The sequence below is a fragment of the Pseudomonas sp. C8002 genome (assembly GCF_013385765.1).
Taxonomy (GTDB): domain Bacteria; phylum Pseudomonadota; class Gammaproteobacteria; order Pseudomonadales; family Pseudomonadaceae; genus Aquipseudomonas.
Window position 1 is genome coordinate 269,884 of sequence record NZ_JACAPJ010000007.1, and the last position, 55,961, is coordinate 325,844.

General features: G+C 61.6%; 59 protein-coding genes (2 of these 59 only partly in view). 29 read left to right on the top strand and 30 right to left on the bottom strand.

Annotated elements, in window-relative coordinates:
* Together HX814_RS12590 and HX814_RS12595 are read right to left on the bottom strand one after the other, a co-directional pair.
* Positions 1-14 carry the beginning of a hypothetical protein gene (locus tag HX814_RS12590; protein WP_177008590.1) on the bottom strand. 1,003 nt of this gene lie to the left of the window's left edge, so 14 of the gene's 1,017 nt are visible here — the first part of the coding sequence; it begins with the start codon at positions 12-14; its stop codon lies beyond the left edge, outside the window.
* Between the two features lie 94 nt (positions 15-108).
* On the bottom strand, positions 109-1,014 hold the full coding sequence (locus HX814_RS12595; protein WP_003207388.1) for a LysR family transcriptional regulator: 906 nt from the start codon (positions 1,012-1,014) through the stop codon (positions 109-111).
* A 208-nt stretch (positions 1,015-1,222) separates the two neighbouring features.
* On the opposite strand from HX814_RS12595, the gene HX814_RS12600 reads away from it, so the two are divergent.
* Positions 1,223-1,951: a helix-turn-helix domain-containing protein gene (locus HX814_RS12600; protein ID WP_177008591.1), complete on the top strand. Its 729-nt coding sequence runs from the start codon at positions 1,223-1,225 to the stop codon at positions 1,949-1,951.
* Positions 1,952-1,957: 6 nt separating this feature from the next.
* Here the strand turns inward: HX814_RS12600 and HX814_RS12605 are convergent, their stop codons facing one another.
* The 3 genes from HX814_RS12605 to HX814_RS12615 form a co-directional block, all read right to left on the bottom strand.
* Complete coding sequence (locus HX814_RS12605; protein WP_177008592.1) at positions 1,958-3,274, bottom strand: OprD family outer membrane porin; 1,317 nt, start codon at positions 3,272-3,274, stop codon at positions 1,958-1,960.
* 238 nt (positions 3,275-3,512) lie between these two features.
* Entirely contained in the window at positions 3,513-4,016 is a 504-nt protein-coding gene (locus HX814_RS12610; RefSeq protein ID WP_003207381.1) for a FadR/GntR family transcriptional regulator, read from the bottom strand.
* Between the two features lie 73 nt (positions 4,017-4,089).
* Positions 4,090-6,222, bottom strand: a complete 2,133-nt coding sequence (locus HX814_RS12615) for an FUSC family protein (RefSeq protein WP_087692419.1) — start codon at positions 6,220-6,222, stop codon at positions 4,090-4,092.
* Positions 6,223-6,476: 254 nt separating this feature from the next.
* On the opposite strand from HX814_RS12615, the gene HX814_RS12620 reads away from it, so the two are divergent.
* Complete coding sequence (locus HX814_RS12620; RefSeq protein WP_177008593.1) at positions 6,477-7,418, top strand: LysR family transcriptional regulator; 942 nt, start codon at positions 6,477-6,479, stop codon at positions 7,416-7,418.
* Positions 7,419-7,424: 6 nt separating this feature from the next.
* Here HX814_RS12620 and ispC read toward each other — a convergent pair whose 3' ends face one another.
* Complete coding sequence (gene ispC, locus HX814_RS12625; RefSeq protein WP_177008594.1) at positions 7,425-8,666, bottom strand: 1-deoxy-D-xylulose-5-phosphate reductoisomerase; 1,242 nt, start codon at positions 8,664-8,666, stop codon at positions 7,425-7,427.
* 282 nt (positions 8,667-8,948) lie between these two features.
* Between ispC and HX814_RS12630 the strand changes: the two genes are divergently transcribed.
* Positions 8,949-9,692, top strand: a complete 744-nt coding sequence (locus HX814_RS12630; protein WP_177008595.1) for an SDR family NAD(P)-dependent oxidoreductase — start codon at positions 8,949-8,951, stop codon at positions 9,690-9,692.
* Positions 9,693-9,708: 16 nt separating this feature from the next.
* Here the strand turns inward: HX814_RS12630 and HX814_RS12635 are convergent, their stop codons facing one another.
* Together HX814_RS12635 and HX814_RS12640 are read right to left on the bottom strand one after the other, a co-directional pair.
* A complete protein-coding gene (locus HX814_RS12635; protein ID WP_003207370.1) occupies positions 9,709-10,875 on the bottom strand; it encodes an MFS transporter in 1,167 nt (388 codons plus the stop codon).
* Positions 10,872-11,894, bottom strand: coding sequence for an NAD(P)-dependent alcohol dehydrogenase (locus HX814_RS12640; protein WP_003207368.1), 1,023 nt, complete (start codon positions 11,892-11,894; stop codon positions 10,872-10,874). Before HX814_RS12640 ends, HX814_RS12635 begins: the two co-directional genes overlap by 4 nt.
* Before the next feature lie 149 nt (positions 11,895-12,043).
* On the opposite strand from HX814_RS12640, the gene HX814_RS12645 reads away from it, so the two are divergent.
* The gene (locus HX814_RS12645; protein WP_003207367.1) at positions 12,044-12,970 is read left to right on the top strand and encodes a LysR family transcriptional regulator; all 927 of its coding nucleotides are present in this window, start codon (positions 12,044-12,046) and stop codon (positions 12,968-12,970) included.
* Here the strand turns inward: HX814_RS12645 and HX814_RS12650 are convergent, their stop codons facing one another.
* Positions 12,971-13,375: a helix-turn-helix domain-containing protein gene (locus tag HX814_RS12650; protein ID WP_003207365.1), complete on the bottom strand. Its 405-nt coding sequence runs from the start codon at positions 13,373-13,375 to the stop codon at positions 12,971-12,973.
* A gap of 90 nt (positions 13,376-13,465) precedes the next feature.
* Here HX814_RS12650 and HX814_RS12655 point away from each other — a divergent pair, with 90 nt between their 5' ends.
* Positions 13,466-14,395, top strand: a complete 930-nt coding sequence (locus HX814_RS12655) for an aromatic alcohol reductase (RefSeq protein WP_003207363.1) — start codon at positions 13,466-13,468, stop codon at positions 14,393-14,395.
* On the opposite strand, the gene HX814_RS12660 is transcribed toward HX814_RS12655, so the two are convergent.
* Both HX814_RS12660 and HX814_RS12665 read right to left on the bottom strand, forming a co-directional pair.
* Entirely contained in the window at positions 14,370-14,924 is a 555-nt protein-coding gene (locus tag HX814_RS12660) for a putative natural product biosynthesis protein (RefSeq protein ID WP_177008596.1), read from the bottom strand. The genes HX814_RS12655 and HX814_RS12660 overlap by 26 nt on opposite strands.
* Before the next feature lie 62 nt (positions 14,925-14,986).
* The gene (locus HX814_RS12665) at positions 14,987-15,370 is read right to left on the bottom strand and encodes a DUF2946 domain-containing protein (protein WP_003207359.1); all 384 of its coding nucleotides are present in this window, start codon (positions 15,368-15,370) and stop codon (positions 14,987-14,989) included.
* 265 nt (positions 15,371-15,635) lie between these two features.
* Here HX814_RS12665 and HX814_RS12670 point away from each other — a divergent pair, with 265 nt between their 5' ends.
* The 4 genes from HX814_RS12670 (at position 15,636) to HX814_RS12685 (ending at position 19,897) form a co-directional block, all read left to right on the top strand.
* A complete protein-coding gene (locus tag HX814_RS12670; RefSeq protein ID WP_003207358.1) occupies positions 15,636-16,241 on the top strand; it encodes an SCO family protein in 606 nt (201 codons plus the stop codon).
* Entirely contained in the window at positions 16,241-16,717 is a 477-nt protein-coding gene (locus HX814_RS12675) for a copper chaperone PCu(A)C (RefSeq protein WP_003207356.1), read from the top strand. The genes HX814_RS12670 and HX814_RS12675 overlap by 1 nt, the downstream gene beginning before the upstream one ends.
* Before the next feature lie 301 nt (positions 16,718-17,018).
* The gene (locus HX814_RS12680; protein WP_177008597.1) at positions 17,019-18,266 is read left to right on the top strand and encodes an OprD family porin; all 1,248 of its coding nucleotides are present in this window, start codon (positions 17,019-17,021) and stop codon (positions 18,264-18,266) included.
* 20 nt (positions 18,267-18,286) lie between these two features.
* Positions 18,287-19,897: an argininosuccinate lyase gene (locus tag HX814_RS12685; protein WP_003207353.1), complete on the top strand. Its 1,611-nt coding sequence runs from the start codon at positions 18,287-18,289 to the stop codon at positions 19,895-19,897.
* A gap of 138 nt (positions 19,898-20,035) precedes the next feature.
* On the opposite strand, the gene HX814_RS12690 is transcribed toward HX814_RS12685, so the two are convergent.
* Positions 20,036-21,268: a cation:dicarboxylate symporter family transporter gene (locus HX814_RS12690; RefSeq protein WP_177008598.1), complete on the bottom strand. Its 1,233-nt coding sequence runs from the start codon at positions 21,266-21,268 to the stop codon at positions 20,036-20,038.
* Between the two features lie 118 nt (positions 21,269-21,386).
* Between HX814_RS12690 and HX814_RS12695 the strand changes: the two genes are divergently transcribed.
* A complete protein-coding gene (locus tag HX814_RS12695) occupies positions 21,387-22,301 on the top strand; it encodes a LysR family transcriptional regulator (protein ID WP_102368851.1) in 915 nt (304 codons plus the stop codon).
* Here the strand turns inward: HX814_RS12695 and HX814_RS12700 are convergent.
* Positions 22,286-23,161: a LysR family transcriptional regulator gene (locus tag HX814_RS12700; protein ID WP_023658772.1), complete on the bottom strand. Its 876-nt coding sequence runs from the start codon at positions 23,159-23,161 to the stop codon at positions 22,286-22,288. The genes HX814_RS12695 and HX814_RS12700 overlap by 16 nt on opposite strands.
* A gap of 93 nt (positions 23,162-23,254) precedes the next feature.
* Between HX814_RS12700 and HX814_RS12705 the strand changes: the two genes are divergently transcribed.
* Positions 23,255-24,280 (top strand): NADP-dependent oxidoreductase, encoded by a 1,026-nt coding sequence (locus tag HX814_RS12705; RefSeq protein WP_003207345.1) that lies wholly within the window; start codon positions 23,255-23,257, stop codon positions 24,278-24,280.
* Between the two features lie 4 nt (positions 24,281-24,284).
* Here the strand turns inward: HX814_RS12705 and HX814_RS12710 are convergent, their stop codons facing one another.
* Entirely contained in the window at positions 24,285-24,614 is a 330-nt protein-coding gene (locus tag HX814_RS12710) for a DHCW motif cupin fold protein (RefSeq protein ID WP_177008599.1), read from the bottom strand.
* A 141-nt stretch (positions 24,615-24,755) separates the two neighbouring features.
* On the opposite strand from HX814_RS12710, the gene HX814_RS12715 reads away from it, so the two are divergent.
* Positions 24,756-25,244: an HIT family protein gene (locus tag HX814_RS12715; protein ID WP_102368849.1), complete on the top strand. Its 489-nt coding sequence runs from the start codon at positions 24,756-24,758 to the stop codon at positions 25,242-25,244.
* Positions 25,245-25,406: 162 nt separating this feature from the next.
* Here HX814_RS12715 and HX814_RS12720 read toward each other — a convergent pair whose 3' ends face one another.
* From HX814_RS12720 to HX814_RS12745, 6 genes are all read right to left on the bottom strand, one after another.
* Positions 25,407-25,883, bottom strand: coding sequence for a GNAT family N-acetyltransferase (locus tag HX814_RS12720; RefSeq protein WP_177008600.1), 477 nt, complete (start codon positions 25,881-25,883; stop codon positions 25,407-25,409).
* A gap of 17 nt (positions 25,884-25,900) precedes the next feature.
* Entirely contained in the window at positions 25,901-26,398 is a 498-nt protein-coding gene (locus tag HX814_RS12725) for a GNAT family N-acetyltransferase (protein ID WP_256343956.1), read from the bottom strand.
* 27 nt (positions 26,399-26,425) lie between these two features.
* Positions 26,426-27,916, bottom strand: coding sequence for an aldehyde dehydrogenase (locus HX814_RS12730; RefSeq protein ID WP_177008601.1), 1,491 nt, complete (start codon positions 27,914-27,916; stop codon positions 26,426-26,428).
* Between the two features lie 39 nt (positions 27,917-27,955).
* Entirely contained in the window at positions 27,956-29,335 is a 1,380-nt protein-coding gene (locus HX814_RS12735; RefSeq protein WP_023658770.1) for an APC family permease, read from the bottom strand.
* Between the two features lie 120 nt (positions 29,336-29,455).
* Positions 29,456-30,838, bottom strand: a complete 1,383-nt coding sequence (locus tag HX814_RS12740) for an aspartate aminotransferase family protein (RefSeq protein WP_008435341.1) — start codon at positions 30,836-30,838, stop codon at positions 29,456-29,458.
* A gap of 46 nt (positions 30,839-30,884) precedes the next feature.
* Positions 30,885-31,724, bottom strand: a complete 840-nt coding sequence (locus tag HX814_RS12745) for a helix-turn-helix transcriptional regulator (protein ID WP_102606148.1) — start codon at positions 31,722-31,724, stop codon at positions 30,885-30,887.
* A 153-nt stretch (positions 31,725-31,877) separates the two neighbouring features.
* On the opposite strand from HX814_RS12745, the gene HX814_RS12750 reads away from it, so the two are divergent.
* Genes HX814_RS12750 through argE form a run of 4 tightly spaced genes read left to right on the top strand, consistent with a single transcriptional unit; the run spans position 31,878 to position 35,480 of the window.
* The gene (locus tag HX814_RS12750; RefSeq protein ID WP_371132352.1) at positions 31,878-33,209 is read left to right on the top strand and encodes a flavin-containing monooxygenase; all 1,332 of its coding nucleotides are present in this window, start codon (positions 31,878-31,880) and stop codon (positions 33,207-33,209) included.
* Positions 33,210-33,233: 24 nt separating this feature from the next.
* Positions 33,234-33,644 carry a RidA family protein gene (locus HX814_RS12755; RefSeq protein ID WP_003207327.1) on the top strand — a complete coding sequence of 137 codons (411 nt, stop codon included), beginning with the start codon at positions 33,234-33,236 and terminating at the stop codon, positions 33,642-33,644.
* A gap of 16 nt (positions 33,645-33,660) precedes the next feature.
* The gene (locus tag HX814_RS12760) at positions 33,661-34,338 is read left to right on the top strand and encodes a DUF1028 domain-containing protein (protein WP_003207324.1); all 678 of its coding nucleotides are present in this window, start codon (positions 33,661-33,663) and stop codon (positions 34,336-34,338) included.
* Positions 34,335-35,480 carry an acetylornithine deacetylase gene (gene argE, locus HX814_RS12765; RefSeq protein WP_102606138.1) on the top strand — a complete coding sequence of 382 codons (1,146 nt, stop codon included), beginning with the start codon at positions 34,335-34,337 and terminating at the stop codon, positions 35,478-35,480. The genes HX814_RS12760 and argE overlap by 4 nt, the downstream gene beginning before the upstream one ends.
* Before the next feature lie 117 nt (positions 35,481-35,597).
* Here the strand turns inward: argE and HX814_RS12770 are convergent, their stop codons facing one another.
* Positions 35,598-36,509, bottom strand: a complete 912-nt coding sequence (locus HX814_RS12770; protein ID WP_003210159.1) for a LysR substrate-binding domain-containing protein — start codon at positions 36,507-36,509, stop codon at positions 35,598-35,600.
* Between the two features lie 251 nt (positions 36,510-36,760).
* Between HX814_RS12770 and HX814_RS12775 the strand changes: the two genes are divergently transcribed.
* Positions 36,761-38,176, top strand: coding sequence for a cytosine permease (locus HX814_RS12775; RefSeq protein ID WP_003210161.1), 1,416 nt, complete (start codon positions 36,761-36,763; stop codon positions 38,174-38,176).
* A gap of 221 nt (positions 38,177-38,397) precedes the next feature.
* Positions 38,398-38,889, top strand: coding sequence for a GNAT family N-acetyltransferase (locus HX814_RS12780; protein ID WP_003210163.1), 492 nt, complete (start codon positions 38,398-38,400; stop codon positions 38,887-38,889).
* A gap of 165 nt (positions 38,890-39,054) precedes the next feature.
* On the opposite strand, the gene HX814_RS12785 is transcribed toward HX814_RS12780, so the two are convergent.
* Positions 39,055-40,494, bottom strand: a complete 1,440-nt coding sequence (locus HX814_RS12785; RefSeq protein WP_177015420.1) for an amidase — start codon at positions 40,492-40,494, stop codon at positions 39,055-39,057.
* A 101-nt stretch (positions 40,495-40,595) separates the two neighbouring features.
* Here HX814_RS12785 and HX814_RS12790 point away from each other — a divergent pair, with 101 nt between their 5' ends.
* Together HX814_RS12790 and HX814_RS12795 are read left to right on the top strand one after the other, a co-directional pair.
* Positions 40,596-41,162: a TetR/AcrR family transcriptional regulator gene (locus tag HX814_RS12790; protein WP_177008604.1), complete on the top strand. Its 567-nt coding sequence runs from the start codon at positions 40,596-40,598 to the stop codon at positions 41,160-41,162.
* A 16-nt stretch (positions 41,163-41,178) separates the two neighbouring features.
* On the top strand, positions 41,179-41,604 hold the full coding sequence (locus HX814_RS12795) for an N-acetyltransferase (RefSeq protein ID WP_008435362.1): 426 nt from the start codon (positions 41,179-41,181) through the stop codon (positions 41,602-41,604).
* Positions 41,605-41,607: 3 nt separating this feature from the next.
* Here the strand turns inward: HX814_RS12795 and HX814_RS12800 are convergent, their stop codons facing one another.
* Positions 41,608-42,123, bottom strand: coding sequence for a GNAT family N-acetyltransferase (locus tag HX814_RS12800; protein ID WP_256343957.1), 516 nt, complete (start codon positions 42,121-42,123; stop codon positions 41,608-41,610).
* Between the two features lie 132 nt (positions 42,124-42,255).
* On the opposite strand from HX814_RS12800, the gene HX814_RS12805 reads away from it, so the two are divergent.
* Positions 42,256-42,936, top strand: coding sequence for a class I SAM-dependent methyltransferase (locus HX814_RS12805; protein WP_177008606.1), 681 nt, complete (start codon positions 42,256-42,258; stop codon positions 42,934-42,936).
* 14 nt (positions 42,937-42,950) lie between these two features.
* Here the strand turns inward: HX814_RS12805 and HX814_RS12810 are convergent, their stop codons facing one another.
* Positions 42,951-44,156 (bottom strand): YgcG family protein, encoded by a 1,206-nt coding sequence (locus HX814_RS12810; RefSeq protein ID WP_177008607.1) that lies wholly within the window; start codon positions 44,154-44,156, stop codon positions 42,951-42,953.
* Positions 44,157-44,283: 127 nt separating this feature from the next.
* Between HX814_RS12810 and HX814_RS12815 the strand changes: the two genes are divergently transcribed.
* Together HX814_RS12815 and HX814_RS12820 are read left to right on the top strand one after the other, a co-directional pair.
* A complete protein-coding gene (locus HX814_RS12815) occupies positions 44,284-45,102 on the top strand; it encodes an alpha/beta fold hydrolase (protein ID WP_003210178.1) in 819 nt (272 codons plus the stop codon).
* Positions 45,089-46,264, top strand: coding sequence for a PAS domain-containing sensor histidine kinase (locus HX814_RS12820; protein WP_008435370.1), 1,176 nt, complete (start codon positions 45,089-45,091; stop codon positions 46,262-46,264). Before HX814_RS12815 ends, HX814_RS12820 begins: the two co-directional genes overlap by 14 nt.
* Here HX814_RS12820 and dapF read toward each other — a convergent pair.
* Positions 46,233-47,066, bottom strand: coding sequence for a diaminopimelate epimerase (gene dapF, locus HX814_RS12825; protein WP_177008608.1), 834 nt, complete (start codon positions 47,064-47,066; stop codon positions 46,233-46,235). The genes HX814_RS12820 and dapF overlap by 32 nt on opposite strands.
* Positions 47,067-47,196: 130 nt before the next feature.
* Here dapF and HX814_RS12830 point away from each other — a divergent pair, with 130 nt between their 5' ends.
* Both HX814_RS12830 and HX814_RS12835 read left to right on the top strand, forming a co-directional pair.
* Positions 47,197-48,255 carry an alginate lyase family protein gene (locus HX814_RS12830; protein ID WP_008435376.1) on the top strand — a complete coding sequence of 353 codons (1,059 nt, stop codon included), beginning with the start codon at positions 47,197-47,199 and terminating at the stop codon, positions 48,253-48,255.
* Between the two features lie 45 nt (positions 48,256-48,300).
* The gene (locus HX814_RS12835) at positions 48,301-48,801 is read left to right on the top strand and encodes an AAA family ATPase (RefSeq protein WP_177008609.1); all 501 of its coding nucleotides are present in this window, start codon (positions 48,301-48,303) and stop codon (positions 48,799-48,801) included.
* On the opposite strand, the gene HX814_RS12840 is transcribed toward HX814_RS12835, so the two are convergent.
* Entirely contained in the window at positions 48,798-50,360 is a 1,563-nt protein-coding gene (locus HX814_RS12840; protein WP_177008610.1) for a murein L,D-transpeptidase, read from the bottom strand. The two genes, HX814_RS12835 and HX814_RS12840, sit on opposite strands and share 4 nt — an antisense overlap.
* 37 nt (positions 50,361-50,397) lie before the next feature.
* Here HX814_RS12840 and HX814_RS12845 point away from each other — a divergent pair, with 37 nt between their 5' ends.
* Positions 50,398-51,111 (top strand): murein L,D-transpeptidase catalytic domain family protein, encoded by a 714-nt coding sequence (locus HX814_RS12845; RefSeq protein WP_023658766.1) that lies wholly within the window; start codon positions 50,398-50,400, stop codon positions 51,109-51,111.
* 86 nt (positions 51,112-51,197) lie between these two features.
* On the top strand, positions 51,198-51,947 hold the full coding sequence (locus HX814_RS12850) for a creatininase family protein (RefSeq protein WP_177008611.1): 750 nt from the start codon (positions 51,198-51,200) through the stop codon (positions 51,945-51,947).
* A gap of 152 nt (positions 51,948-52,099) precedes the next feature.
* Here HX814_RS12850 and HX814_RS12855 read toward each other — a convergent pair whose 3' ends face one another.
* Positions 52,100-52,441: a hypothetical protein gene (locus HX814_RS12855; RefSeq protein WP_003210199.1), complete on the bottom strand. Its 342-nt coding sequence runs from the start codon at positions 52,439-52,441 to the stop codon at positions 52,100-52,102.
* A 29-nt stretch (positions 52,442-52,470) separates the two neighbouring features.
* Positions 52,471-53,109: a hypothetical protein gene (locus tag HX814_RS12860; protein ID WP_023658765.1), complete on the bottom strand. Its 639-nt coding sequence runs from the start codon at positions 53,107-53,109 to the stop codon at positions 52,471-52,473.
* 143 nt (positions 53,110-53,252) lie between these two features.
* On the opposite strand from HX814_RS12860, the gene HX814_RS12865 reads away from it, so the two are divergent.
* Complete coding sequence (locus tag HX814_RS12865) at positions 53,253-53,516, top strand: hypothetical protein (protein WP_008435390.1); 264 nt, start codon at positions 53,253-53,255, stop codon at positions 53,514-53,516.
* A 15-nt stretch (positions 53,517-53,531) separates the two neighbouring features.
* On the opposite strand, the gene HX814_RS12870 is transcribed toward HX814_RS12865, so the two are convergent.
* Positions 53,532-54,263 (bottom strand): GntR family transcriptional regulator, encoded by a 732-nt coding sequence (locus HX814_RS12870; RefSeq protein WP_177008612.1) that lies wholly within the window; start codon positions 54,261-54,263, stop codon positions 53,532-53,534.
* 34 nt (positions 54,264-54,297) lie between these two features.
* On the bottom strand, positions 54,298-54,930 hold the full coding sequence (yfcF, locus tag HX814_RS12875) for a glutathione transferase (protein WP_102368834.1): 633 nt from the start codon (positions 54,928-54,930) through the stop codon (positions 54,298-54,300).
* A 171-nt stretch (positions 54,931-55,101) separates the two neighbouring features.
* Between yfcF and HX814_RS12880 the strand changes: the two genes are divergently transcribed.
* On the top strand, positions 55,102-55,961 hold the 5' portion of the coding sequence (locus HX814_RS12880; RefSeq protein WP_177008613.1) for a hypothetical protein. It continues 571 nt past the right edge of the window; the window shows 860 of its 1,431 coding nt (coding positions 1-860); it begins with the start codon at positions 55,102-55,104; its stop codon lies off the right edge, out of view.

Consider the following 55,961-nt stretch of genomic DNA (forward strand, 5'->3'; position numbering starts at 1 on the left):
GCTTTGCTTAACATATTGATTTCCCGGTGATAAATATCACCCGGATAGTGCCCAGCCATCGCCACCCGCGACAATTAGGCACCCAGGCAAAAGCCTTTTACCCAATGGTCATGCCTGGAAGGCTTGCACCATGTAGTCGACGAACAGCTTGACTCGCAGCGGTATCTTGTCGCGCTGCCGATAGCAGATGTAATGCCCCCTGCCCCGCGCCTGCGCCGCATAACCCGGCAGCAAAACGATCAAACGCTGTTGCGCGATCCAGTGCTGCGCCTGATAGCCGGCCAGCTGTGCCACACCACCGCCGGCTACGGCCGCGAGCGCCACTAGCTCCGGGTCATTGAACAACTGGCTGTAAGGCAACGGCAGCCGTATGAACTGCCCGTCGACTTCAAACTCCCACACATGCGGCTTGCCCGACTGCGCCAGGCGAAAGGCGATAGTCTTGTGCGCCGCAAGGTCTTCCAGGGTCTGCGGGTAACCGGCTGAGTGCAGGTACTCAGGCGCGGCGCAGGTGACGAAACTCATCGGCGCCAGTTGCCTGGCGATCACATCGGCGTCCTCCAGCCGCCCGTTGCGAATCGCGACATCCACGCGACCTTCGGCGAAATCCACATGGCGATCATTCAGATCAAATTCGAGGGTGATGTCCGGGTGGGACTTACAGAACCCAGGCAACAGCGGCGCAATGCACTTGCGCCCAAAACCCACGGTAGAGCTTACGCGCACTACGCCGGACGGCGACTGGGTAGCGTGTTTCAGCGCTTCGGTCGTGCGCAACAGATGCTCGACACTGGGCAGGCACTCTTGAAAAAACCGGCGCCCTTCCTGCGTGACCGCTACGCTGTGGGTCGTGCGTTCCAGCAGCTTGATCGCCAGTTGGGTTTCCAGGCGGGTAATGCTGCGACTCACCGAAGGCACTGAAATGCCCAGGTCGCGTGCTGCCTCGCTGAAGCTTTCGCTGGCCGCGACTTTCATGAAGGCGATGACGCCGGCGAAGTTTTTTCCGATGGACATCGGTGAGGTTTCCTTGAAGGGCGCACGCCAAAAGCATCGACAGTACCCAACCGCAAACCCAAGCGCCCTAGCCAATCCGACGGTTTTTCGGTAGGCCAAACTGCGGCTTTACAGCCCTTTTGATCTGGCACAAAATCCCTCCTTATCTAGAAAATATCGGGATCGCGCCATGCTTGAACACCCATCGATTAAGTTTGGCGCGGCCCCCGTGCAAGGTTTGGTCCGGGAGTATTTGCCCGGCTTGCGTGAACCTCACGTTCACCCGGAACACGCGCAAATCATGTACGCCATCAAAGGTTCGATGACGGTACTGACGGCCGAAGGCATCTGGGTTCTGCCACCGCAGCGGGCGCTCTGGATTCCGCCAGGTGTCAGCCACACCTTCAAGCATTCGCGTCAGGTGTCGATGCGTACCGTATATGTGCGTCAGGGCGCGGCCAGCATTCCACCGTGGGCCCGCTGCGCAGTGTTAAATGTCGGGACGCTGGTGCGCGAGCTGATCCTGGCCTGCGCGCAACTGCCAGGCGAGTACCTCGAGCACAGCCGCGAAAGCCGCCTGGGCACCGTGCTGCTGGACCACCTGGCATTGCTTGAGCAAGACGCCTTTTACCTGCCTGAACCCTCGGATAAACGCGCGGTGCGCGCCGCCAACCTGATCAAGCAAAACCCCAACGACACTCGGCCGCTCAAGGAAATCGCCTTCGAGGTAGGCGCCAGTGCACGCACCCTGGAGCGGCTGTTTGCTGCCCAGACCCGCATGGGCTTCGGCGCCTGGCGCCAACGCTTGCGGATGATGGTGGCCCTGGAAAACCTCGCGGCGGGGGAAAGCGTCAGCAGCACCGCCGCCGCGATTGGCTACGAAAGCTCCAGCAGCTTTATCGCCGTGTTCCGCTCGGTGTTCGGTTGCAGCCCGGCCAGGTATTTCGCCCAGCGTTGAGCCGGCCTACAGCAAGGGAATGCTGTAGCTGACCATCAACCGGGCTTCGTCTTTGTCAGCGCTGTCATTACCCCGCAGCACCGCACCACGCCACATGAACCCAAGCCCCTTGAAGGTGCCGGCAGGAATCACATAGTCAACCCGCACGTCCCGCTCCCACTCGGTATTGTCACGACCTGCCGTGCGGATGTGGCTGCCATGTATGTAGGTGACGCTGGTCTTCAGCCCCGCCACGCCTAGGTTCGCAAAATCATAGGCATAGCTGGCCACCGTGGCCTGTTCCCCGGCGTTGACGAACTTCAACGACTGGGAGTTGGTGATCAAATACACCGAGCGGCCCTGCCCCTGGTTGATATGGGGGAAGTCACTTTCGCCCGTGGTTTTCTGATACCCCAGGCTCACCGAATGGCCTTGCAGCGAATAAGTAAACAAGGCACTCCACAGGTTATTGTCGACCTTGCCATTGTTGACGCCCGGCCCGTAGTAACCCGAGCTGACGTAGCCCTCGGCACGCCCCGCCGCACTGGAGTTCTTACCGTCCGAGGTACTGTGGAAGTAGCGCAGGTCACTCTTGAACTGGCCCACCGGCAACCGCCAGTTGTGCACCAGGCCGAAGAAGTGTTGCTGGTAAAAGTTTTCAAGATTCGCGTAGTAATACTGCAACTGCATCTGCTTGCTTACGGCGTAATCCACACCACCGTAGTAAAACTGATTGCTGGACGTGCCCTTGACCGGATCGTTTGCGCCAGCGATGGACAAGCCCTGGCCGTTGCTGGAGTTACGGTCAAGCACCTGCTCGATTTTGCCGGCGACGAGGTTGAAGTCTTTCAGGTCCTTGGAGTCCACCTGGTAGCCACGAAAAGTCTGGGGCAACAACCGGCCGTCTTCATACATCAGTACCGGCACCCGGGGCATCAGCGTGCCCACTTTCAGTTGGGTCTGGGAGATGCGCACTTTGCCGGTGACCCCGGTCTTGCTGAAATCATTGGCAGCCTTGCCATCAGACAGCGGGAAGACGCTACCGGGTGTGTTGTCCTCCCCCACCTTGCCGGCACGCCCTGACGCATCCAGCCGTACGCCGTACAGCTCTTGCAGATCCAACCCCAGGCCCACCACCCCCTCGGTGAAACCGGACTGATAATTGAACATGAAGGCCTGGCCCCATTCCCGGTCCGAGGCCCCCTTGGCATTGCGCGTGTCCTGGTTGAGATAGAAGTTGCGCAGGTCCAGGGTCGCTTTACTGTCGTCGATAAAACCCGATGCAGCCGCCTGCTGTACAACGCCGAAAGAAACGGCCAGGGCCAGGTAAGTCTTGTGGTTCATGAAGGCTCCGAACAGTGAACACGACTGTCCCGTCGACCCAGTGATGGCAGCCGTTTTTTATTGTGTGTTGCAGTGTTTTCATTCGACGGGAGGCGCGCACGATATAGGCCTGGCGGTTGTGAAAACAGCCGCCAAAACGGGCATTCACTTTTCCAGTTTTTGTAACAATGAGGACGACGCGCAGGCGTCTGGAACGGGCTTTCCACGAGGGTCTTAAGTCAACTGCGAGTACAACGACTCACGCTGCAGTGCCGTCTCGCTCCGACAGCCAGCGGAGCTTTTCCAGCATGGGATCGAACATCGCGCGTACCGCCTCGACTGCCGCGTCTTCATCGCCAAAGATAATCGCCTGGACGACTTGCGCATGGGCTTCAAGCCCCGGCTCATACAACTCGTTGTCGGCAAAAATCGCCAGATACTGGCTGTGGAACGAAGAGCTGAATGCGCGGTACATCGACTGCAAGACCACGTTGTGGGAAGCCACGGCCACCGCACCGTGCAAGGCCTGGTCGCGGTCGACGAAATCGTCGAGTTGATCCCCGAGGTTATATTCGCCACGCCGCGCCAGGGCGTGCCACAACCGGCGGATATCCTCCAGGGTGCGACGGCGCGCAGCGAGTCGGGCGGTTTCGACTTCCAGCAGGTACTGGGCCTCCAGGTGGTCGCGGATCGCGCTACGTTGTTCACGAATGCCATCGATGATCGAGGCGACCCAGGCGTGATTGCAAAGACCGGCGTACATGGGCCACTCCTGAAAGATCATGCCCCTCGAGTATGGAGATTTATGCTCACCCAGACTCCTTCCGGCCCGCCAACTAGTCGCTCGATTGCGCCACTTTTTCTCCCGGCTGGTTGTAGTGGACCAGCGGCGATTGCGGGTCGAGCAGCGAGGTGCGGATGAAGTGCAGGTAGCTTTCCACCCGTCTCAGGGCTGAAGTCTCAAAGTTCCCGGCGAATGGCTCATCGGTCTGTTGCACGCACTCAATGGCGTGCTCGACAGCCTCCAGCGCGCGCTGCAAATAACCGGGCCCAGGCTTGACGAACAACCGCACCAGTGCGCGACCCATTGCCCGGATGGCGAGGCGCCAGGGCATGCTCTCGGCGTAACAGGCCTGCGCCGGCAACCGGGCCTGCTCGCGGCGCAACTCGATGATCGCGTGCCCCACGTCCAGTACCACGAACGTCCAGCGCAGCAGGCGATGCTGCACCGATGCCCTGCCCGCCGCAAAGTTGTAGGCCTGGTTGAGCAGGTCGCGGGTGCCGCTTTCGAAACCGGAGCCCAGCGCCGGCAACGGCGCGCTGATGGCAACCACCACCTGGCGGCGCAGATCCTGTTCCAGCCGGCGCCACAGCCAAGGGCTGTTGGGTGGCAGGATAATCGCCCCCGCCGCGGCGCACACCAACATGCCAAACACCATGGCGAGATAGTCATTGATCAGCCCGTAGGGGTTGTACAGCGTCAGGTTGGCAGGCACTGAGCTGGTGCCGAAAAACACCAGCATGCCCAGGCCATAGCCGGCCAATTGCGGCCTCGCCAGCCAGAACGAACCCAGTACGATCACCGGCGCCATGACCACGCACAGCAACGGAAAACCGTCGATCATCGGGTACACGAAAAACACTTCGAAAATGCCAATCACCGCTGCCAGTAGCGTACCGCAGGCGATTTGAAACGACATGCGCCTGGGGTTGGCAGAGAACGCCGACAGGCCTACGGTCAGCGCCGACACCAGGGTCATGGCCGCGCCGCTGGGCCAACTGGTGGCAATCCACAACGTACTGAGCACCAGTAACACCACCGCGGCGCGCAACCCGGCCGCAAGGGTCGCCAGCCAGTTGGTCCGAGGTTGAAACGGTTCGTTCCATTGCTCTCGCACATGGTTGTGATCGGCGAGGGACGCATGCGTCTGGGCGTAGCTGTGCAACTCGTCGACAAAGCGGTAGAGCAGTTCATACGCGGTGTGAAAGTCCAGCAGGTCATCGGCTACGGGAGCGGTATGTTGCAACGCCGCACGAAGGCGCCGGACCCGGTCTGGCAAGCCGGCTTTGTAGACTTTCAGTTCGGTGGACAGCACGGCCGCGTCACGGTCCGTCAATGGGTGCCCGGCGAAGGGTTTGAGCAGCTCGGCCAACGCGATCAACCCCGGATCGACGGCCTGGACCACCTCCACGCCACCGCGCAGGCGAACCCGTTCAAGCAGTTGATGCAGCGCATTGAAACGCGTGGTGATCGCCATGAACTCGCTGTTGAGGCGGTTGATTCGCCCATTGCGCTGGCGCATGTAAGGGTCTTCGAACACGCTGACGCTGCGCATTACTTCCAGGCCAACGGCCTCGGCGATAAACCCCAGGTTGGCGCTCTCGAAGGCCGCCTGGTCACCGGTATCACGCAGGCGCTGCCGCACAAATCCGGCAAAGCGGCCAAAGCGTTGGTACAACGTGTTGCGCATCGCCACGCTGGAGGTTTTAGGCAATACGGTGGCGCTGATCAGCGTCGCGCAGACGATCCCCAAGGTGATCTCCAGCACTCGCCAGACGGCCGCCATGAATACCTGCTGCGGATGGCCCACCACGGGAAGCCCGACCATCACCGCCGTGTAGCCGGCGAGCACAAATCCATAGGCGCGGAAGTTGCGATTGCGCGCGGCACCACCGGAACACAACCCCACCCACAATGCCAGGCCCGCGAGAAACAGCTCGGTGCTCTGGGCAAACAGGGCCATCAACAGCACCATGAACGATGAGCCCACCAACGTGCCGATGAAGCGATAGATACTCTTGGCGAGGACGTGCCCGCTGTGGGGCTGCATCACGATAAACACAGTGGTGATCGCGGTGCTCGGTTGTGGCAGTTCCAGGCGCATCGCCAGCCACAGGGTCAGGTACGAGGCGATCAATACCTTGCCCAGGTAGATCCACATCACCCCATCGCTGCGGGCCCACTCCATGAAGCCCCGGCGCCAGGGCAGCGACACCAGCCAGCGGCCCGCTCTACCGGCGATATTGAAACGACGAACAGTGAGTCGAGGCACGCGACCTTCCGGCTGACGGGAAATGGGGCGGCGACTCTAGGGGCTTCCATGCGCCCCGGTAAGTCATCAGAAACGTGAATGACTGTTACGTAAAAATCCACAATAAATAGCGTTTACAGCCGTGGATGAGTTCATGCCACACTAAAAAACGTTCCACCTGGAGAGCATCGATGGACATCCTGCAGAACATGCGCATCTTCCGCTGCGTTGCCGAAGTCGGCAGTTTTACTGGCGCGGCAGTGCAGTTGAATAGCAACACCACCCATATTTCGCGCTCCATTTCCAACCTTGAAACCCACCTGCGAACCCGCCTGTTCAACCGCACCACACGCCGTACCGCACTGACCGAATCCGGCAAACGCTACCTGTTGCGTTGCGAGCAAATCCTGCGCTCCGTCGAGGAAGCGGAGCTGGAAGCCGGCGACGCCCACACACGCCCTACCGGCCAGTTGAAAGTGCACTCGATGACAGGCATCGGCCAGCACTACGTGGTGGACGCCATCGCACGCTACCGCAAGAACTACCCCGACGTGACGTTCAACCTGAGCATGAGCAACCGCACGCCGAACCTGGTCAACGAAGGGTTCGACGTGTCGATTGTGTTGGCCATTGACCTGCCCGATTCCAGCCACGTTTCACAGAAACTGGGCACGACCTACAGCATCGTCTGCGCCTCACCGTCCTACATAAAAAACCATGGTGCCGCGCAAACGCCGCAAGACCTGCTCAGCCACGCCTGCCTGCGGCTGGTCAGCCCGGTGATCCCGCTGGAAGACTGGACGTTCGACGGCCCCCGTGGCCAGGAGAGCGTCACCATCAGCAGCTCGCCGTTCCTGGTGGACTCGGTCGACGCCATGAAGACCGCCATCAGCAACGACATGGGCGTGGGCATCCTGCCGGTGCATGCGGCAATCAAGGGGCTGCGCAGCGGCACTCTGGTGCGAGTCCTGCCCGAGTACCGCCTGGAAGAACTGAGCCTGTACGCCATCTACCCTTCCCGGCACTACCTGGATGCAAAAATCAAAACCTGGGTGGAGTACCTGCGCAGTTCACTCCCGGAAGTGCTGGCCGACCATAAGGCTGTGCTGAAGATTCGCGACCGGGTCAGCTAAGGCTGATCATCGCTGATAGTGCTGATTCAGCCATCCGAGTGCCCACCGGCGGGCACTGGCGTCGGCCTCCATGACGCCATACAGGTCCGTCACCGCCACCACCGGCTCCTTGTCCAGCACATGCCGGATGCACTCGGCGATCTGCATGAAGCCGATGCGTCCGTCCAGAAAGGCCTGCACCGCGACTTCATTGGCCGCATTGAGCGACGCCGGTGCCGTGCCGCCCACATCCGCCACCTCGCGCGCCAGGGCCAGGCAAGGAAAGCGCTTCTCGTCCGGTACTTCGAAATCCAGCCGGGCCACCTTGAACAAATCCAGTGGTTCAACCCCTGAATCGATCCGTTGCGGCCAGGCCAGGGCATGGCTGATGGGCGTGCGCATGTCCGGGTTCCCCAACTGCGCGAGCATTGAGCCGTCGACGTAATCCACCAGCGAATGGACGACGCTTTGCGGATGGATCACTACCTCGACCTGGGACGGCCTGGCGCCGAATAACCAACAGGCCTCGATCAGTTCGAGTCCCTTGTTCATCAGGGTTGCCGAGTCCACCGAAATCTTGCGGCCCATGGACCATTTCGGGTGAGCGCAGGCTTGGTCCGGCGTTACGTTGTGCAGTTGCGCCATCGGCGTTTGGCGAAACGGCCCGCCGGAGCCAGTCAACAGAATGCGCCGCACGCCCGCGTGGGCCAGGCCGTGTTGAGCATGGGACGGCAGGCACTGAAAGATTGCGTTGTGCTCGCTGTCCAGCGGTAACAGCACCGCCCCACTGCTGCGCACCGCCTGCATGAACAACGCACCGGACATCACCAGTGCCTCTTTGTTGGCCAGGAGGATTTTCTTGCCGGCCTCGACGGCGGCCATCGTTGCATTCAAGCCCGCCGCACCGACGATAGCGGCCACCACCGTGTCCACATCCCGGTGACCGGCGACGAATTTCAGACCGCTTTCGCCGCCCACTACCTGAGTCTGAGAGCCCTCCTCCAACAGTTGCTTCTGCAGCGTCGCCACGGATTGCGGCGTGGGCACCACGGCGTAGTCCGGACGGTGCAACAAGCATTGTTTTTTCAACAGCTCCAGTTGGGTGAACCCGCTGAGGGCGAAGACTTTATAGCGCTCGGGGTGACGCGCGATAACGTCCAATACGTTGACGCCCACCGAACCGGTAGCGCCCAGCACGCTGATGGCTTGCAAGCGTTGACGGGTGGCGATCACCTGGCGAATGACTTTTTTGCGCGGAATAAGCGACATGACGTAATGAGCCTGACGTAGAGAAAACAGCCGCCATTAACCAAGGAAAGTGCCAGCGCCGTCATCGCGATAACGCCAACAACTATCGCAAAAAAGCCAAGCCTTCGATCAGCTCGAAAACGGGCCTTGGTCATAACGACTACAGCACGTCATAAGGACTACATAACACTCGTGTCATATCGACTACAAAAAATATATCCAACTGATTTATAGGAACTTTTCATATGGCATGAATCCTGATCAGTGCTGCGCGCCCCTTTGGCAATCTATAAAGAGAACCCCATGAACAATGACTTCAACCACCGCCTTGCCGTAGTGACCGGTGCCAGTTCAGGTATCGGCCTGGCTGTCACCTGCAAGCTGCTTGAACAAGGTGCGCAAGTGGTCGCCATGTCGCGACAGATTGGCGAATTGGGCGCATTGGCGGAGCGTTTTGACGAGCAGCTCTACTGGCTGGCGGGGGATGTCACCCAGGCTGCCGACCAGGCACGCCTGGCGCAGTTGACGGCGTCCATCGGACCGGTGGATTACCTCGTGCCCAATGCCGGGATCGCACAACTGGCCGATGGCCTGGACCTGGCCGCCTTTGACCGGCAATGGGCCGTCAATGGAGCCGCGGCTCTCAACACCCTCGGCAGCCTACGCGAGCAAATGGCCGCCCAGGCGTCGGTGGTATTTATCGGTACATTCCTGGAGCTGGCGACCTTCCCTGGGCTCGCCGCGTATATTGCTTCGAAGGCCGCCTTGCGGGCGCAAATGCGCACCCTGGCGGTGGAGCTGGCGCCCCATGGCATTCGTCTGAACATGGTATCGCCCGGCCCCACCGCCACGCCGATCTGGAGCACCTTGGGGCTCAGTGACGAAGCGTTGGGCGGCGTTGCCACCACAGTCAATCAGCGCCTGCTCAATGGGCAATTCCTGGAGCCGGGCGCTATTGCCGATGTGATCCTGTTCCAGTTGAGCCAGGGCGCACGCAGTGTGTTTGGCCAGGACTGGGTGGTCGACGGCGGCTACACCCTGCGTTGACCATGGCCCCGCAGGCCTAATGCGCAGCGCACAGGTCTGCGGGCAATGCCTTGGCGCCTCCGAACGCCAAGGCCTTCCACCCAATCACAAGCAATGACAGTGCGGCAAATATCAAGCCGCAGCCGATCACTCCGGTGGTGCCGAATGCATTGATAAACAGCCCGCCCACGGACGCCCCGATCACCACGCCGGCATTCGCCGAGGACACATACAGGCTGGTTGCGAACTCATGCGCCTCGGGCGCCGACGAGGTCAGCCAGACTTGCGTGACCACCAGCCCGCAGGTATGCGCAGCGCCCCACAGCAGCACAATCAAGCTCATCGACCACCACGACGGGCTGCCGAACGCGTACAAGACCACGTACGCCGCCGCCAGCACAATGGGGTACAGCACCACCGTCGCCACCATGCTTTTGCCCAATAACCGGCCCACCAACAGGTTGCCCGTGACACCGCCCACGCCGAAGATCACCAGCATGATGCTGATGGCCTGGCCATCCATGCCGGTCTGGGTCCTGAGGTACTCGGCGGCATAGCTGTAGACCGAAAACATCGTGGTGAACACCAGCACCGTCGCGATGATCGCCAGCCACACCGACAGGCTGCGCAGCACCGCCAGTTGCTTGCCGAAACTCAGCGGCATCGGGCGTTCATGATGGGGCAGTTTCAACAGCAGTCCGACACCTGCCAACCCCGTTGCCAAAGCGCAGAAGAAGAACGATGCCTCATAGGAAATACTCGCGCCCACCCATGTGGTCAGCGGCACCCCAAGCACCAGGCCCAAGGTGGTGCCCACCACGGCCAGGGCCGTGGCATGCGCCGCGCGGTCCTTGGGGTACAAGGACACCGCGGTGGAAAACGCAGCGGCAAAAAACACCGGGTGCAGCATCGCCGGAATTACCCGCAACGCCATCAAGGTTTCGAAGTTCGGCGCAAACGCCGACAGCACGCTGCACACGGAAAAACCAAAGAGCGCGCCCACCAGGATTTTCTTGCGCGCCAGGCGCGACGCCATCAGCACCAGGAAAGGCCCCAGCACCGCCACGATCAGCGCAAACAAGCCCATCAATAACCCGGCCTGAGACACGCTGATGCCGAAACGTTCGACGATCATCGGTAAAATACCGACCACACCAAACTCCAGGGTGTACAGGCCGAAAAGACCCAGAATGATGTAGATCACCGGCCGACCTCGATCACGATCTTGCCAAAGGCACCGCGCCCGAGATGAGCGAAGGCTTCGGGCACTTGCTCGAAGCCGTAGGTGTGATCGATTACCGGCTCGATGCCGTGGCGGTCGATCATGGCAATCAGATCTTCCAATGCGCGGCGCGGCCCCACGGAGATGCCGATGATGGAGGCCCGCTTGCCCAGCAAGGCCATGACCGGAGCATTCAATTGGTCACTCTCCAGCAGGCCGATCACCGAGATGCGCCCACCGTTGGCTACCGCGTGCAGGGAACGCGTGAGGTTGTCACCGCCGGCCATTTCCAGGATATGTTCGGCGCCACGCCCATCGGTCAGCGCTTGCACCGCCGTGTGCCATTCCGGTACCCGGCTGCGGTTGATGCCATGGGTGGCACCCAGCTCTATGGCACGCGCGATCTTTTCATCGCTGCTACTGGTGATGATAACGCGGGCACCATTGGCCGCAGCCAGTTGCACCGCAAACAACGAGACGCCACCGGTGCCCTGCACCACCACGGTATGGCCGGCGTGCAGGTGGCCCAGTTCGAACAGCGCCATCCACGCCGTCAAGGCGGCCACTGGCAAGGTGCTGGCCTGCCCTGCGGTGAGGCTGAGGGGCGCATGCACGCACCATTCGGCAGGTGTTGCCACGTACTCGGCGAGCATGCCGGGGAGCGGGCCACCCTGAGGCGGCGCTTCACTCCAGGACAGCGGAGCGCCATCGACCCATCCGGCAAAAAACGTCGACAGCAGCTTGTCGCCCACCTTGAAACGCGTAACGCCCTCGCCCACGGCGACCACCGTGCCCGCCATGTCGGAGGCCGGCGTGAATGGGAATGTGAGGTCGGCACCCATGCTGTTTTCGACCACTTCACCGTCGCGGTAATTGAGCGAGACGGCCTCGACGCGCACCAATACCTCCCCGGCCTTCGCGATGGGGCGTGGCACGTCGGCAAGGCGCAGTGTGTGCAGTCCCAATGCAGGTGTTTCCCAGCGTTTCATGGTGTCGGTCATCTTGGTATTCCTCGTGAATGGGCAATGCCACAAGGATATGGGCCTGTCCTCACGGGATTAAGGGGGCGCCGGCTCCACTGTCTACGGAGCTTTTGTTCCGCAATCGGGATAAGGTAGCCAGGCCTCGCCTCAGCCAAACCGGAGCCTCGATGGACAGCCTCAACACCCTGAATGTTTTTGTGCAGGTCGCCGAAACCCGCAGCTTTGTCGCCGCCGGGCGCGTGCTGGGCGTAACGGCCTCGGCAGTCGGCAAGAGCGTGGTACGCCTGGAGGAACGCCTGGGTGTGCGCCTGTTCAACCGCAGCACCCGCAGCGTCACGCTGACTGCCGAGGGCGAGCTGTTTCTGGAGCGCAGCCGGCGCATCCTGATGGAGATCGACGAAGCCGAAGCCGAGCTTTCGCAAACCGTGTCGGCGCCTCGTGGCCGGCTCAAGGTCAGCCTGCCGCTGGTGGGCCATCCGTTCTTGCAGGTGCTCGCGCAATTCAAGAAAGCCTACCCCGAGGTGCAGCTGGACCTGAGCTTTACCGACCGCCGCGTGGACGTGGTGGAAGAAGGTTACGACGCCGTGCTGCGCAGCGGTGAAGCGCCCGACTCGCGCCTCACATCGCGCCTGATCGGCGGCTACCGGATGCTGCTGGTAGCATCACCGGCTTACCTCGCCGAGCGCGGCACGCCGCAACGGCCGGAAGACCTGGCTCAGCATGCATGCATCAAGTTCCGCTACCCCAACACCGGCAAAATGCAGCGCTGGCCCCTGCGCCAGGACGGAGTGGAAGCTGATTTCCCACTGCCCGCCGCGATGGTCTGCAACAACCTGGAAGCGCGCATCTGCTTTGCCGTGCAAGGTATCGGCATCGCCTACCTGGCGGATTTCGCCATTCGTGAATGGCTCGACAGCGGACAATTGGTGCCGGTGCTGGAGGCGTGTTCGGAAGCAGAGAACTTCCGGATCATGTGGCCTTCGGGCCGCCATCCAACGCCCAAGCTGCGGGTGTTTATCGACTACCTGCATGCGCACCTGTTTCCCGAGGATGGGCCTGCGAGCAAACGTGCAGACTGCCGGCCCACGTCTTGATCACAGCGCCTGATCAGCGTCGAACTGCTCCCGGGATCGCCTGAATCCGTCGGCATTTTCCACCACCCACGTCCACAACGGAATCATGTGCACCAGCAGCTGTTTGCCCAACTCCGATAGCTGGTATTCGACCTTGGGCGGCACCTCCTGGAAGTCATGGCGCAGCACCAGGCCATCGCGCTCCAGCTGGCGCAAGGTCCGCGTGAGCATGCGCTGGGTGACGCCCTCCATGCGTCGGCCGATCTCGGCGTGGCGCAGCCGGCCGTTCACGCCCAACAGGTGCACGATGCCCAACGACCAGCGGTTTCCCGCATGGGTCAGCACCTGCCGTTTGAGCCCGTCTTCATCGGCGCTAAGGGCTTCACAGGCGGCTTGTGAGCGCCTGATGATCTCGTCGTTATCCACCTTCTACTCCCGGTATCACTGGTGTGCCTTCTTATGCGCGGTCGGCAATTCTGCAAGCATGGCATGACTTTCACCTGAACCGAGACCCCTATGACTGCTTCGATCCTTGTACTGGGCGCCGGCGAACTGGGCCTGGCGGTACTGCGCCAACTGTCCCGCCTGGCTGCACCGCAAAATGTGTCTGTGACGGTGTTGCTGCGCCCCGCCACACTGAACTCCCCCGACCCGGCCAAACAGCAGGAAATCATCGAACTGCGCGCCTTGGGCATTGAGCTGCTGGCGGGTGACCTGGCCAATGGCTCCGAGGCCGAGCTGGCAACGGTGTTCGCCGACTATCACACCGTGATCAGTTGCATCGGCTTTGCCGCAGGCCCCGCCACTCAGCGCAAGCTGACCCGCGCGGTCATCGCAGGCGGCGTGAAACGTTATGTACCGTGGCAGTTCGGTGTGGACTACGACGTGATCGGCCGCGGTTCGGCCCAGGACCTCTGGGATGAACAGCTTGACGTGCGCGACTTGCTGCGCTCCCAGCAAGGCACGCAATGGGTGATTGTCTCCACCGGGATGTTCACCAGCTTCCTGTTTGAACCGTCCTTCGGCGTCGTCGACCTGGCGCAGAATACCGTGCATGCATTGGGAGATTGGGACACCGCTGTCACCGTCACCACGCCTGAGGACATCGGCCTGCTGACGGCACGCATCCTGTTCAGCACGCCGCCGATCACCAATCAGGTGGTGTACACCGCCGGAGACACCCTGACCTACGGCGAGCTGGCCGATACCGTGGATGCGCAACTGGGGCTCACCCTCAAACGCGAACGCTGGTCGGTGCGCTACCTGGAAGCGGAACTGGCCGCTGCACCCGAGGACAACCTGATGAAATACCGGGTGGCCTTCGCCCAAGGCAACGGCGTGGCCTGGGACCCTGCCATTACCTTCAATGGGCAACAACAGATCGCCGTGACCAGCGTTGCCCAATGGATTGAGCAGAACCTCAAGGCACCGGCAACCACCCGCTGAACTGCCCCTGGCTGTCCAACGTGCACCAGGCGAAATCCCAGGGCAGCGGCGGCAGCCTTTGCAGCGCCACGCCACTGCCCGGCTTCCAGTCCACCACCTGAAGCGGCGCGCCTTGCCAGGCCACAACCACGCCCCGGACCTGGCTGGTGTCATCGCCGACCCAACGGGCCGCAGCCGCCGTCATGAATGCTTCGATGGGCTCTTCATCGATCTGCGTGCGATACACCGAACCGAGCAGCCAACGGCACACGTTTACATGGTAGGTCCAGTCCAGGGAGGGACGGTTGCGGTAAGCCCAGGTCATGAAGCTGCGAAACAGGTTCAAGCCCTCCGGCGGGTCGAGCTTGAGCAAACCGGGGCAGATGTCGAACAAGGTGTGCCAGTACGGCAGTAACCGTGCATCCAGGTGGACGAAACAGCGGGCGTTACTCGGGTATTCGACAGACGGTAGCAACACGTCGCCGCGGGACGGACGGCGCGACGCCTTGCTGACCAGGCGGGCAGCGCCGGAAGGCAGGATAGAGCTCATGGAACGCACTCACACTCGTGACGATAGAACGCCTCCTGGTATCAGGAAGCCCGGGGCACACGTCAGAATGCAGGGGAAGCGCGAGGGTTGGCCGAGGGCCAGGAATACCGTGGAGGGGCCTTGTTGCGCCGCTCATGGGCCGGGCGCGGCTTTTGCCCCAGGCCCAACAGCCAGGCCAGGCAAAACAGGAAGACAATGCCCAGGGTCACGGCGGAGCACACCGGGCAGGCGAAGAAGTTGGACCAGCTGCTGGCCGTCGGATTGCCCAGGCCGGCATCCGAGGCCGGCGCCTTGGTGCCCAGGCTTGAACAGAATTGCCCACCCAGGCCATTGAGCTCAAGCCCCATCATCTGCCCATGGCCCAAACCGCAGACGAACACATTGAACAGGACGCAAAAATACAGGGTCCAGGCAATGAGTGAACGGTCCGGGCGGGAGAGTTTCATGGCGGCGACTTTACCATTCCCCCTGTAGGAGCTGTCGAGCTTTAGCGAGGCTGCGATGCAGGCGCCACGGTCTTGCAGGAATACCGAGCCGATCCCTTCGCAGCCTCGCTCAAGCTCGACAGTTCCCACATTTGGTCTTGCCCGGCAGGGCCTGTGACAGAACGTCGCAGATTACGCCCAGAGGCCCGGGTTGTTAGAATGCCACGCTCTCCTCGCCTGATTTAACGCTTCGTGGTACCCAGGCGCTTCACAGGATGCACAGTTGATGAGTACGTTATTCACCCGCCGCAAAGTCCTCTCCGGCATGGGATTGCTGGGCCTGGGCCTGCTGGCAGGCTGTGACAACAGCCCGAAACTGAACTTCAAGTACGGCAAGGATCTGAGCGACAAGATCATGGGCCGTACCTTCAAGCTCAAGAACACCGACGGCGAGACCGTCACCTTGAGCTCTTTCCGTGGCTTGATGCCGGTGGTGTTCTTCGGCTTCACCCAGTGCCCGGCCGTGTGCCCGACCACCCTGGCGCGCATGGCCCAGGCGAAAAAACTGATGGGCCGCGACGGCAAGATCATGCAGGTGGTGTTTATCACCCTGGATCCGGAACGCGACACGCCCAAGATACTGGACGCCTACGTCAAGGCCTTCGACCCCAGCTTCCAGGCGCTGTACGGCACCCCGGAAGAAATCGCCGTGGCCGCCAAGGAATTCGGGATCTTTTATGAAAAGATCCCCGCCGGCGACAGCTACACCCTCTCCCACACCGCCACCAGCTTTGTGTTCGACACCCGGGGCACCCTGCGCCTGGGCTTGTCTGCCTCGCTTAACGCCAAAGAGTGCGCAGAAGACCTGCTCACCGTCATGGAGGTCTGCTAATGACTGCCGTTCAACACCTCAAGCGCTTCGCCCTCGGTCTCTCCTTGCTGGGCCTCGCCGCCCACGCCAGTGCACAGGCAGTGGTCACCGACGCCTGGGTACGCGCCTCGGTACCGGGCCAACCGTCCAGCGGTGCGTTCATGACCGTCACCGCCGACAGCGACAGCAAACTGCTCAGCGTGGCTTCGCCGGTCGCCAAGACCGTGCAGATCCATGAGATGACCATGAAGGACGACGTGATGCGCATGGGCCCGGTGGACTCGGTGCCATTGCCCGCCGGCAAGGCCGTCAAGCTCGACCCGGATGGCTATCACGTGATGCTGATCGACCTCACCGCCCAGATCAAGGAAGGCGACCAGGTGCCGCTGACCGTCACCGTGGAAAATGCCAAGGGTGAAAAGCAGTCGATCGAAGTGAAGGCCCAAGCCCGTGCGTTGAATGCAACGGAAACCATGGATCACAGCAAGATGCACTAAAGCGCAGATCAAAATGTGGGAGCGGGCTTGTGTGGGAGCGGGCTTGCTCGCGAATGCGGTGTGACAGTCACCGGATGTATTGACTGATCCACCGCTTTCGCGAGCAAGCCCGCTCCCACATTCGCCCTTCAGTGCCTGAAAAATCGGGCGTCCGCTTCATACTTTTTTCGTCTCGCCTCAACACTTTCTATATATTTTCAATCTGCAATACAACTCGTTAGCCTGCGCAAGCCGGACGCGTCTCCCTGTCGCCGTCCGGCCAGATAATTCTAAAAATAAGCAGCAGACAACGGGAATAACAATGAACAAATCCCCCATTACCCTGGGCTTGACTTCGGCCACCCTCGGTTTGACCCTCGCCTTCCCAACCTTTGCCGAAGCTGACTTTTTCAAAGACAGCAAGGCCGACCTCGAATTTCGCAACTTCTACTTCAACAGCGATTACCGCCAGCCCAACGCGAGCCAGTCCAAACGCGATGAGTGGGCCCAAGGGCTGATCCTCAATTACCAGTCGGGTTACACCGAAGGCCTGGTGGGCTTTGGCCTCGATGCCATTGGCCTGCAGGGTTTGAAACTGGACTCAAGCCCCGACCGCCAAAACACCGGCCTGCTTCCCGTGGGCGAGGATGGCGCACCGGACAGCTACAGTCGAATGGGCGCCACCGCCAAGGCGCGGATCTCCAAAAGCGTGCTCAAATTCGGCACGCTGATCCCCAAGCTGCCGACCGTACTGCCCAACGATGGCCGGCTGCTGCCCCAGACCTTTCGCGGCACTCAATTGACCAGCCAGGACATCGCCGGCCTGACCTTCGATGCCGGGCGCCTGACCAGCAACACCCTGCGTAACGACAGCGGCCATGCAGACATCGAAGTCGACGGCAAAGGCATCAAGGGCGCCGTGCCCAGCGATAAATTCGACTTCGCCAGTGCCAGCTACGCCTGGACCAAAACCCTGGTCACCGGCTACCACTACGCCAACCTCGAGAACAACTACAAGCAACACATCTTCAACCTGGTCCATACCCTGCCACTGGGTGACGCGCAGTCGTTCAAGACCGACCTGCGTTACGCCGACTCCAGCAAGGAAGGCAACAGCAACATCGACAACCAGGCCTTCGGTGCCAAGTTCACCTACAGCCTCCACGGCCACTCGTTCGGCGCCGCCTACCAGCGCATGAAAGGCACCACCGGCTTCCCCCACCTGGACGGTACCGACTCCTACCTCGTCAACTACGTGATGATCTCGCCGGACTTCGCCAACCCCGAGGAAAAGTCCTGGCAGGCCCGCTACGACTATGACTTCGCCGCCCTCGGCATCCCCGGCCTGACCTTCATGACCCGCTACCTCAAGGGTGACAACTTCGTGCGTACCCGAACCCTGGAAGGTACCGAGTGGGAGCGCAACACCGATATCGGCTACGTGTTCCAGAGCGGTGCCCTGAAGAACCTTGAAGTGAAATGGCGCAATGGCACGTATCGCAGCAATGGCAGCGGCAGCGATATCGACCAGAACCGCTTTATCGTCAGCTACACCCTGCCCTTGCTGTGATTTTTCCCGGAGCGTTGCACATGAATAGCAGAAAAAGCCTGATCCACCTGGCCGTCGCCTTTGCCCTGTTCAGCAGTTACGGCGCCTACGCCGCCGACACCGGCGCGTTGCCCTGCAAAACCACCGAAGAATGCGCCGCCCAGGCGGCCAAAGTCGGCGCCACGCCGGGCTCCTCGCAAAGCGCCCACAAGGCCAAGGGCGACCCGACCCAAACCCAGTTCGCCTGGTTGAACCGCATCAACAAAGCCTCGATCGTGATGCTCACCGAAGAAGGCATCGTCAAGCCGGACATGGGCCACAAGATCGCCGGCGGCGTGCGCTTTGCCATCGACCAGGCCGACCAGCCCGATGGCAAGCGCCCGGAAGACGTGCTGCAACTGGAAAAAATCATGACCGACAAGATCGGTCCGGAAGCGTCGCTGATCCACTCCGGCCGCAGCCGCCAGGACATGCTCGCCACCTACCGCCTGGCCAAACTGCGCTCCCAGGTGCTGGCCTACAGCGAGGCACTGAACGCCACCCGCCAGCGCATCCTTAACATCGCCGACAAGAACATCGACACCCTGGTGCCCGCCTACACCAACGGCGTGCAGGCCATGCCCATCAGCTATGCGCACTACCTGCTGGCGTTTGAAGCCGCGTTTGATCGCGACGGCCAGCGTATTCGCGAACTCTACACCCGCCTCAACCTGAGCCCGATGGGCACCGCCGTGCTGGCGAATTCCGCTTACCCGCTGAACCGTGAACGCCTGGCTGAACTGCTGGGCTTTGACGGCGTGCGGGAAAATTCCCTGGACTCGAGTCAGGTATCGACCTATGACATCCCGATCGAAGCGGCCAACCTCGCCGCATCTTCGGCGATTCGCATCGGCGCGATGATTGGTGATATCCACACCCAATACCATCAGATCCGCCCTTGGCTGCTGCTGGACGAAGAGTCCACCTACACCAGCAGTGCGATGCCGCAAAAACGCAACCCGGGGTTGTTGATGCGCACTCGGGAATCGGCCTCCGACGTGGTGGGCCTGGCGCAAACCGTGACCTTGCGCGCGCATAACGTCACCACCGGCATGACCGACTACAAGTTCGCGTTCGATTCATTGGGACTGTTCCAGTCCACCGATGACATGTTCAAAAGCATGGATGCCGTGCTGGATGCGCTGCAGATCAACCCGCAGCGAGCGCTGGATGAGCTGGAGTCGGAATGGACCACGTCCATGGAGTTGGCCGATACCCTGGAGCGTCAGTTCAAGGTGCCGTTCCGCATTGGCCACAGCTTCGCCTCGTTGATCGTCACCGAGGCGCGCAGCAATGGCACCACGCCGAAGACCTTCGCGTATGCGGACGCGCAGAAGCTGTACACCCAGGCCGCGGACAAATACAAATGGACGCCGAATACGTTGCCGCTGGATGAGGCCGGTTTCCGTGCTGCGCTGTCGCCGACCACGATGGTCAAGACTCGCAAGGGTACGGGTGGGCCGCAGCCGGAAGAGGTCAAGCGGATGCTGGTGGAGGCGCGCAAGAATCTCGACGCGGACCAGAGTTGGTTGAAGGAGCGTCGTGAGAAGCTGAAAGGTGCTGAAGGCAACCTGGACAAGGCCTTCGACAAGTTGCTCAACGCCAAGGGCTGAAATGCGATCTGAATGTGGGAGCGGGCTTGCTCGCGAAGGCGGTGTATCAGTTAGCAGATTTATTGGCTGACCCACCGCATTCGCGAGCAAGCCCGCTCCCACATTTGACCGCGTTTGGGTCTGGAAAGCATGTTCGGCTCAGTGACTCAGTTCCCGCTTCAACACCTCATGGTCAATCGACTTCTGCCACCCGCATATCGCCAGGCACGCCACGCAATTGCCCAGCACATTGGTCAACGACCGACACTTCATCAGCCGTTCCACTCCCAACAACAAACCCACCCCTTCCAGTGGCACCAGTTGCAGGATGTTCAAGGTAGCAATCAGGGTAAACAGCGCCGAGCCCGCCACACTGGTAGACCCCAGCGAGGTAAACAGGCAGATCACCAGTACCGCCAGCAACTCGGGCACGGCAATCTCCACCCCGGCCAGATGCGCCAGAAACATGATGGCGGTGGTCAGGTAAAGATTGGTACCGGCCAAGTTGAACGTATACCCGGTGGTCAACACCAGGCGCACTAATTGGCGATCACAGCCCAGCGCCTCAAGTTTGCTGACGCAACCTGGAAGTGCGGCCACTGAAGAGCCGGTGAACGTCACCAACAACAACTCTTCTTTCAAGTAAACAATTAGCCGGCTCAATTTAACGCCGAGCAGGCGGGTAATCGTGGCGAACACTAGAATGACGAACACCGCGCAAACCAGGTAAATAACAACAATGAACTTCAAGAGCGGTAGCACCGAACTTAAACCGTACTTTCCCACCACAAATGCCATCGCCCCAAACGCCGCCAGCGGTGCGAACTTCAGGATAAACCGCAGCAACCAGAACAACCCGGCGACCGCCGCTTCCAGCCAACCGAGGCAGCGGTTTGCGACCTGGCCGCCACGCCCCAGCAGCAGGCCGCACAGCACCGCCACCAGCATCACCTGGAGCACCAGGCTTTGGGTGAAAACCTTGTAAAGGCTGGACGAAATCGAGGTCATCGACAGCTCGTGCAACAGCGTTTCGGGCGCAGCAGGCGGTGTCAGATGATCAAAATCCAGGTTAGCCACTGCCGTATGATCCAGGCTGAACAACCACCCCGTCGACATTCCCAACACCAATGCAGCAAGGGACATCAGCTGGAAATACACCACGATCCGCCCCACTACATGCCGATGGTGGGGCTCGCGCTTGATACCTGCGACACCGGTCGACACCAGCACAAACAACAGAAATGGCATCAGTAACCCGACCACTTTTATAAAGGCGTCACTGAGCAGCTTCATCTCGATTGCCACGCCCGGATAAAACAGCCCTACTACCATGCCGAGTGCAATGGCAATCAAAATAGGCAAGGTAGCATTATTGGCAAGTCGGGTTGGCATCAATGCTCCATGGTCTTTTTATTTATTGTTATTGTCGGATCAGGCCACTTTCGGCATATTGGTCGCCAAGGCGCATTCAGGCCACAAATAATAAAGTCTTGTCACGGGATATACCACCATGGAACTTCGGCATTTACGTTATTTCATCATGGTGGCCGAAGAGCGACATTTCACCCGCGCTGCCGCTCGCCTGAACATGCAGCAGCCGCCCCTCAGCCAACAGATACGTGCCCTCGAACAAGAGCTGGGATTCGACCTGTTCAAGCGCCACCCCAAGGGCGTCGACCTGACTGCCGGCGGGCTGGTGTTTCTCGATGAAGCGCGAGTGATCCTCGCCCGCGTCGAGCAAGGTTCCCTCAAGGCGGCTCGCGCTGCCCAGGGTATCGAAGGCACGTTGGTCATTGCCTTCACCAGTTCCGCCGCCGCCCACCCGCTGATCCCGCGAATCATCCGCGCCTACCGCGAGCAATACCCGGGCGTGGAGCTCTCGATCAACGAAGGCAGCGCCCGGGAAGTCACCGAAGACACCATCGAAAAACGCATCGACATCGGCATCCTCCGCGCACCGGTGGGCGACCACCAAAGCCTCACGTTCCACCGATTGCTCAACGAAGAAATGCTGCTGACCCTGCCCGTCGGGCATGCGCTGCTCAAGGGCGCCGAGCCAAAAATCACCATGGCCGACCTCAAGGACGAACGCTTCATCCTGGTCCGCCGCCCCGGCGCGCCGGGGATGTACGCCAACCTGATCAAGGCCTGCCAGAACGCCGGCTTCGAGCCGAAGATTGCCTTTGAAGTGGAGCGCATGCTGACCAACGTCAGCCTGGTGGCCGCCGGCGAAGGCATCTCGGTGGTGCCGGCGTCGATGCGCGACGTGCATCGCGAAAGCGTGGTGTACTGCCGGATCAGCGATGCGCGACCCAGGTTGCTGGCACCGATCACCCTGGTGCGGCGCGCGTTCAATCCGTCGGCGCCGTTGCAGAATTTCATTGGGCTGGCGCGGGAGTTGGCGGGGGTTTATCGCAAGGGTTGAGTCATCGCGTGAAAACTCTCGGTGAGCAGTTCCACTGCCGCGCGGATGCTGTCGCTTTGCCGTGGAACGGCGTACAGGCCGTAGTTGACACTCAAAATAGGCCCATCGCTTTCAGCCAGGGAAATGATGCGCATCGTCTCCGGCCGAATATTCTCCGCCGGCAGCAAGGCCACACCCAATCCGCCCTCCACCGCTGCGGTGATTACGCCAATGTTCGGGCTGGTCACCGTGACCCGAAAATCCCGCCCGGCGTTCAGCAAGGCATCAAACATCAAGCGCCGCCAGGCACAGGGTTCGGCATACACGATGACATCCAGCGGCAGCGCCGCATCGATTTCTTCATCAATCGCGCACACCCAGTACAGCTCGACGTTCCAGGCGTGCACAGGGTCGGCGTTGAACGATGAGCTGACGCCAATGGCCACGTCCAGCTCGCCGTCATTCCAACGTTCGGCGAGTGCGTCGCCGTGATCAACAACGACCTCCAGGTGTACATGCGGGCAGGCGCGCCGCAGCCGGCCGAGCGCTGCCGGCAACGCCGATACCGCCACGTCTTCCGAGAGCCCGACGCGCACATTGCCCATCACCGTGCGCTCTTTCAGGCGCGCTGCTACCGTCTCGCCCAAGGCCAGAATGCGCGTCGCGTAGGTGAGCAGCAGTTCGCCTTCGGTAGTGGGCACCACGCCCCGACCTGTTCTGCGCAACAGCCGCTGGCCTAGCAACTCCTCAAGCCGGCGGATTTGTGCGCTTAGGGCCGATTGCGCCCTGCCCGCCTGCTGGGCTGCGCCACTCAGGCTGCCGTGCTGGCATACCGAGATAAAGGTTCGTAGCAGATAGGGTTCAAACGCGTCAGATATCATGTTTTGGTTAACTCTGAATCAACAGCTATCACCCTACCTCGATAGCTTGAGCATGACTACCCTGCTGGAACGTTATCAACCAGGAAGAGCCTCATGACCCAGCTCCAGAACCAACGCATCGTACTGGCCGCCCGCCCCGACGGGCGCCCGCAACCCAGCGATTTTCGCGTGGAGTACAGCGCGATTCCCGAGCCTGCCGAAGGCGAAGTGTTGCTGGAAAACCTCTATCTGTCCCTCGACCCCTACATGCGCTGGCGCATGAGTGCGGCCAAATCCTATGCCGAGCCAGTGGGCATCGGCGAGGTGATGGTGGGCGGCACGGTCGCGCGGATCAAACATTCACGAAACCCGTTGTGGCAAGAGGGCGACATCGTGCTTGCCTATGCCGGCTGGCAGCGATTTGCGCTCTCGGACGGCCTCGATCTGCGGCTTCTGGATCCGGGCATCGCCCACCCCAGCACAGCGCTGGGAGTTCTTGGAATGCCGGGGTTCACCGCGTACTCGGGGTTGCTCACTATCGGCCAACCCAAGCCCGGTGACACCGTGGTAGTGGCGGCGGCGAGTGGCGCAGTGGGCTCGGTGGTCGGCCAGATCGCCCGTATCAAGGGCGCACGCGCGGTGGGTATCGCGGGTGGGCCGGAGAAATGCGCATTCGTGAAAAATGAACTCGGGTTTGATGCCGTCATCGACCATCGCGCAGCGGATTTTGCCCAGCAGTTGGCCGAAGCCTGCCCCAATGGAATTGACGTTTACTTCGAAAATGTCTCGGGGGCGGTTTGGGATGCCGTGAGGCCGCTGCTCAATGACTTTGCGCGGATACCCGTATGTGGGCTGATCGCCCATTACAACGACCGCTCGGTGCCCGGGCAACAGGTCGACCGACTGCCGGCGACTATGCACGACATCCTCGCCAAGAGCCTCACAGTGCGCGGCTTTATCCAGACCGAGTTTGTTGACGAGCAGCAAGACGACTTCTTGCAGGAAGCCGCGCAGTGGATTGATCAGGGCAAGCTGAAGTGGCGCGAAGACATTGTCGAGGGCCTGGAGCAAGCGCCTGAGGCGTTTATCGGGCTGCTGGAGGGGCGCAACTTCGGCAAGTTGATTGTGCGACTGGCTTGACGCCTCAATCCACCACGAACAACTTCGCCCCGACGGTAGTCGATGACCGATGCCCCTCCATGTCATTGCCCACCTGATAACTCATCCCGGCAGTCAGCGTGAACTGCCGGCCATCCTCCAGCTCGGTGTGCAGCTCACCTTCCAGGCACAGCAGGATATGCCCGCGCCAACACCAGTGATCCGCCAGGTAACCGGCGCTGTATTCGACCATGCGCACGCGGGTTGAACCGAACTGGCAAGTGCGCCAATACGCACTGCCGGTTTCGCCGGGATACATCACCGGCTCGAGGGTCGACCAGTCGGTGGTGCCAAAGGGGATTGCGGTCAGGTCCATGGTTTTCTCGGCATTGAATAGGTATGGATGAACCGTATCTATAAGGTGAATGCCGCGATAGAGACAGATCCGCTGCATTTGCGGGATACAGGGCGATGACTCTTGGTATCCTGCCAAGCCTCTTCGCATGGAAGCCCGTCGATGAAGATCGATCCATCCTTTGTTGTGCATGAGACCGAGCACTGGCTGCTCAATCATCACCTGTCATCCGCACTGCCGGGCTACCTGATGCTGGGTGCCAAGGCGCCGGTTGACTCACTGGCCGAGATGCCCGATGCGGCGCTCGCGGAGCTGGGTGGGTTGCTGGCCAAAACCCAGCGGGTCATGGAGGCTCAGTTGAAGCCCAAGTGGCTTTACATCAGCCGGTTCGGGCATATGCCGGGCTTCCCGCTGCACTTTCATTTCATACCGGTGTATGGATGGGTTGAAGCGCTGTTCTGGCAGGATGAGCGCTATCGGGTGTTGCAGGATTTCGGGACGCAGCAGAAGGCTACCGACGGTGCGGAGCTGACGCTTTTTATCTGGCGGGAGTTTGGTGAGAGCCCTACGCCGCCGGTGGTTCAAGGAGCTTCGGTGAGCGAGGTGATCAGGTGTTTGCGTACGGAGTTCAATACCCAGGACGACACATGACCTGTGGCGAAGGAGCTTGCTCCCGCTGGGCTGCGCAGCAGCCCCAAGAAGGTCAGCGAGTTCTTTCAGTCAGATTGCGATAGCTTTATTGGGGCCGCTTCGCGACCCAGCGGGAGCAAGCTCCCTCGCCACAGCAAGCGCCCTCACCACAGTTTTTCCGTGTCAGCGCAAACGGCGCAGGTGTTTACGCATAGGAATACAGGCCAACTGCAACCCCGATGGCGAGTGGTAGATCGCCTGCTCATCGCCCACATACCCACACCGTCGATAAAAATCCGCCGCGTTCAACGTCGCGTCCAGGATCACTTCCTCGATCCCCAATTCCTGCGCCAACGCTTCCAGATACGCCAGTATCTGCTTGCCAATCCCGCGTCCGGTAAACCCGGGCAGCACAAACAGCGCACCGATTTCGTTGTTCGCCAGATCCAGCATGCCGGTGGCCACAGGTTCAGCGTTCACGCAGCCCAGGTAAAAATGCTTGTCCATCAGCGTGTCGTAACCGTCCTTGGCTGCGCCTTGCGTCCACAACATCATCTGCTCGGACGTATAGGCGCCGATGCATTGGCTGCGTATGGCCAACAGGCGAATGTCGAAGGCTGCCTGTGCATCTTCCAGCGTGGCGCGTCGTATCTCGAGCATCTGTCCCTCCATGGACGTCAGGCGTTCTCGTCACCCGGTCGGGTAAACGAATAGCGATCAATATCGGTCCTCAGCTGCCAGCCCTGGCCCTGCCAATAACGGGCAGCGCTGTCGTTGGTCTTGAACACATCCAGGTGGCATTTGCGGATGCCCAATTGCGCCAGGCGGGTGAGGCAGCGCTCAACCAACGCGTTCGCAATACCCTGGCGCCGATACGCGGGCAGCACCAGCAAGTGCTGCAAATACCCGCGCCGGCCATCGTGCCCGCACATCACGCACCCAACCAGCCCCCCATCGACCTCGGCGACGAAACTCATGCCTGGATTGCGCTCCAGGTAACGCTCAGTGGCCTCGCGGGAGTCGGCATCGCGCAGGGAGATGCCAGGCGTTTTCTGCATCAGTTCGAGCACGGCGTCGTAGTCGGCAGTGCTCATTACGCGAATAGTGACCATGGTGTTCAAAGCCCTCTGAGTTCGCACTGATTTTGCCTGTAGTTGTGCCGGCCGCGCACGCATAAATACACGACCGGATAACCGCTTGAGTCAACGCAGCTGAAACCAGGTGGTTTTCAGCTGCGTGTACTTGTCAAAAGCGTGCAGCGACAAATCACGCCCGAACCCGGATTGCTTGCCACCACCGAACGGCACCGCCACATCCAGGGCGTCGATGGTGTTGACCGACACCGTCCCGGCATTCAGCGCCCGGGCCACGCGGTGCGCACGATTGAGGTCATCACTCCAGACCGAGGCCGCCAGGCCGTAGAGGCTATCGTTGGCCTGCTGTATCGCCTGCTCTTCCGTGTCGAAAGCGCTCACCGCAAGCACCGGGCCGAACACTTCATCACGGGACAGGGCCATGTCGCGGGTCACGTCGGCAAAAATGGTTGGCTGAATGAAGTTGGAGGAGCCATTGATGGTCAACTGTTCGCCACCGCACAACAGCCTGGCGCCCTCCCCCTGGGCCTGGCTGATGGCGTGCATGATGCGTGCGGTTTGCTGACTGTCGACGATGGCACCGGCCGCACTGCCGGGGTCCAGCGGATCACCCGGTATCCAGGCGCGCGACTTGGCGATCAGGCGCTCGACGAATTCGTCATGGATGGAGCGTTGCACGTAGAGACGGGAGTTGGCCGAACACACTTCGCCCTGGTTGAAAAAGATGCCGAAGGCGGCCTTCTGCGCCGCAAGGTCCAGGTCCTGGCAGTCCTCAAACACCAGGTTCGGGCTCTTGCCGCCACACTCCAGCCACACCTGTTTCAGGTTGGACTGGGCGGAATACTGCATGAAGTATTTGCCCACCTGAGTGGAGCCGGTGAACACCAGGCAATCCACGTCGGGGTGCAGCCCCAGGGCCTTGCCGGCACTGTCGCCGAGGCCGGGCACCACATTCAACACACCTTCAGGGACACCGGCTTCCAGGGCAAGCTGGGCCAGGCGCAGGGCAGAAAACGGCGACTGCTCGGCAGGTTTCAAGACCACGCTGTTACCGGCCGCCAACGCCGGCGCGAGTTTCCAGGCGGCCATGTCGAGCGGGAAGTTCCATGGTACCACCGCCGCGATCACCCCCAGTGCTTCACGCGTGATGGTTGCCAACGCGTTGTGAGCGGTGGGCGCGACTTGATCGTAGAGTTTGTCGAGGGCTTCGCCGTACCAGGCAAACACATTGGCGGCGCCGGGCACGTCAACGTTGTAGGCGTCCATCACCGGCTTGCCCATGTTCAGCGAATCGAGCAGCGCCAGTTCCTCGCGGTGGGTCATCAGTAATTCGGAGAGCCTGATCAAAATTTTCTTGCGCTCCACCGGCGGCATCCGTCGCCAGGGGCCGGTCTCGAAGGCCTGGCGTGCGCTGCGCACGGCCAGGTCGACTTCTGCGTCACCGCAGGCTGCAACCCGCGACAGCAACTGCTGGGTCGCAGGGTTAATGGCATCGAAGGTCGCCCCGGATGCCGCATTCACTGAGCGGCCACCGATCAGGGCGGTGTTGATGAACGTCTGGCGGGCAACACGCTGTTGCCAGTAGTTAAGGTCGAACACGTTGTACTCCCAATGAATGGCGATGGATAGACGAGGGGTTCACTCGGCGATCTGCAGTTCCGGCATCTTCACGCGCAGCCCCCGCGTGATGCCCAGCAGGCACAGGAGCCCAAGCCCCATCCAGCACAGGCCGATGGTGAACGACAGGCTGGAAAGGCTGCTCCATAGCCAGATCGTGCTGAGGAACCCCAGCGCCGGCACAACCGCGTACAGCAAGTAGTTCCTGGTACCGCGCAACTTCTGGTCGACCAGGTAGTGCTTGATCACCGCCAGGTTCACCGCCGAGAACGCAAACAGCGCACCGAAGCTGATCATGTTGGCGACGGTATCCAGCGTGATGAACAAGGCAATCAGCGAGAACAGGCTGACCAGCACGATGGCCGTGGCGGGCACGCGCTTTTTCGTCACCAGCTTGCCGAGCACGCGGGGCAGCGCGCCGTCACGCCCCATGGCGAACAGCACCCGCGACACACTGGCCTGGGAGACCATCGCCGAGGCGAAGCAACCGGCGACATAGGTTGCGGTAAAGGCGGTCACCAGCAGTTCGCCGCCCACCCGGCGCATCACATCCACCGAGGCGGCATCCGGGTCGACGAAGCTGTTCCATTGCGGGAACACCATTTGCGCGAAATACGAAACCAGCAGGAACAGCAGTCCGCCGAACAGCGACACCACCATGATCGCCAACGGGATGGTGCGGCGTGGGTTGGGCGTTTCCTCGGCCATGGTCGACACCGCATCGAAGCCAAGAAACGACAGGCACAGCACCGCGGCGCCCGCCATGATCAGCGGCGCGCTGAAGCCTTCATGGTGGAATGGCGCCAGCAGCGACACGGGTGCGGACTGCTCGCTGAGGGTGTGCACCGACAACGCCACGAACACCACGATGAACACCAACTGGGCGACGATGAGTATCCAGTTGACCCGGGTGATGGACTCGATGCCCACCAGGTTCAGCGTGGTCACCAGGGCAATCGAGCCGAGCACCCACACGGCGGTCGGCACCCCGGGAAAATACTCGGACATGTAGATGCCGATCAGCAAATAGCTGAGCAACGGCAGGAAGATGTAGTCCAGCAACAGGGTCCACCCGGCGATGAAGCCGAAGTAGGCGCCAAACGCCTTGCGGGTGTAAGAGTAGACCGAGCCCGAATAGGGATGCGCCTGGACCATGCGCCCATAGCTGTAGGCCGTCAGCAGCATGGCGGCGAGAGTCAGCATGTAGGCGGTCGGCAAGTGGCCCTTGGTCATTTGGGTTACCAGGCCGTAGGTGGTAAACACCGCCAGCGGCACCATGTACGCCAGGCCGAACAACACCAGCCCGATAAGACCCAGCGGCTGACGGAAGCGGCGGGACGAGGCGGCTTTGGGTGAGGATTGATGAGCGGGTGTATCGGTCACGTTTGTTATTGTATTCATGGGTGACTCCAGGAAATGGGGATGCAGGGCGTCGCGGCATTCGATGGCATCGATGCCGTTCAAGCGTTGCCTGATGGAGGTTGCGCACCACCCCTCGCCTGGGGTGGCGCGCTGGTCACTTCAGAGTTTTCCCGCGATCCGTGCGGTGCGATCCACGGCGATGCGGGTCTTTTCAACCAGCTCGTCCAGCTCAGTGCGCGTGGCCACCAGTGCCGGTGCCATGATCATGCGGCCCAGCGTCGAGCGAATGATTACGCCCTCTTCGAAACCAAACGTGCGGCACTGCCAGGCCAGGTCGTTTTCGTTCTCGAAGCGCTTGCGGGTGCTCTTGTCTTCAGCGAACTGCAAGGCCGCGAGCAAGCCCGTGCCCTGGATCTCGCCGATCATCGGGTGATTGCCAAACACTTCATGGAGGATTTTTTGCAGGTATGGTCCGGTGTCGTTCTTCACCTGGCGCACGATGCCTTCGTCCCGCAGCGCCTTGAGGTTGGCCAGCGCCACCGCCGCCGCCACCGGGTGTCCGGAATAGGTCAGCCCGTGGGCAAACACGCCGCCGCGCTCCACCAGCGCATCGGCCACGCGCTTGCTCAGCACCAGGCCACCCATCGGCAGGTAACCGGAGGTCAGGCCCTTGGCGATGGACAGGGTGTCGGGCTCGAAACCGAAGTGTTGATGGGCGAACCATTCGCCGGTACGGCCAAAGCCACCAATCACCTCATCGGCACACAGCAGCACATCGTATTGCCGGCAAATGCGCTGGATCTCGGGCCAGTAGCTTTCCGGCGGGAAGATCATGCCGCCCGCGCCCTGGAACGGCTCGGCGATAAACCCGGCGACGTTTTCAGCGCCCAGCTCGAGGATTTTCTCTTCCAGCTGCAAGGCGCAGCGGCGGCCGAACTCGGCAGGCGTCAGCTCGCCGCCATGGGCGTACCAGTAGGGTTCGTCAATGTGTGCCACGTCGGGAATCAGGCCGCCCATCTCGTGCATGAACTTCATGCCGCCCAGGGCAGACGCCGCCAGCGTGGAGCCGTGATAACCATTCCAGCGCCCGATCATGATTTTTTTCTGCGGCTGGCCGACCACTTGCCAGTAACGGCGCACGGTACGGATCAGTACTTCGTTGGCCTCGGAGCCGGAGTTGGTGTAGATCACGTGGCTGTAGTGGCCCGGCAACAGGCTGAAGAGCAACTCCGACAGCTCGATCACCGCCGGGTGGGTGGTGTGGAAGAACATGTTGTAGTACGCCAACTGGTCCATCTGGGCGGCAGCGGCAGCGGTCAAGTCCCTGCGACCGTAACCCAGCTGGGTGCACCACAGGCCCGACATGCCGTCCAGGTAACGCTTGCCTTCGCTGTCCCACAGGTAAAGGCCCTCACCGCGCACCATCACCCGCGGGCCTTCGGCATTCAGCGCTTTTTGATCGACAAATGCATGGATGTGGTGGGCCGCATCCGACTTCTGGTAGTCCTCGGTCAGGCGGTTCAGTTGGGCGGGTACGTTCATGGTATTTCTCTCTTATTAGTAGTGACGCAAGGGCGAGCAACGCCGCTCAGCGGTGCTTGCTCATGTAGCTTTCAAGGGGGTCTTTGCTCAGCACTCCCTGGGCTTCGGCCAGCGAATCGATAAACAGGGCAAACAGTTCCGATTGCGCGCCGATATCGAGCTTGGTGTAGATGTGTTTGCGGTGGGACTTGATGGTGTCTTCCGAGACGTCGAGGCGTTCGGCCAGCGAACGGGTGGAATGCCCGCGCAGGATCAGTTGGGCGATCCGGCATTCCCGCTCGGTCAATATCGACGAGCCGAAGTTGTTCAGCGCCGAGTGAATGCGCTGCTCCAGCAGGTTTTCGAATCGCGCCCCCTGGGCATCCAGGCCAACGAAATGCTTGCCCAGCACCGCCAGCACCCACGGCGCGATGCGTTTGAATTGGCCGGTGATGGTGGCGTCGAGCTTTTGCGTAAAGGCCAGCGACACCGCCAGGCTCGAGCCGTTGCTCGACTGCAGGATGTAGTTCAGCTCATCCTCCAGATGCGAGTGGCGGTAAAACGACTGGAAGTATTCGCTGAGCTCGAAGTGATCGGGGGCGACCTCGGCCAGCTCGTAACACCCGGAGCTGACGCCCTCCACACAGGCCCCGTAAAACGGGTCGAGCAGATAAAACCCCGACAGGTACTGGCGCACATTGCCTTGTGGCAACCATGGCCCGTCCAGCTCGAACAACGCGCTGGGCATGCCGCCGCGCGGGTAGAAATACAGCGTGGTGGCCTGGATCGGCTGGAGATAACCGAGAGCCTCGAACAAGGTCGCGGCGAACCCCGGCTGCCCGATGCTGTCGGTCACCCGGGCCATCTGTTCGAACCATTGCGCAGAAGAAAGCCGGTCGTTTTCCACTTCAAACACTCGCTGAAAGAACTGCAAGGATGGTTGCACACCCGCTCCATCCTCGAAATCACCCGATAGGGTGAGCCTGCATCCGATATTTATGCTCACTTCCCAGCTTAATAATATTTTATTAAAAACCGCCCTCCCCCTAGCCTTGAAGCCATGCCCAAGCTGAATCCAACTGCATTACGCAAGGACAGACACATGACTCAAGCAATAACAAAAACAGACACGCTGGTGGTGGGAGCCGGTCAGGCTGGCGTCGCCATGAGCGAGCACCTGAGCAAGCAAGGCGTGCCGCACCTGGTGCTGGAGCGCAGCCGTATCGCCGAGCGCTGGCGCACCGGCCGCTGGGACTCGCTGGTTGCCAACGGCCCGGCCTGGCATGACCGTTTTCCGGGCCTGGCCTTCGATAACGTCGCCCCCGATGGCTTTGCGCCGAAAGAGCGTGTGGCGGACTACTTCGAAGCCTATGCACGCAAGTTCAATGCACCGATTCGTACCGGCGTCGACGTGACCTCGGTGGTGCGCAATATCGGTCGCCCCGGCTTCACCATCCACACCAGCGAAGGCGTGATCGAAGCCAACCGCGTGGTGGCGGCCACCGGGCCGTTCCAGAAGCCGGTGATTCCGGCGATTGCCCCTCAAGACAGCGCGCTGCACCAGATCCACTCCGCCGACTACCGCAACCCCGCGCAACTGCCGGCCGGCGCGGTGCTGGTGGTGGGGGCGGGTTCCTCCGGGGTGCAGATCGCCGACGAACTGCAACGCTCCGGGCGCCAGGTGTACCTGTCGGTGGGTGCTCACGACCGCCCACCGCGTGCCTATCGCAACCGCGATTTCTGCTGGTGGCTGGGCGTGTTGGGTGAGTGGGACCAGGCCGCGATGAAACCCGGCCGCGAGCACGTGACCATTGCGGTGAGCGGCGCCCACGGTGGCAAGACCATCGACTTCCGCGAGCTGGCCCAACAAGGCATGACCCTGGTCGGCCTGACCCAATCCTTCAACGGCAGCGTTGCGAGCTTCCAGCCCAACCTGGTGGAAAACCTGGCCCGCGGCGATGAGAACTACCTGGCCCTGCTGGATGCGGCGGATGCCTATATCGAGCGCAACGGCCTCGACCTGCCGCCAGAGCCCGAAGCGCGTCGCGTATTCCCCGATGCCGAGTGCATCAAGCACCCGATCCTGGAACTGGACCTGGCCAAGGCCGGTATCACTTCAATCATCTGGGCCACCGGCTTTGCCGTGGATTACAGCTGGCTGAAGGTCGATGCATTTGACGCCGCCGGCAAGCCGCAGCACCAGCGCGGCGTGGCCAGCGAGTCGGGCATCTACTTCCTCGGTTTGCCATGGCAGTCGCGCCGGGGCTCGTCGTTTATCTGGGGCGTGTGGCATGACGCCAAGTACGTGGCCGACCATATCGCCATCCAGCGTCAATACCTTGAGTACCGCGAACCCACACCGGTTGTTCACACCTCACCTGTCAGCGCCTGATCACTTTTTTCTGGAGTTTTTTTGATGCCTACTCACACTCGCATCCGCATGTTCAACACCAAGGAAACCTACCCTAACCAGAGCCTGGACAATGACCTGTGCCAGGCCGTACGCGCCGGCAACACGGTGTACGTACGAGGCCAGGTGGGCACCGATTTCGACGGCAACCTGATCGGCCTTGGCGACCCGCGCGCGCAAGCCGAACAGGCAATGAAAAACGTCAAGCAACTGCTGGAAGAGGCCGGCAGCGACCTGAGCCACATCGTCAAGACCACCACCTACCTGATCGACCCGCGCTACCGCGAGCCGGTGTACCAAGAAGTCGGCAAGTGGCTCAAGGGCGTGTTTCCGATCTCCACCGGGTTGGTGGTTTCGGCCCTGGGCCAGCCACAGTGGCTGATGGAAATCGACGTGATTGCAGTCATCCCCGAGTAATCCAAGGAGGCACGACATGACCTTTTCAATCGTCGCCCGCTGCGCGGAAACCGGCCAGATGGGCATTGCCATCAGCTCATCGAGCATCGCCGTGGGCGCCCGCTGCCCATGGCTGCGGCCCGGCGTGGGTGCGGTCTCGACCCAGAACATCACCCTGCCCGCCCTCGGCCCGGACGTACTCGATCTATTGGAGCAAGGCCTTGCCCCTGCCGATGCCGTAGACAAGGCCCTGACCCGCAACGGCTACAGCCAATACCGGCAACTGACGGCGATTGATCACCTCGGGCGCACGGTGCATTTCAGCGGCAACGAAACCCTTGGCACCCACAATGCGGTGTCTGGCGAACAGTGCGTGGCCGCCGGCAATATGCTCGCCGACCGCGCGGTGATCGAGGCGATGGTCAAGGCCTTCGAGCAAGGCGAAGGCCAACTGGCAGACCGCCTGCTGGCCGCGATGCATGCAGCCATTGCCGCCGGGGGCGAAGCCGGGCCGGTGCATTCCGCCGCGCTGGTGGTGGTGGGCGAGCTGACCTGGCCGATCATCAACCTGCGGGTGGATTGGGCCGACGAGCAGCCGATCGCCGAGCTGCAAAAGCTCTGGGACGCCTACCGTCCACAGGTGCAGGACTACATCGACCGCGCCCTCGCCCCGGACCGCTCCCCTGGCTACGGCGTGGCCGGAGACGACCGATGAGCACCAGCCGGGAACTGCTGCAAGCGCTGGTGGGGTTTGATACCACCAGCCGCGAATCCAACCTGAAGCTGATCGAGTTCGTGCGCGATTACCTGGCAGGGTTCGGCGTGCCTTGCGAGTTGATCTACAACGATGAGCGCAGCAAGGCCAATCTGTTCGCCACCCTCGGCCCGGCGAATGTGCCCGGGATTGTGCTGTCGGGGCACACCGATGTGGTGCCGGTAGATGGCCAGCCGTGGACGTTGCCGCCGTTTGAGTTGACCGAACGCGACGGCAAGCTGTTTGGCCGGGGCACGGCGGACATGAAGGGCTACATCGCCTGTGTACTGGCGCTGGTGCCGGCCTTGGCAAGCGCAGACTTGCGCATGCCGGTGCACATCGCCCTGTCCTACGACGAGGAAGTCGGCTGCCTTGGGGTGCGTTCGTTGCTCAAGGTGCTGGAACAATGGCCGGTGAAACCACTGCTGTGCATTATCGGCGAGCCCACCGAGTTGAAGCCGGTGCTGGGCCATAAAGGCAAGCTCGCCATGCGCTGTGAAGTGCATGGCGAGGCCTGCCATTCGGCGTATGCGCCCCAGGGCGTGAATGCGATCGAGTATGCGGCCGAGTTGATTGGTGAGCTGGGGCGAATCGGCCAGCGGCTCAAGGTGCATCAGGACGAGCGCTTTGACCCGCCGTTCAGCACCGTGCAAACCGGGGTGATCTCCGGGGGCAAGGCGTTGAATATCGTGCCTGCCGATTGCCGTTTTGACTTTGAAGTGCGCGCCCTGCCCTCGATGGACCCGGGTGAAGTGGCCGAGGAGCTGCAAGCCTATGCGATGCAGCAGGTGTTGCCGCGGATGCAGGCGGTGAGCCGGCAGAGTGCGATTCGCTTCAGTGAGTTGTCGGCGTACCCGGGGCTGGCCACCGACCAGCGCAGCCAGGCGGCGGAGCTGATTGCGGCGTTTTGCGGCTCGCGGGAATTTGGCACCGTGGCGTTCGGGACCGAGGGTGGGTTGTTTGATGCGGCGGGCATTCCGACGGTGGTGTGCGGGCCTGGGAGCATGGACCAGGGGCATAAGCCGGATGAGTTTGTGAGTGTTGCGCAACTGAAGGCTTGCGATGCCATGTTGTTGCGCATGCTCGACTCGATTCGCGCCTGAAACGCGGGCCAAATGTGGGAGCGGGCTTGCTCGCGAATGCGGTGCGACAGTCACCCAATGTATTGACTGATCCACCGCTTTCGCGAGCAAGCCCGCTCCCACATTTTAGTTCTGTGTCTAACCTAACAACCGCGCCAGCTCTTCCCGGCAATACTCCACAAACAACTGCACCGGCTTGGTCAACGGCGCCCGCCGCAACCACACCGCCGACAACCCCGACCCCGTCACCGTCTCCGCCAACGGCACGCACACCAGCTTCTGCCCGTCATAGGAATACGGCGAAAACGGCTTGGTCACCAGGATCGAAAAACCGAACCCGCGCCCCACCATCCCCCGCACCATCTCGATCGACGGCGAACTGAAGACAATATTCGGCGTCAGCCCACGCTCTTCAAAGATGCTCACGAAGTACGTCCGGCTCGGCAGCACATCCAGCAAAATCATCGGTTCCAGCACCAAGTCCGCCAACGACACCTTGGCCTGCTGCGCAAACCGGTGATCCGCCGGCAGCAACGCATAGGGTTGCTGCGGCGGCATCAGCGGCGTGGTCTCGATGGCGCTGCCCAGGTCATGCTCAAACAGCATCGCCACATCGATACTGCCGGCCGTCAGCGCCTGCACCAGTTCCTGTTGTTCGCCATCGCGCAGACGGATTTCCACCCCCGGCCAACGCTCCCGGAAACCGGCAATCAAGCGCGGCAAATACAGCGGTGCCACGGTTTCGAAGCAACCGATATCGATCTGCCCCGCCACCACGTCATTGTCTGCCAGGGCGTTCTGCTCAAACTCATGGGCCACCCGCAGCAGCTCCAGGGCTTTACGATAGAACCGCGCACCGCTTGGCGTCAGCGACACCCCTTGGGCGTGATGGCGGATAAACAGCTGCACACCGAAGCTGTCTTCCAACTGCTTGATGGCCGTCGACACCGACGGTTGCGCGATATAGAGCTTGCGCGAGGCCTCTGCCACGCTGCCGCACTCGGCCGTGGTTACAAAATATCTGAGCTGGCGCAGGTTATAGGCAGCCATCGGGACCTCCATAAACGTGGGATTTCGCCCCAAACAAGTGCGTGAAAATCGGCTTTTTCACACTGATTCAAGTGCATGCAACATACCGGAGCAAAAAACCCCGCGAGATATTATTTTTAAGGTCTATAGCAACAAACTTACTAATTTACCTCCCTGTGACCATTGCACATGATCACTCCAACAACAAAAGCGACGCACACGCGCCGCCCAGCGAAGTACGTCAACGTACTCACCTTGCCTTGGAGCTCGTCATGGTTACCACTGCAACATCCTCCGCCCCGCTTATCGAAAAACACACGATTGGATACGTGCCCCCGGAAGATCGCCACGGAAAGGTAAGAGACCTGTTCACCCTGTGGTTCGGCGGCAACATCGCGCCGTTGCCCATCGTCACCGGCGCGCTGGCCGTGCAACTGTTCGGCCTTAACCTGGTGTGGGGCATCATCGCCATCCTCGTCGGCCACCTCGTCGGCGGCGTGCTGATGGCGCTGCACTCGGCCCAGGGCCCGCAGATGGGCATCCCGCAAATGATCCAGAGCCGCGCCCAGTTCGGCTCCCTTGGCGCACTGCTGGTGGTGGTGATCGCCGGCGTGATGTACATCGGCTTCTTCGCCTCCAACATCGTACTGGCGGGCAAATCCCTGCACGGCGTCGTCGACGCGATCCCGGTACCGGTAGGCATCGTCATCGGTGCCATCGGCTCGGGGATCATCGGCATCATCGGCTACCGCTTCATCCACGTCCTCAACCGCATCGGTACCTGGGTGCTGGGCGCGGGCATCGTGCTGGGGTTCGGCTACATCTTCACCCATGTGCAGACGGCCGACTTCCTGACACGCGGTAACTTCAACATTTCCGGCTGGCTGGCCACCGTGTCATTGGCGGCGCTGTGGCAAATCGCGTTTGCGCCGTATGTGTCTGACTACTCCCGCTACCTGCCGGCGGATGTGCCGGTGGCGTCGACCTTCTGGACCACCTATCTGGGCACCGTGCTCGGTTCCAGCCTGTCGTTCATCTTTGGTGCGGTTGCGGTACTGGCTACGCCGGTGGGCATGGACACCATGGACGCGGTCAAACTGGCGACCGGCTCCATTGGCCCGCTGATGCTGTTGCTGTTCCTGCTTAGCGTGATCAGCCACAACGCACTTAACCTGTACGGCGCCGTGCTGTCATTGATCACCCTGGTACAGACCTTTGCCTACCGCTGGATCCCGACCGCCAAGGCGCGTGCCGTGATCTCGGTGCTGGTGCTGGCGGCGTGCTCGATTGCGGCGGTGTTTGCGTCGAAGGATTTTATCGGGCACTTCGTGGACATGGTGCTGGTGCTGCTGGTGGTGCTGGTGCCGTGGACGGCGATCAACCTGATCGACTTCTACGCGATCCATAAGGGCAAGTACGACATCGGTTCGATCTTTCGGGTGGATGGCGGGATTTACGGGCGGTACAACCCCCAGGCGCTGGTGGCCTATGCGGTGGGGATTGTGGTGCAGATTCCGTTTATGAATACGCCGCTGTATGTCGGGCCGATTTCGGCGCATATCAACGGGGCGGATTTGTCCTGGTTGGTGGGGTTGGTGGTGACGTCGCCGTTGTATTTCTGGCTGGCGAGTCGGGACAGTGCGTATAAGCGTCGGTTGGAGGGGGGGAAGTTGGTGGGTGGGGTTTAATAGAGCCTGGCTCAGTTACGAGAAAACCCGCATTTGCGGGTTTTCCAGTTATCCGGCTTGGCGAATATTGATGGTGCCAGGAAGGCCGCCATCGCGGCCTCGCTAAAGCTCGACGGCTCCCACAGGGGGTCGGTGGTGTGAGTGGGGTTTGTGTTCGGCGGTGCTGTCGGGGTGTTCTTTCTTTATCATGGGGGCCGTCGTTCAACTTCTTCGGTAACCCAATGCCCGCCCTCACCTTCCGTAACGCCAACCCCGCCGACGCCAACCGTTGCTACGAAATCGAAATCACCGCCTACGAAGGCGATGAAGCCGCGACCCTGGAAAAGATCGCCACGCGCATTGCGCTGTACCCGCAAGGCTTTCTGATCCTGGAGGCGGATGGTGTTGTGGTCGGTTTCATCAACTGCGGTTGCGCCGATGAAGTGGTGATGTCGGATGAGGCCTTCAAGGAGTTGGTCGGGCATTCAGCCGATGCGCCGAATGTGGTGATCATGTCGGTGGTGGTGGATCCCGCCCAGCAAGGCAAGGGCTACTCCACGCGCTTGATGACGGAGTTCGTGCAGCGCATGCAGGCGATGGGCAAGAAGACCATTCACCTGATGTGCAAGGACCAGCATGTGGAGCTGTATAAGCGCATGGGCTATCGCTATGTGCAGCCGTCGGCGTCGGACCACGGCGGGATGGCGTGGCATGAGATGGTGATGGATATCTAGCCATCGCACTCCCCCCTGTGGCGAGGGAGCTTGCTCCCGTTGGGGTGCGAAGCGCCCCTGATTCGGTGGATGCGGTTTTTCAGAGACCTGGTGACTGGTTTTGGGGCTGCTGCACAGCCCAACGGGAGCAAGCTCCCTCGCCACAGGGAAAGCATTTGCCTTGGGTTACAGGTTTCCCCCGGCCCACACGTGCGGGCGACGTGCAGCCCAAGGCGTTGCCCGTTCCAGTTGCGTCGCCAGGCCAAGCAACATGCCCTCCTGACCAAACGCGCCCATGAACTGCATGCCGATCGGCAGCCCGCTCCGGGAATCATGACCCAGCGGCACCGACATCGCCGGCGCGCCAATGACGTTGGCCAGCGCGGTAAACGGCGAATGCGCAAACACTCGATTCATCCACCCTCGCCCGTCCAGTTGCGCCTGGCCCTGGTTGTAGTCGCCGATCATCGGCGCCAGCCCGGGCAGTGTGGGCGACAGCAGCACGTCATATCGCTGGAACAGGTCACCCATGTGGCGCGCGACGATGTTGCGTTCCCACAGGGCCCCCAACAGGTCTGTCGCTTGCAGTGACTTGCCCAGGCGATACAGCGCCAGTGTCGCCGGTTCCAGGTATTCAGCGCTGATCGAACGACCCGTCGCGCCGGCAACTGCATCTATCCAGGCTGCCGTGTTCGACGACCAGAAACGCGCATTGAGTTCGACAAACGCTTCCCAACTCACGCCAATGTCCGGCTGGATTTCTTCAACCTGATGACCCAGTGCTTCCAGTTGTTTGGCGGTATTGAACAGCGCCTGTTTTACCGCCGGATGCAGCTTCTGCCCGTTTAAAGGCAGGCTCTGGAGGGCAATGCGCAACGAACCGGGCGCCCGTTGGGCAAGCGCCGAAAAGCTGCTTTCCGGCGGTGCTATGTGAAACGGATCTCCAGGCGCGCCGCCATGGATCGCGTCGAGCATGCCAGCGCTGTCGCGTACCGAACGGGTCAATACCCCGTGCACTGCCAAACCACTCCAGACTTCGTCGACGTCCGGCCCCATGGGCACGCGACCACGGCTCGGCTTGAGCCCGAACAGGCCGCACATGGACGCGGGTACGCGGATTGATCCGCCGCCATCGGTCGCATGCGCCACCGGTACCAACCCCGCCGCCACCGCCGCTGCCGAGCCGCCGCTGGAACCACCGGCGCTGCGCTGCACGTCCCACGGGTTGCGGGTGGGGCCTGAAAAGCGGCTTTCGGTGGTGGTGCTGGCGGCGAATTCGGGGGTGGTGGTGCGGCCCAACGGCATGAGGCCGGCGCGGCGCAGGCGGGTCATCAGTTCCGAGTCGGCATCGGCGGTGCAGCCCTGCGCGAGCGCGCTGCCGAGTTCATTGCGGCGGCCTGCGGCGCTGACGCCCAGGTCTTTGAGCAGCAGCGGCACGCCATGGAACGGGCCTTGGGCCGCAACCGGTTCATCGTCCCAGGCTTCCACCAAGGCGTTGATCTGCGGGTTGACGGCTAAGATGGCTTGCAGGGCGACCGCGCGCACCTCGTCGACACTGACAGCGTGGGTGTGGATCAGGCGTGCCAGGCCGGTAGCATCCTGATCGGCATATTCAGACAGGTACATGAAACCCTCCAAACGGGTATGATGAATACTCTTCGGTATCGGACGATACCGAAGAGTATCATGCGATACTCAATGGTATCGCTGTCAAGTGGAGAATGTGCATGCGTGCGCAACGGACACCTCAACTGCCGCCCCGCGAGCGGATCGTCGATGCGGCGCAAACGCTGTTTGTCGAACAGGGCATCACCCGTGTCAGCGTGGATGCCATTGCGGCACTGGCCGCCTCGACCAAGATGACCGTGTACCGGCATTTCGAGAATAAGGATGCGCTGGTGCTGGAGTGGCTGGAGCGCCTGACGGAAAGCTACAGCGATGTGCTGGATGGCCTGGCGCAGCAACACCCCGACTCCCCCAGGGAACAGCTGCTGGGCTTGGCGGGTTTTATCGTCGACGACCTGGAACGGGCGGGCTATCGCGGTTGCCCGTTTACCAACACCCTCGCGGAAATTCCGGAGGCCGATCACCCTGCGCGAGCGCTGATCCAGGCGCATAAAAAACGCCAGTTTGAGCGGGTGAAGCTGCTGTGCACGCAGCTCAAGGCGAGCAAGCCCGGGGAGCTGGCTGAAGAGCTGACGTTGTTGATGGAAGGTGCCCAGGTGGTTGCGCAAAACAAAGGCGTGGATCAGGTGGGTGAACGGCTGATGCGGATGGTGCGGGAACGGCTTTGACAGGGAGCAGAACCTGATGAAACAGCATTTGATTGAGATAGGTGACCAACCAGACGCCGAAGCCGAGCAGCTTCTCGGCAAGGGACTCGCCGCCTTCAACGAACACATCACCGGCTCCAATGACCGACGTCCGTTGACGGTGCTGATCAAGGATCCCGACACCGGTGAAACCCTCGGCGGCATCACCGGCAAAACCAGCCTCGGGATGGCGTTCCTCGACCTGTTCCATTTGCCCGATGCGCTGCGTGGTTCAGGCCTGGGTACATCGCTGCTGAAGGCGTTCGAAGACGAAGCCCGTCACCGAGGGTGCCGCTCGGCGGTGCTGTACACCATCAGTTTCCAGGCCCCGGAATTTTACGAGAAGAATGGCTGGGTACGTTTTGGTGAAATACCATGCGACCCGCAAGGCAGCAGCCGGGTTTTCCTCAGCAAAACGCTCTGACGGCTAGACGCCAAGCCTTTTGCCAAACAACCGATTTTCATGGGTTTCATTCTGGAACGTATACGTAGGCGCCCCCAATAGCTTATAACCACGACGCGGATAAAAACCCAGCGCCCGCTCGTTGCCGACCCACACCGTCGCCCACAACAAAGAAGCGCCACCCTGCCCTGCGCGCTGTTCAGCCGCTTGCAGCAAACGGTAGCCGAGTCCGAGCCCGGTAAACCGTTCCTGGATGTAGAGCCGCTGCAACTCCGCCGGTTTCGGGGTTGAGATCAGCGCATGGCCGGTGTCCATCGCCACCTGGGCAAACCCCACCAGATGCCCGTTGGCTTCAGCGACGATGATGGCCGTAGCCGGCTGGACGATCAGCGCGGAAATCGTCTGGGGCGAAAACGCTTGCAGCGCCTCGGCGGCGATTGAGTCGCGAATGCCTTCGGTGGCGTAAGTATCGAGAAAAACCTGCATGCCCAGCACACCAACGCATAACGCGTCTTCAGGCCGTGCATCGCGGATAAGCATGTCGGGAAGCATTCGAGGGGTACTCTCAAAATCAGCAAAGGCAACGTTTTAACACAACTGCACATCTCTGCAATTGCCAGCCTGAATTCGCCCCAGTAGGGTTATCGCTTCCCCCGCCAACAGGAGCCAGCAATGACCTGGTTTTCAGATCCCGACGCTGTCGCCCGCTACGCCGAAGGCCCGGTGAGGCTGGTGCCGGGTTTCGAGTCCTTGCAGCGCATGAGCACGCTGCTGCTGCGCGAAAGCGTCCCAGCCACCGGCAAGGTATTGGTACTCGGTGCAGGCGGCGGCCTGGAGTTGAAGAAGTTTGCCGACAGCCAGCCCGAGTGGCAGTTTGTGGGGGTGGACCCGTCTGCCGAGATGCTGAAGCTGGCCGAGGCCACCTTGGGTCCGCTGATGGCCCGGGTGCAGTTGCATGAAGGCTATATCGATACCGCGCCCGAGGGGCCGTTCGATGCCGCCACGTCCTTGCTGACCTTGCACTTCATCCCGGCCGAAGAGCGTCTGCAAACCTTGAAAGAACTGTGGCGGCGCTTGTCGCCGGGCGCGCCTTTGATTGCGGCGCATCACAGCTTCCCCCAATCCTCGCCAGAGGAAAAAGCGCGCTGGCTGAAGCGTTATGCAGCCTATGCCGTGGATTCCGGCGTACCGGCTGAAGATGCCCAGCGGGCGATTGCCGCCATCAGCAGCCACTTGCCGGTGTTGTCACCCAACGACGATGAAGCGCTGCTACGGGAGGCAGGCTTCGAAGGTGTGGAACTGTTCTACGCGAGCTTCAGTTTCAAGGGCTGGATTGCCTACAAGCCCGCCTAGCTTCCGGGGGAGTCTTACCAACTCCCCGACGCCCCACCCCCACCGCTGGAACCGCCACCCCCCGAAGAGCTGCTGCTGGAACTGGAACTCGAACCGGAGGAGCTGGAGCCCCCACCCGACCCCGACCCCGACCCGCCGCTGATACCGTGGGCAAAGATGAACAGCGCCGCGAACGAAGCGAAGGGAAACGCCAGCAGCCATCCCGTGGCGCCCTTGTCAATCAATGCCCCCACGATCCCGTACACCACCAGCACCGCGACCAGCCGCGCGATAAAGCCACCCTGGCTCTCTTTCCACATGCTCTTCATCACCAGGAACAGGCCGAGATACAGGCCCAGGACCAGCAACCCTGCGAATGGATAAGCCAGCCAGTGAATAAGGGATATCTCGCGCACGAAGTTATCGGTCAGCAGCACGCCGGCGATGTAGCCCAACAGCACCAGCACGGTGTAAAACGCCGCCCTCGCCTGCCACAACGCGCCGAAAGTAGCGCCACCGATCAGCATGCACAGGGGCAGCAACAGCAAATAGACCGGCCAGTCCTTGCCGCCCGCAACCGCGACCAGCACCACGGTGACAACGACCACCGCCATCAGGGCCCGGCGCCAAGGGAGTTTTTCGGCCCCCATCAATACCCCGACCACCCCGCCAAACATGAATGCCAGGAGTACCGCATACGCTTCAGACGGGAAACCGGCCTTGGCCACCTCGGGCAAATTGCCCCCGTCCACCAACAGTGTCAGGTCGTCCACCGCCTGCTGCACGCCGCCTGCGTAATCGCCCTGGCGAAACGCCGGGGTGATGTGTTCCTCGATGATGCGGTGGGCCAGCAGGTCGGTGACCACGCCCTCCAGGCCGTAACCGACTTCGATCCGAACCTTGCGATCGTCTTTCGCCACCAGCAGCAGGATGCCGTCGTTGACGTCCTTGCGCCCCAGTTTCCAGGCACGGAACAGTTGGTTGGCGAAGTCCTCGATGCCAACGCCCTGGGTGCTCGGCAGCAGCATCACTGCCACCTGTGCGCCCTTGCGTTGTTCCAGACCGGCGAGTTGCGTGGTCATACGCGATTGAGTGGCAGCGTCGAGGGTTTGGGTCAGGTCGATCACGCGCTGGTCCAGCGCAACCGTGACCGGCGCCGGGGGAACGGTATCGGCCCACACTTGCGAGCCGGAAACGATCAGCAGCAAGCCCAAGACACATTGCCGTAGGAACACCATCATGTTTTGTTACCTGAAGTTTCATCCTGAATCGGCCGACTTTACCCTATCGACGCTATAAACAGGTGACCCGACGCCACCGACTATCTAGACTTACGCCACCCCCACACACGCCCTACACGAGAACGCCATGGACCTTCAGCAGCGCAACAACGTCAGGGTGTATGGCAGCGGTCCCTCGACCCTGGTTTTCTCCCATGGCTTCGGGTGTGATCAAACCATGTGGAATTATCTGTTTCCTCATTTCACCGGGCGTTTCCGTGTGGTGCTGTATGACCTGGTGGGGGCTGGCCAATCCGACCTGGGCGCGTACGACAGCGAAAAATACAGCTCACTCGCCGGCTACGCCCATGACTTGGGCGAGATTGTTGATGAATACGCCGTGGGCCCGGTGGTGCTGGTGGGGCACTCCGTCAGCGCGATGATCGGCGCCCTGGCCGATCGCCAGGCGCCCGGAACAATCGCCGCCCATGTGATGATCGGTCCTTCGCCGTGCTATATCGATTCCGGCGACTACACGGGCGGGTTCACCCTCGACGATATCCATTCGTTGCTCGATACCCTCGACAGCAATTACCTCGGCTGGTCCAGCACCATGGCCCCGGTAATCATGGGCGCACCCGGGCAACCGGCCCTCGGCGAAGAACTGACCAACAGTTTCTGCCGCACCGAGCCCGACATCGCCAAGCGCTTCGCACGGGTAACCTTCCTGTCGGACAACCGCCAGGACATCGCAGGCCTGATGACCCCCACCCTGATTCTGCAATCCACCGACGACTTGATCGCACCGGTCTGCGTGGGTGAATACCTGCACGCGGCGTTGCCCGCCAGCACGTATTGCCTGGTCGATAACGTGGGGCATTGCCCGCACATGAGTGCACCTGGGGCCTGCTCAGCGGCCATGGACAGTTTCCTGTTGCCATGGGTGGGTGCCGATGCCAGCCGATAACCTGTCGTTGCCGGACTCTCAACGTTTGTTCGACGGCGCGCCCTGCGCCTTGGTGGTTACCCGGGAAGACGGCACCATCGTGCAGGCCAACCAGTGCTTCAGCGACTGGACCGGCTTCAGCCTCGATGAGTTGAAAGAACGGCGGTTTCAGGACCTGCTGACGACGGGCGGGCGGATCTTCCATCAGACGCACCTGGCGCCGCTGATGAAAATGCAAGGCTCCATCGCCGAAGTGAAACTCGACCTGCTGCACCGTGACCGGCGCACCGTCACGGTATTGCTCAACGGCGTCAGGCACGAACATGCCGGTATTGCCTACAACGAACTGGCCCTTTTCGGCACCACCGACCGCGACAAGTACGAGCGCGAATTGCTCAACGCCCGCAAACTGGCTGAAGCCTTGCTGCAGGAAAAGACCGCCGCTGAAGTCGCGCTGCAGCAGGCCCAGGCCGAACTGAGCAGCGCCTATGAAATTGCCCAGCGCCGGGCGCTGTTTGCCGAGCAGATGGTCGCGATTGTCAGCCATGACCTGAAGAACCCGCTGACCGCGATCAAGATGGCCTCGGAGTTCCTCGCCCGTGGCGAGCGCAGCCCCAAGGAGCGCCAACTCCTGGGGCATATCGGCCTGTCCACCGAACGGGCGCAGCGGATGATCGCCGACTTGCTGGACTTCACCCAGGCCAGAGTCGGCCAGGGCATCAGCATCAATCCCGTAGCACTCGACCTGCACGCCGTCACCCGTGACAGTCTCGACGAGTTGCAAGTGGCGTTCCCCACGGCGACCCTCGAACATCACGCCACGGGCAGCGCCCGCACGTTCCTGGATGCCGACCGCATACAACAAATCATCGGCAACCTGGTGGCCAACAGCGTGGCGTACGGCGACCTGCAACAGCCGATTACCGTCACCTCGCACCAGGACGCACAAGAGAGCCGGCTCTCGGTGCATAACCAGGGGCCGGCGATTCCCGAAGCGTTGATGGCTGGCTTGTTTGAGCCCATGACCCGAGGCACGGAGCAGGACAGTGAGGTGCGTAGCGTTGGCCTGGGGCTGTTTATCGTGCGGGAAATTGCCAAGGCCCATGATGGAGGTGTTTCGGTGAGCTCAAGCCCGGACCGGGGCACCACCTTCAGTGTGCACTTTCCATTGCGCCACCCATGAGCGCGGCCGCCACCGTGCCGTGAACAACGGTTTGGACAGCCCCCGTCAACACCACGCCGCCGCGCCCATCCCAATGCACCGTCACGGTACCGCCATCGCATTGCACGTCGACGGTGTCATCCAGCAGCCCACGACGAATCCCGTTGACCACCGCGCCACAACAGCACGAACCCGAGCCTTGCGGGACACCGCCGCCCCGTTCCCAGATGCGCAGGCGGATATGACCCCGGTCGAGTACCTGCACGAAATGCACATTGGTCTTGTTGGGGAACAACGGGTGGGTTTCCAGTGACGGGCCAACCGCCGCAATATCGACCGTCGCCAGATCATCGACAAAGAAGGTGCAATGCGGGTTGCCCATGCTGCACGCCGCCGGGTCACCCTCCAGCGGCAAGCGTTCGGTGTCCATCGCTTGCGCCAGCGGAATAGCTTCCCAGCCCAATGACGGCGGCCCCATGTCCACCGACACCCGCTGCGCCGATTCGCGCACGCAGGTCAGCAGCCCCCGGTTGGTTCGCAGCACGATGGTGGCGGTGCCGGCTTCGCGCATCAGCATGTCCGCCACTCCACGGGTGGCGCTGCCGCAGGTGTCGAGCGGGGTGCCGTTGGGGTTCCAGAATGTGATGCGGGCCGCGGCGTCAGCGCAATCGAGCACCACGGCCAATTGATTGAAGCCGATGCCGCGATGACGGTCACCCAGGCGGCGGGCGATTTCAGCGGTGATCGGGTCATCCTGGCCACGCCGGTCGATCACGATGAAATCATCACCGTGGGCGTGCATCTTCACGAACTGCAAAGTCATGGGGCGTCCTGTTCTCGACCGGGCAAGGCCTGCAAGGATAGAGGGCTGGCGGGTATTTCATCAAATTCCCATCACGGGCATGGTAGCGTGGCTGCGCCCCGATCGGGTCAATCCATCCCTGAGGAACAGCATGCTCCAACGCCCTCTGCACACCGTGGCCCTCGCCGCGCTGCTCGCCGCGTTCGCCAACGCCGCCTTTGCCGCGCCCCAGGTCCTGAGTGCCTGCCAGCCCGCCACCTCGAATCCGACCTCCAAATCGCTGCTGGCTGCCGCCCAGCGCCACCTCGGCGACCAGCCCGACGCCCTGCCCCATCTGCACACCGAAGGTACCCTGCCGAACCACGGCATCCGCGAGCAAAGTATCGCCGCCGAGAAGGATTGGCCAGTCATGCGCCAGGCGGCCCTGGCCTGGCGCCTGAGCCGCGACACGCGCTACCTCAAGCAAGTGGATGACTACCTGAGCGCGTGGGCCAGCACCTACCAGCCGGACTTCAACCCGATCGACGAAACCAACCTCGACATGCTGATCAGCGCCTACGCCCTCACCGCCAGCGACCTTCGCCCCCAGACCCGCGACGCCACCCGCGCGCTGCTGACCAACCTGGGCAATGGCTATATCGAGCGCATCAAGCAGTTCCACGGCGAAAAGAAAGCCACCAACACCAATAACTGGCAGAGCCACCGCGTAAAACTGGTCACGGTGGCCGCCGCCGCACTGGGCGACCGCGAGATGCTCGAACAGGCCTTCCAGCTGTTCCGGCAACAGATCAACGACAACGTACTGCCCGACGGCTCGGTGAGCGACTTCCAGGACCGTGACGCCCTGCACTATGTGGTCTACGACCTGGAGCCGCTGGTGCAGGCCGCGCTGGCGGCCAAGCCCTACGGCATTGGCGGCAACTGGCTGGACGTCACCGCGCCCCACGGTGGCTCGCTGAGCGAAGCACTGGACTGGCTGGCGCCGTATGCCAAAGGCCAGCGCAGCCACGAAGAATTCGTGCATACCCACGTGCAGTTCGACCGGGACCGGGCCCGCGTAGGTGAGCCTGGCTACAGCGGCGAATGGAACCCGAAAAGCAGCAATACGCTGTACTGGCTGGCGGCGCAGTTGGACGCCCGGTATCTGCCAGTGGCCGAACAACTCGCGCCCAAGCCTTCGGACTGGATCAGCGCCTGTTATTTGAAGTGAGTCGCCCGGTAGACTGAGCCGACTCACCCCTTCGAAGGATCGACCATGCTTATTGTGTTCAGCGGCCTGCCCGGCACTGGGAAGACCACGATTGCCAAGGCCCTTGCCGGCCAATCCGGCGCCGTGTATCTGCGCATCGACACCATCGAGCAGGCCATCCGCGATGCAGGGGTCCTGGAGCAAGGTGTGGGCAGCAGCGGTTACCAGGTGGCCAATGCGCTGGCGTTGAGCAACCTGTTGCTGGGCCGCACGGTTGTCGTCGATTGCGTTAACCCGGTGGCTGAAAGTCGTCAGGCGTGGAGCGACACTGCGCTAAGCGCCGGTAAGCCGCTGGTGAATATCCAGGTGGTGTGCTCCGACCCACACGAACACCAACGCCGCGTGGAATCACGCACCAGCGATATTGCGGGGCTCACGCCGCCCACCTGGCACTCCGTCCTGGCCCATGAATATGAGCCATGGGTCGAGTCGCCATTGACCGTCGATACGGCGCGCTTGCCTCCCCATGAGGCGCTGACGATGATCAACGCACAGCTAAGCGCCTAGAGCGCACTCTCCATCGCTTTCATCAACACCGGATCGCGCCCGTAAATGTCCGGCGCGTAGAGCAACGCGCCCTTGCCATCGACCTGCACCGTCCAGTACCCCAACAACACGGGTACCGGCGTCGCGAGCCGGAACTCGTGGGTGGTTTCCGTCGCCAGCAATTCTTCGGTGCGGATCTTCTCCGCCGGGCTCACCAGCAAGTCGCGCAACAGCAGCGGCTGCTCAACCCTCACACATCCCGAACTGAAGGCCCGCGGGCCCTTGGAGAACAGCGGCTGGCTCGGCGTGTCGTGCAGGTACACCGAATACGGGTTGGGAAAGCGCAGCACGATCCGGCCCAGCGGGTTGCGCGGGCCGGCGCCCTGGCGCAGCAGGATGTTGCCGGGGTGCGACCAGTCGACCTGTTCCGGTGCCAGCGGGTTGCCCTGGCTGTCGAGCACTTGCAGGTTCTGCTGGCGCAGGTATTCGGGGTTCAGGCGGATCGCCGGCAGCTTGTCCTCGCGCATGATGGTGGGCGGGATGGTCCAGGTGGGGTTCAGGGTCAGCCGGGTGATGCGCGACTTCAGCAGCGGCGTCTGGCGGTCGGCGCGGCCGACTTGCAGGCGGGTTTGCCACACGGGCACGCCACCCTGGTAGAAGCTCAGTTGCGCCGCTGCCACGTTCACCAGCACGCCCTCGGGTTCCAGGTCCCGGGACAGCCAGCGAAACCGTTCAAGGTTGATGCGCAATTGTTCGCGGCGAATCGCCGGGCTGATGTTCAGCTCGGTGACCGTGCCGGGGCCGATCACGCCGTCGGCTTGCAGGGAATGACTTTGCTGGAAGGTCTTGACCGCGTTGACCAACTCGCCACGGTATTGCGTCCCCGCGGAGGTGGCGCTCAGGTAGCCGCCATTGACCATTCGCCGCGCCAGTTGCGGCACCCGCGAATCGTCCATGCCCGGGCGCAGCAACGGGCCGCTGGCCACGGCATCCCAATGCTGCAACGGTTGCTGGCGCAAGGCGGCGTAGGCACTGCGCAGGCCAAGGTATAGCGGCGCGCTCGGGCGGGCCTGGTCGAAGGCTTGGGCGACGTTCTGCATGCCGGCCTCGGCCATGGCCAGCAATTGGGTGTCGGGGTCCGGGGCCGGTTGCGAATGCCAGACGGGCTCGAAGCGCGACTGCTGCAAGCGGCCGAAATGCAGGTCCTGCAGGGCTTGCAGGTACTGCTGGCTGGTACCGATATCGATGCACAGCACGTTCCCCGTGGCATCCGCCGGGGGCAGTCTATAGTGAGTCGGGTCCAGGCCATCGTCGGCCAGCAACTGCAGTTGGGCTAGCAATGCGGCGCGGCGATCCCCCTCGGACCACAGCACCACGTCGCCCTGCTGCTGATAAAACGCCTGCAAACGCGCCAGGGAAGGCGCATCGACCTGCCCGGCCGGGCCTGGGCAAACGGTCGACAATTGCGAGAGCGCCAATTGCACCGGGGCCGGCGACACCACCAACAGGTCTTCGGCTGTCGCGACCAGCGGTGCAACGAGCAGGCAAATGCTCAAGTAACATGCGTGTTTTTTGAACAATCGCTTAGCTCCCATCCACGGCGGAGATGCTTTATACATGCTGACCTTTTGCTGCCGACTCGGCCTGATCATCTCGACCTTTGCCTCGCTGAGCACCGTTGCGCTCGCAGACACGGGTAAACCCCTTACTCTGTATAGCAGCCTCGCCCACGCCGCTCCAGAACTCAACCCCGATGTACTGAAAAGAGCCTTGAGCGCCATGCAATGCGCGGTGGGCAATGGCATCGAACAGTCCGACCGGCTGGCGGTGATCGACTATTCCCAACCTTCGACCGCTCGTCGCCTATGGATCTTCGACCTGCGCAAGAAGACATTAGTGCTGCGGGATTTGGTGGCCCACGGACAAAAATCCGGGGAAAACTTCGCCACCCAGTTCTCCAACCGTGAAGGCAGTTACCAGTCCAGCATTGGCTTGTTCCGCACCCAGGAGAGCTACGAAGGCGCCCACGGCTACTCGCTGCGCATGGACGGCCTGGAACCGGGTTTCAATGACCGTGCACGGGACCGCGCCATCGTGATCCATGCCGCCGACTATGTAAGCCCGTTGTGGAGCAAGCGCGAAGGCCGTATCGGCCGCAGCCAGGGTTGCCCCGCCGTACGCCCGCAGGTAGCGCGCCAGGTGGTGGACAAACTCAAGGACGGCCAGTTCATGTTTTCCTGGTACCCCGACCAGCGCTGGCTGAAGTCCTCGGCTTACCTCAACTGCAAGCCGCGCCAGATGGCGAGTGCCGGTACTGTCAAAGGCGGTTGATGCTCTCGCTGTTGCCGTGCACCATGCGGCTCACGCCACCAGGAACTCCACCGTGTTCCTGGGCTTGATGAGAGAGAGAACCTGAGATGCTTTTACATCAATCCACCTGGATCGAGATTGGCCAGTTTCTGGAACGCAGCCGCAGCATCGTGATTCCCATCGGCTCCAACGAACAACACGGCCCCACCGGCCTGTTGGGCACCGACTGGATGTGCCCGGAAATCATTGCCCATGAAGCGCAGAAGAACGCCGACATCCTGATCGGCCCGACCTTCAACATCGGCATGGCCCAGCACCACCTGGGCTTCCCGGGCACCATTTCCCTGCGCCCTTCGACCTTTATCGCGGCGATTGGCGATTGGGTACGTTCGTTGGCAGGCCATGGTTTCGAGAAGATCCTGTTTCTCAATGGCCACGGCGGCAATATTGCCTCGATCGAAGCGGCGTTCTCCGAGCTGTATGCCGAAGGCAGCTTCAGCGGGCGCCCGTCGGGTTATGCGCTGAAACTGTGCAACTGGTGGGACCTGGAAGGCGTGAACGAACTGGCGCACCAGCAGTTCCCGGTGGGCCACGGCAGCCATGCCACGCCGTCGGAGATCGCCGTGACCCAATGGGCCTACCCGGACGCGATCAAGTCGGCTGACTACTCGCCGCAAATCGCCAACACCGGCCCGATTCGCGAAGCCCGCGACTTCCGCGCGCGTTTCCCGGATGGGCGCATGGGTTCAGACCCGGCGCTGGCCACCCCGCAAAAAGGCGGTGAGTTGGTGGCGTTGGCGGCCAAGGGGTTGGTGAAAGCGGTCGATACGTTCAGCAGCGAGCCAAAGCCGAGCTGAATCATTCGCTCAAGACAATGAAGATCAACTGTGGGAGCTGTCGAGCTTAAGCGAGGCTGCGATGGGATCACCTCGGTGTCACTGTCAGACCGCAGTGATGCTATCGCAGCCTCGCTGGGGCTCGACAGCTCCCACAGACTGGCCCCAGTCGATTACAGGCAATCCTGCGCCGCATGCTCGAACCGCGACGGCTTGAACGTCGATGCCAACGGCTTGCGCTCGTACAGGAACACCTTGCCGCCGTCCTGGGACTTGTAGACTTCGAGGATGTTGTCCGCGGCGATCTTGCTGCTCACCACGATCCGGGCATGCCGCGAATTCTGCGTGACCGTGGAGGTCATGCCGTTTTTCTCGAACTTGGGCACCACGCACTGCACGTAGGCTTCAGGGTCCTTGGCGGTTTGCAGGGTAAGGGTTGGGGCATTGGGGGCGGATGCACAGCCCGTCATCAATAAAGAAGCAGAAGCCATCGCTGGCACTAACAACACGCGCATAAAAATTCCTGAAAAATAAACGAAGTGGGCTAACCGGCAGCGACCAACGCCTTGAGCGAGGCATCGAACTGCTTTAATGCGTTCAACTGAACGTCGCGCTGCTGCCCAATCTGTGCAGCGATCTGGGGCGCCGTTTTGTCATGTACCCACACATTAGGCAAGTGCATTTGCATCGAACCCTCGGCTTTGGCGATGTATTGCAGGTCAAGGTCATAGAACTTGGCAACAAACCGCGCTTCCACCCGATCATTACGCTGGGTCAGCAATTGGTTGTAGGTATCGAGCATCACCACCACATCCGGGTGCGCCTGCAACAGCGCATCAAGGTTGTCGTAACGGGTGACCGAGGCAAAGGTGTGCCGCAACGAAGCCATCAGCCAGTCAATCGCCAGGTCCGGGTCGGAACTGTCGACGAAGGCCTGGCGAATCTGCTCGTCCAGCTGGCCCTTGGCACCATTGACCGCCATGGCGTGGTAGCGCGCCAGGTACTCAAGGTTGTCGAGGGTGTTGTCGCTGTAGAGCACGCCGACCGATTGCGAATGCTGCAACCCGACCGGGCTGGCGACGATTGGCGCCAGGTGGCTGGCTTGAAGCCCCCCGGCCGACGCAGAGCCAACCATTGTGCTCATCAGCAGCGCCACCAGGGCCAAACCGGTAAAAGTCCTCATCGCAGGGTCCTTGCACATCATGTTCAATGATGGCAATTGTCCTCCTTTTTCAGAAAAACAGAACTCGCAATACTTGATGGTGACTATTATCTAGAGCAATAGTGTCGTGCAGGCCGCCTCACACAAAATGATAAGGAACGCCTATGAAGCCCCACCAGAAAACCTTCGATCGCATCCGTGAAGCTGTGCTTCCGGAGTTTCGCGAGCGGGTTGCCGATTACCTGGTCGACTATGAGGAAGTGCTGCTGGACAACGCCGCCGAACCGGAAGTGGTCTACGCGATTGCCCAGCAATTGCGTGGCTACTTGCGCGGTTTGAACACCACCCGGGTGCTGGGCATGGCCGACTGGGAAGACCTTGACCGCCGGGTGGTGCAAAGCTGGCTGGTGCTGCTCAAAGCCGAATAGCACCGCGCCTCAAGCTCAGCGTATATCCACGCGATAACGGAAATGTTCGGCGTGGCCACGGCCGCGTCGCAACTCCAGGGGTTGGCCGGCGTAATCCCGGGCCAGCCGCTCGATCACCATCACCGGGCTGCCCACCGGCACCTGCAACCAGCGGGCCCACACGTCATCGATGGACTCGGCGGTGAGGGCTTCCTCGGCAGAAGCGACTACTTGCCCGCAGACTTCTTCGTAAGTGGGGTACAACAGCAATCCCTGCCGGGTCAGATCCACGTCCAGCAGCGTCTGGAACCGCTCGCGCGGCAGCCAGATTTCCTCGGCCAGCACTGGCCCGGTGTCCAGCACGTGTACCCGCACGATGCAGATTACCGGCGCATCCGCTGCCAGCCCCAGCACCTCGCTCACCGACAACGGAGCCTTCACCGGCTTGACCGACAGGATCCGGCTCTGCGGCAGCTGGCATTCACCGCCCGGGCCCTGGAAGCGGAAACACCGGAACAACGACGACTGAAACTTCGGGCGGCGCACAAACGTACCACGGCCCTGCTGGCGCTCCAGAATGCCCTCGCCCACCAACGCCTCGATCGCTTTACGCACGGTGCCGGTAGACAGCTGGTACTGGGTGGACAACACCGCTTCAGGGGGAATAGCCGCACCGGCACGCCAGTGATTATTGGCAATCTGCTCAATCAGATGATCCCGAAAACGCTGGTACAGCGGCAGGCGGGAGTCACTCGACAGTATATTCATGGACCAGGATTCACTTTGTAATTGAGGAGTGTGACTACAGCGACGGTCGTGCCTGCTTGACCCATTCCTGGACCGAAGGCCGTTGCCATTGGCGCTGGGCGTACGCCACCAGGTTGGCGGGTACGCTGTCACCGTTGAGGATCAGCCGGTTGAGCATCACGGCCAGGTCCACGTCGGCAATCGACCACGCGCCGAACAGGTAGTCGCGACCGTCGGCCAACAGCGCCTGCGCCGCGTTGATCAGCGTGTGGGCCGCTGCTTCAGCAACCGGCGACAGCGGTTCGCCCTTGAGCCCGTAAAACACCACCAGGGTCGAGCGTTCCTGCCGAATCGGCATCAAGTCACTGCGCAACCACGCCTGCACCTGCCGCGCCCTCGCCCGCTGGCGGGGTTCGGCCGGGTACACCGGCACCTGCGGGAACACATCCTCCAGGTACTCGGTTATCGCCGACGACTCGGACAGCGCAAACTCACCCTGCACCAGGGTCGGTACGCGCCCGGTCAGCGACAAGTGCGTGTACGCGTCAGTCTGGTTCTCGGCCGTGTCGAGGTTCAACGTGAGCAGTTCAAATTCAAGGCCCTTTTCCCGCAGGGTCACAAACGCCGACATCGCGTAGGGACTGGTGAAATGGGCGTCAACGTACAGGCTCAGCGGGCGATGGTTCACGGCGACATCTCCTTGGTGGGAGCACCACACTACGAGATCGCGCCGCGCAAATGAAATGCGCGGTTTTTATGGGGGCATTCCTGGCTGGAATACCATCGATAATGGCAATACTATGGCCCCTTGAACCCCACCCGTAACGCCCCGAAAAGCGGATCAAGGAACGATCACTAGATGAAACAAGCGGTTGTCGTCATCCACGGAATCGGCGAGCAGCGCCCGATGGATACCCTGCGTGGCTTCGTCGAAGCGGCGATCCCGGCGGACACCCCCGAGGCGACGCCTTTCTACTGGAGCAAACCCGACCGGTTTTCGCGCAACTTCGATTTGCGCGTGTTGAAGTCGGCGGGTCGCAACACCACCGATTTCTACGAGTACTACTGGGCCCACAAGATGCAGGGCACCAAGGTCGGGCACCTGCTCAGTTGGCTATGGGACATTTTCAAGCGTCCGCGCCGGGATATCCCGACGGCCATCGTGCCGATCTGGCGCGCCACGCGCTGGGCCTTGCTGGCCCTGCTCGTGCTGCTGGTCAGCGGAACCCTGGCGACGCTGTATGGCCGATTCCCCCACAGCGACAACCCCTTCGCCCTGATCCCGGTGCTGCTGGCGGTGATCGGCCTGGCCCTGAAGTACTCGGCACTGTCATACCTTGGCGATGCCGCCCGCTACCTGAGCCCCAACCCGCAGAACGTGGTGGTGCGCGAACAGATCCGCGCCGATGGCGTCGACCTGCTGCGCGCCCTGCATGACAAGGGTGATTACGACCGCATCATCGTCGTCGGCCACAGTTTGGGCAGCGTGATTGCCTACGACATCGTCGGCTACCTGTGGCACGAGCATCACGATCAGTTACGCCCCGGCGGCCCGGAACTCGCCGCCCGCTACGCCAACCACGAGCGATTGCAACCGGTGGTCCAGGACACGCTGCCAAAGGCTGGAAACGCCCTCGACGGCCGCCTGCAAAGCCTCCTCAGGTTCCGCGAACAGCAAGCCGAAGCCTTTATCGAACAACGCAACCTCGGCAACCCGTG

Coding starts and splice junctions, on each gene's coding strand:
- HX814_RS12595 (WP_003207388.1), bottom strand. CDS start 1,014: ATGTCCATCGGAAAAAACTTCGCCGGCGTCATCGCCTTCATGAAAGTC.
- HX814_RS12605 (WP_177008592.1), bottom strand. CDS start 3,274: ATGAACCACAAGACTTACCTGGCCCTGGCCGTTTCTTTCGGCGTTGTA.
- HX814_RS12610 (WP_003207381.1), bottom strand. CDS start 4,016: ATGTACGCCGGTCTTTGCAATCACGCCTGGGTCGCCTCGATCATCGAT.
- HX814_RS12615 (WP_087692419.1), bottom strand. CDS start 6,222: ATGGAGTGGGCCCGCAGCGATGGGGTGATGTGGATCTACCTGGGCAAG.
- HX814_RS12620 (WP_177008593.1), top strand. CDS start 6,477: ATGGACATCCTGCAGAACATGCGCATCTTCCGCTGCGTTGCCGAAGTC.
- ispC (WP_177008594.1), bottom strand. CDS start 8,666: ATGTCGCTTATTCCGCGCAAAAAAGTCATTCGCCAGGTGATCGCCACC.
- HX814_RS12630 (WP_177008595.1), top strand. CDS start 8,949: ATGAACAATGACTTCAACCACCGCCTTGCCGTAGTGACCGGTGCCAGT.
- HX814_RS12640 (WP_003207368.1), bottom strand. CDS start 11,894: ATGACCGACACCATGAAACGCTGGGAAACACCTGCATTGGGACTGCAC.
- HX814_RS12645 (WP_003207367.1), top strand. CDS start 12,044: ATGGACAGCCTCAACACCCTGAATGTTTTTGTGCAGGTCGCCGAAACC.
- HX814_RS12655 (WP_003207363.1), top strand. CDS start 13,466: ATGACTGCTTCGATCCTTGTACTGGGCGCCGGCGAACTGGGCCTGGCG.
- HX814_RS12660 (WP_177008596.1), bottom strand. CDS start 14,924: ATGAGCTCTATCCTGCCTTCCGGCGCTGCCCGCCTGGTCAGCAAGGCG.
- HX814_RS12665 (WP_003207359.1), bottom strand. CDS start 15,370: ATGAAACTCTCCCGCCCGGACCGTTCACTCATTGCCTGGACCCTGTAT.
- HX814_RS12670 (WP_003207358.1), top strand. CDS start 15,636: ATGAGTACGTTATTCACCCGCCGCAAAGTCCTCTCCGGCATGGGATTG.
- HX814_RS12675 (WP_003207356.1), top strand. CDS start 16,241: ATGACTGCCGTTCAACACCTCAAGCGCTTCGCCCTCGGTCTCTCCTTG.
- HX814_RS12680 (WP_177008597.1), top strand. CDS start 17,019: ATGAACAAATCCCCCATTACCCTGGGCTTGACTTCGGCCACCCTCGGT.
- HX814_RS12685 (WP_003207353.1), top strand. CDS start 18,287: ATGAATAGCAGAAAAAGCCTGATCCACCTGGCCGTCGCCTTTGCCCTG.
- HX814_RS12690 (WP_177008598.1), bottom strand. CDS start 21,268: ATGCCAACCCGACTTGCCAATAATGCTACCTTGCCTATTTTGATTGCC.
- HX814_RS12695 (WP_102368851.1), top strand. CDS start 21,387: ATGGAACTTCGGCATTTACGTTATTTCATCATGGTGGCCGAAGAGCGA.
- HX814_RS12700 (WP_023658772.1), bottom strand. CDS start 23,161: ATGATATCTGACGCGTTTGAACCCTATCTGCTACGAACCTTTATCTCG.
- HX814_RS12705 (WP_003207345.1), top strand. CDS start 23,255: ATGACCCAGCTCCAGAACCAACGCATCGTACTGGCCGCCCGCCCCGAC.
- HX814_RS12710 (WP_177008599.1), bottom strand. CDS start 24,614: ATGGACCTGACCGCAATCCCCTTTGGCACCACCGACTGGTCGACCCTC.
- HX814_RS12715 (WP_102368849.1), top strand. CDS start 24,756: ATGAAGATCGATCCATCCTTTGTTGTGCATGAGACCGAGCACTGGCTG.
- HX814_RS12720 (WP_177008600.1), bottom strand. CDS start 25,883: ATGCTCGAGATACGACGCGCCACGCTGGAAGATGCACAGGCAGCCTTC.
- HX814_RS12725 (WP_256343956.1), bottom strand. CDS start 26,398: ATGCGTGCGCGGCCGGCACAACTACAGGCAAAATCAGTGCGAACTCAG.
- HX814_RS12735 (WP_023658770.1), bottom strand. CDS start 29,335: ATGAATACAATAACAAACGTGACCGATACACCCGCTCATCAATCCTCA.
- HX814_RS12740 (WP_008435341.1), bottom strand. CDS start 30,838: ATGAACGTACCCGCCCAACTGAACCGCCTGACCGAGGACTACCAGAAG.
- HX814_RS12750 (WP_371132352.1), top strand. CDS start 31,878: ATGCCCAAGCTGAATCCAACTGCATTACGCAAGGACAGACACATGACT.
- HX814_RS12755 (WP_003207327.1), top strand. CDS start 33,234: ATGCCTACTCACACTCGCATCCGCATGTTCAACACCAAGGAAACCTAC.
- HX814_RS12760 (WP_003207324.1), top strand. CDS start 33,661: ATGACCTTTTCAATCGTCGCCCGCTGCGCGGAAACCGGCCAGATGGGC.
- argE (WP_102606138.1), top strand. CDS start 34,335: ATGAGCACCAGCCGGGAACTGCTGCAAGCGCTGGTGGGGTTTGATACC.
- HX814_RS12770 (WP_003210159.1), bottom strand. CDS start 36,509: ATGGCTGCCTATAACCTGCGCCAGCTCAGATATTTTGTAACCACGGCC.
- HX814_RS12775 (WP_003210161.1), top strand. CDS start 36,761: ATGGTTACCACTGCAACATCCTCCGCCCCGCTTATCGAAAAACACACG.
- HX814_RS12780 (WP_003210163.1), top strand. CDS start 38,398: ATGCCCGCCCTCACCTTCCGTAACGCCAACCCCGCCGACGCCAACCGT.
- HX814_RS12785 (WP_177015420.1), bottom strand. CDS start 40,494: ATGTACCTGTCTGAATATGCCGATCAGGATGCTACCGGCCTGGCACGC.
- HX814_RS12790 (WP_177008604.1), top strand. CDS start 40,596: ATGCGTGCGCAACGGACACCTCAACTGCCGCCCCGCGAGCGGATCGTC.
- HX814_RS12795 (WP_008435362.1), top strand. CDS start 41,179: ATGAAACAGCATTTGATTGAGATAGGTGACCAACCAGACGCCGAAGCC.
- HX814_RS12800 (WP_256343957.1), bottom strand. CDS start 42,123: ATGCTTATCCGCGATGCACGGCCTGAAGACGCGTTATGCGTTGGTGTG.
- HX814_RS12805 (WP_177008606.1), top strand. CDS start 42,256: ATGACCTGGTTTTCAGATCCCGACGCTGTCGCCCGCTACGCCGAAGGC.
- HX814_RS12810 (WP_177008607.1), bottom strand. CDS start 44,156: ATGATGGTGTTCCTACGGCAATGTGTCTTGGGCTTGCTGCTGATCGTT.
- HX814_RS12815 (WP_003210178.1), top strand. CDS start 44,284: ATGGACCTTCAGCAGCGCAACAACGTCAGGGTGTATGGCAGCGGTCCC.
- HX814_RS12820 (WP_008435370.1), top strand. CDS start 45,089: ATGCCAGCCGATAACCTGTCGTTGCCGGACTCTCAACGTTTGTTCGAC.
- dapF (WP_177008608.1), bottom strand. CDS start 47,066: ATGACTTTGCAGTTCGTGAAGATGCACGCCCACGGTGATGATTTCATC.
- HX814_RS12830 (WP_008435376.1), top strand. CDS start 47,197: ATGCTCCAACGCCCTCTGCACACCGTGGCCCTCGCCGCGCTGCTCGCC.
- HX814_RS12835 (WP_177008609.1), top strand. CDS start 48,301: ATGCTTATTGTGTTCAGCGGCCTGCCCGGCACTGGGAAGACCACGATT.
- HX814_RS12845 (WP_023658766.1), top strand. CDS start 50,398: ATGCTGACCTTTTGCTGCCGACTCGGCCTGATCATCTCGACCTTTGCC.
- HX814_RS12850 (WP_177008611.1), top strand. CDS start 51,198: ATGCTTTTACATCAATCCACCTGGATCGAGATTGGCCAGTTTCTGGAA.
- HX814_RS12855 (WP_003210199.1), bottom strand. CDS start 52,441: ATGCGCGTGTTGTTAGTGCCAGCGATGGCTTCTGCTTCTTTATTGATG.
- HX814_RS12860 (WP_023658765.1), bottom strand. CDS start 53,109: ATGAGGACTTTTACCGGTTTGGCCCTGGTGGCGCTGCTGATGAGCACA.
- HX814_RS12865 (WP_008435390.1), top strand. CDS start 53,253: ATGAAGCCCCACCAGAAAACCTTCGATCGCATCCGTGAAGCTGTGCTT.
- HX814_RS12870 (WP_177008612.1), bottom strand. CDS start 54,263: ATGAATATACTGTCGAGTGACTCCCGCCTGCCGCTGTACCAGCGTTTT.